The 54,513-nt window shown below is 66.0% G+C and carries 59 protein-coding genes (2 of these 59 running past the window's edge); 31 read left to right on the top strand and 28 right to left on the bottom strand.

All coding sequences use genetic code 11. The features are described 5' to 3' along the window. A protein-coding gene (locus ACQR0Z_RS24675) for a DUF1476 domain-containing protein (protein WP_434858444.1) crosses the window boundary here: on the bottom strand, positions 1–150 show its beginning. Its footprint begins 168 nt before the window's first position; the window shows 150 of its 318 coding nt (coding positions 1–150); it begins with the start codon at positions 148–150; its stop codon lies beyond the left edge, outside the window. A 309-nt stretch (positions 151–459) separates the two neighbouring features. On the opposite strand from ACQR0Z_RS24675, the gene purC reads away from it, so the two are divergent. From purC to ACQR0Z_RS24705, 6 genes are all read left to right on the top strand, one after another. Further along, the gene (purC, locus tag ACQR0Z_RS24680; protein WP_016843454.1) at positions 460–1,227 is read left to right on the top strand and encodes a phosphoribosylaminoimidazolesuccinocarboxamide synthase; all 768 of its coding nucleotides are present in this window, start codon (positions 460–462) and stop codon (positions 1,225–1,227) included. 13 nt (positions 1,228–1,240) lie between these two features. After that, entirely contained in the window at positions 1,241–1,483 is a 243-nt protein-coding gene (gene purS / locus ACQR0Z_RS24685; RefSeq protein ID WP_434858445.1) for a phosphoribosylformylglycinamidine synthase subunit PurS, read from the top strand. Positions 1,484–1,495: 12 nt separating this feature from the next. Continuing rightward, entirely contained in the window at positions 1,496–1,729 is a 234-nt protein-coding gene (locus ACQR0Z_RS24690; RefSeq protein ID WP_434858446.1) for a hypothetical protein, read from the top strand. Then, positions 1,726–2,427: a phosphoribosylformylglycinamidine synthase subunit PurQ gene (purQ, locus tag ACQR0Z_RS24695; RefSeq protein WP_434875417.1), complete on the top strand. Its 702-nt coding sequence runs from the start codon at positions 1,726–1,728 to the stop codon at positions 2,425–2,427. Before ACQR0Z_RS24690 ends, purQ begins: the two co-directional genes overlap by 4 nt. A gap of 194 nt (positions 2,428–2,621) precedes the next feature. Continuing rightward, positions 2,622–3,905: a DUF1236 domain-containing protein gene (locus ACQR0Z_RS24700; protein WP_434920537.1), complete on the top strand. Its 1,284-nt coding sequence runs from the start codon at positions 2,622–2,624 to the stop codon at positions 3,903–3,905. 248 nt (positions 3,906–4,153) lie between these two features. Further along, positions 4,154–4,891 (top strand): tetratricopeptide repeat protein, encoded by a 738-nt coding sequence (locus ACQR0Z_RS24705; protein WP_434875418.1) that lies wholly within the window; start codon positions 4,154–4,156, stop codon positions 4,889–4,891. Between the two features lie 247 nt (positions 4,892–5,138). Here the strand turns inward: ACQR0Z_RS24705 and ACQR0Z_RS24710 are convergent, their stop codons facing one another. Continuing rightward, complete coding sequence (locus ACQR0Z_RS24710) at positions 5,139–5,621, bottom strand: PaaI family thioesterase (protein ID WP_434920366.1); 483 nt, start codon at positions 5,619–5,621, stop codon at positions 5,139–5,141. Positions 5,622–5,818: 197 nt separating this feature from the next. On the opposite strand from ACQR0Z_RS24710, the gene purL reads away from it, so the two are divergent. Next, entirely contained in the window at positions 5,819–8,026 is a 2,208-nt protein-coding gene (gene purL / locus ACQR0Z_RS24715) for a phosphoribosylformylglycinamidine synthase subunit PurL (protein ID WP_434920367.1), read from the top strand. A 167-nt stretch (positions 8,027–8,193) separates the two neighbouring features. On the opposite strand, the gene ACQR0Z_RS24720 is transcribed toward purL, so the two are convergent. Continuing rightward, positions 8,194–9,390 carry an acyltransferase family protein gene (locus tag ACQR0Z_RS24720; RefSeq protein ID WP_434920368.1) on the bottom strand — a complete coding sequence of 399 codons (1,197 nt, stop codon included), beginning with the start codon at positions 9,388–9,390 and terminating at the stop codon, positions 8,194–8,196. A 425-nt stretch (positions 9,391–9,815) separates the two neighbouring features. On the opposite strand from ACQR0Z_RS24720, the gene ACQR0Z_RS24725 reads away from it, so the two are divergent. After that, positions 9,816–9,989, top strand: a complete 174-nt coding sequence (locus tag ACQR0Z_RS24725; RefSeq protein WP_315719343.1) for a DUF1328 domain-containing protein — start codon at positions 9,816–9,818, stop codon at positions 9,987–9,989. A gap of 75 nt (positions 9,990–10,064) precedes the next feature. On the opposite strand, the gene ACQR0Z_RS24730 is transcribed toward ACQR0Z_RS24725, so the two are convergent. Continuing rightward, positions 10,065–10,427 carry a DUF427 domain-containing protein gene (locus ACQR0Z_RS24730; protein WP_434920369.1) on the bottom strand — a complete coding sequence of 121 codons (363 nt, stop codon included), beginning with the start codon at positions 10,425–10,427 and terminating at the stop codon, positions 10,065–10,067. Between the two features lie 231 nt (positions 10,428–10,658). Between ACQR0Z_RS24730 and ACQR0Z_RS24735 the strand changes: the two genes are divergently transcribed. Beyond that, positions 10,659–10,898, top strand: a complete 240-nt coding sequence (locus tag ACQR0Z_RS24735; RefSeq protein WP_315719345.1) for a BolA family protein — start codon at positions 10,659–10,661, stop codon at positions 10,896–10,898. A 33-nt stretch (positions 10,899–10,931) separates the two neighbouring features. Here ACQR0Z_RS24735 and egtD read toward each other — a convergent pair whose 3' ends face one another. Beyond that, positions 10,932–11,903: an L-histidine N(alpha)-methyltransferase gene (gene egtD, locus ACQR0Z_RS24740; RefSeq protein WP_434920370.1), complete on the bottom strand. Its 972-nt coding sequence runs from the start codon at positions 11,901–11,903 to the stop codon at positions 10,932–10,934. 50 nt (positions 11,904–11,953) lie between these two features. Further along, entirely contained in the window at positions 11,954–13,207 is a 1,254-nt protein-coding gene (gene egtB, locus ACQR0Z_RS24745; RefSeq protein WP_434920371.1) for an ergothioneine biosynthesis protein EgtB, read from the bottom strand. A gap of 305 nt (positions 13,208–13,512) precedes the next feature. Between egtB and grxD the strand changes: the two genes are divergently transcribed. Continuing rightward, positions 13,513–13,851, top strand: coding sequence for a Grx4 family monothiol glutaredoxin (gene grxD, locus ACQR0Z_RS24750; RefSeq protein ID WP_006609190.1), 339 nt, complete (start codon positions 13,513–13,515; stop codon positions 13,849–13,851). Continuing rightward, a complete protein-coding gene (locus tag ACQR0Z_RS24755) occupies positions 13,848–14,417 on the top strand; it encodes an O-acetyl-ADP-ribose deacetylase (protein ID WP_434875612.1) in 570 nt (189 codons plus the stop codon). The genes grxD and ACQR0Z_RS24755 overlap by 4 nt, the downstream gene beginning before the upstream one ends. A gap of 50 nt (positions 14,418–14,467) precedes the next feature. On the opposite strand, the gene ACQR0Z_RS24760 is transcribed toward ACQR0Z_RS24755, so the two are convergent. The 7 genes from ACQR0Z_RS24760 to murI form a co-directional block, all read right to left on the bottom strand. Next, positions 14,468–15,535 (bottom strand): threonine aldolase family protein, encoded by a 1,068-nt coding sequence (locus tag ACQR0Z_RS24760; protein ID WP_434920372.1) that lies wholly within the window; start codon positions 15,533–15,535, stop codon positions 14,468–14,470. Between the two features lie 74 nt (positions 15,536–15,609). Further along, on the bottom strand, positions 15,610–16,149 hold the full coding sequence (locus ACQR0Z_RS24765; protein ID WP_434920373.1) for a hypothetical protein: 540 nt from the start codon (positions 16,147–16,149) through the stop codon (positions 15,610–15,612). Between the two features lie 214 nt (positions 16,150–16,363). Continuing rightward, positions 16,364–16,981 carry a 30S ribosomal protein S4 gene (gene rpsD / locus ACQR0Z_RS24770; RefSeq protein ID WP_315782312.1) on the bottom strand — a complete coding sequence of 206 codons (618 nt, stop codon included), beginning with the start codon at positions 16,979–16,981 and terminating at the stop codon, positions 16,364–16,366. A gap of 216 nt (positions 16,982–17,197) precedes the next feature. After that, positions 17,198–18,022, bottom strand: coding sequence for an acyltransferase (locus ACQR0Z_RS24775; protein ID WP_434920374.1), 825 nt, complete (start codon positions 18,020–18,022; stop codon positions 17,198–17,200). Between the two features lie 129 nt (positions 18,023–18,151). Next, complete coding sequence (locus ACQR0Z_RS24780; RefSeq protein WP_035643542.1) at positions 18,152–18,538, bottom strand: cupin domain-containing protein; 387 nt, start codon at positions 18,536–18,538, stop codon at positions 18,152–18,154. 60 nt (positions 18,539–18,598) lie between these two features. Beyond that, positions 18,599–19,372: an HpcH/HpaI aldolase family protein gene (locus tag ACQR0Z_RS24785; protein WP_434875425.1), complete on the bottom strand. Its 774-nt coding sequence runs from the start codon at positions 19,370–19,372 to the stop codon at positions 18,599–18,601. 12 nt (positions 19,373–19,384) lie between these two features. Further along, on the bottom strand, positions 19,385–20,182 hold the full coding sequence (gene murI, locus ACQR0Z_RS24790; protein ID WP_434920375.1) for a glutamate racemase: 798 nt from the start codon (positions 20,180–20,182) through the stop codon (positions 19,385–19,387). 880 nt (positions 20,183–21,062) lie between these two features. On the opposite strand from murI, the gene ACQR0Z_RS24795 reads away from it, so the two are divergent. From ACQR0Z_RS24795 to ACQR0Z_RS24820, 6 genes are all read left to right on the top strand, one after another. Further along, positions 21,063–21,392, top strand: coding sequence for an ArsR/SmtB family transcription factor (locus tag ACQR0Z_RS24795; protein WP_434858459.1), 330 nt, complete (start codon positions 21,063–21,065; stop codon positions 21,390–21,392). Then, positions 21,389–21,868, top strand: a complete 480-nt coding sequence (locus ACQR0Z_RS24800; protein WP_434920376.1) for an SRPBCC family protein — start codon at positions 21,389–21,391, stop codon at positions 21,866–21,868. The genes ACQR0Z_RS24795 and ACQR0Z_RS24800 overlap by 4 nt, the downstream gene beginning before the upstream one ends. Before the next feature lie 18 nt (positions 21,869–21,886). Further along, a complete protein-coding gene (locus ACQR0Z_RS24805) occupies positions 21,887–22,300 on the top strand; it encodes a GFA family protein (protein ID WP_434920377.1) in 414 nt (137 codons plus the stop codon). 303 nt (positions 22,301–22,603) lie between these two features. Next, positions 22,604–23,020 (top strand): thiol-disulfide oxidoreductase DCC family protein, encoded by a 417-nt coding sequence (locus ACQR0Z_RS24810; RefSeq protein WP_434920378.1) that lies wholly within the window; start codon positions 22,604–22,606, stop codon positions 23,018–23,020. Between the two features lie 38 nt (positions 23,021–23,058). Beyond that, positions 23,059–23,331, top strand: a complete 273-nt coding sequence (locus ACQR0Z_RS24815) for a hypothetical protein (RefSeq protein WP_434920379.1) — start codon at positions 23,059–23,061, stop codon at positions 23,329–23,331. 303 nt (positions 23,332–23,634) lie between these two features. Then, entirely contained in the window at positions 23,635–24,156 is a 522-nt protein-coding gene (locus tag ACQR0Z_RS24820) for a helix-turn-helix domain-containing protein (RefSeq protein ID WP_434875431.1), read from the top strand. Between the two features lie 44 nt (positions 24,157–24,200). Here the strand turns inward: ACQR0Z_RS24820 and ACQR0Z_RS24825 are convergent, their stop codons facing one another. Both ACQR0Z_RS24825 and ACQR0Z_RS24830 read right to left on the bottom strand, forming a co-directional pair. Then, positions 24,201–24,416, bottom strand: a complete 216-nt coding sequence (locus ACQR0Z_RS24825) for a hypothetical protein (RefSeq protein ID WP_434858465.1) — start codon at positions 24,414–24,416, stop codon at positions 24,201–24,203. 171 nt (positions 24,417–24,587) lie between these two features. After that, positions 24,588–25,223 carry a hypothetical protein gene (locus tag ACQR0Z_RS24830; RefSeq protein ID WP_434875432.1) on the bottom strand — a complete coding sequence of 212 codons (636 nt, stop codon included), beginning with the start codon at positions 25,221–25,223 and terminating at the stop codon, positions 24,588–24,590. A gap of 327 nt (positions 25,224–25,550) precedes the next feature. Here ACQR0Z_RS24830 and ACQR0Z_RS24835 point away from each other — a divergent pair, with 327 nt between their 5' ends. Genes ACQR0Z_RS24835 through ACQR0Z_RS24845 form a run of 3 tightly spaced genes read left to right on the top strand, consistent with a single transcriptional unit; the run spans position 25,551 to position 29,772 of the window. Continuing rightward, positions 25,551–26,210 carry an ABC transporter ATP-binding protein gene (locus ACQR0Z_RS24835; RefSeq protein WP_434920538.1) on the top strand — a complete coding sequence of 220 codons (660 nt, stop codon included), beginning with the start codon at positions 25,551–25,553 and terminating at the stop codon, positions 26,208–26,210. Beyond that, positions 26,204–28,570: an ABC transporter permease gene (locus ACQR0Z_RS24840; protein WP_434920380.1), complete on the top strand. Its 2,367-nt coding sequence runs from the start codon at positions 26,204–26,206 to the stop codon at positions 28,568–28,570. Before ACQR0Z_RS24835 ends, ACQR0Z_RS24840 begins: the two co-directional genes overlap by 7 nt. A gap of 2 nt (positions 28,571–28,572) precedes the next feature. Then, entirely contained in the window at positions 28,573–29,772 is a 1,200-nt protein-coding gene (locus ACQR0Z_RS24845) for an efflux RND transporter periplasmic adaptor subunit (protein WP_434858779.1), read from the top strand. Between the two features lie 20 nt (positions 29,773–29,792). Here the strand turns inward: ACQR0Z_RS24845 and ACQR0Z_RS24850 are convergent, their stop codons facing one another. The 4 genes from ACQR0Z_RS24850 to ACQR0Z_RS24865 form a co-directional block, all read right to left on the bottom strand. Then, positions 29,793–30,896: a D-alanine--D-alanine ligase family protein gene (locus tag ACQR0Z_RS24850; RefSeq protein ID WP_434920381.1), complete on the bottom strand. Its 1,104-nt coding sequence runs from the start codon at positions 30,894–30,896 to the stop codon at positions 29,793–29,795. Between the two features lie 88 nt (positions 30,897–30,984). Next, positions 30,985–31,557 carry a thermonuclease family protein gene (locus ACQR0Z_RS24855; RefSeq protein ID WP_434920539.1) on the bottom strand — a complete coding sequence of 191 codons (573 nt, stop codon included), beginning with the start codon at positions 31,555–31,557 and terminating at the stop codon, positions 30,985–30,987. A gap of 169 nt (positions 31,558–31,726) precedes the next feature. Beyond that, a complete protein-coding gene (locus ACQR0Z_RS24860) occupies positions 31,727–31,909 on the bottom strand; it encodes a hypothetical protein (RefSeq protein ID WP_315719364.1) in 183 nt (60 codons plus the stop codon). Between the two features lie 144 nt (positions 31,910–32,053). Continuing rightward, on the bottom strand, positions 32,054–32,467 hold the full coding sequence (locus tag ACQR0Z_RS24865; RefSeq protein ID WP_009028865.1) for a hypothetical protein: 414 nt from the start codon (positions 32,465–32,467) through the stop codon (positions 32,054–32,056). A gap of 366 nt (positions 32,468–32,833) precedes the next feature. Here ACQR0Z_RS24865 and ACQR0Z_RS24870 point away from each other — a divergent pair, with 366 nt between their 5' ends. The 3 genes from ACQR0Z_RS24870 (at position 32,834) to ACQR0Z_RS24880 (ending at position 35,180) form a co-directional block, all read left to right on the top strand. After that, entirely contained in the window at positions 32,834–33,763 is a 930-nt protein-coding gene (locus tag ACQR0Z_RS24870; protein WP_434920382.1) for a sensor histidine kinase, read from the top strand. A 135-nt stretch (positions 33,764–33,898) separates the two neighbouring features. Then, positions 33,899–34,033, top strand: a complete 135-nt coding sequence (locus tag ACQR0Z_RS24875; RefSeq protein WP_434858471.1) for a hypothetical protein — start codon at positions 33,899–33,901, stop codon at positions 34,031–34,033. A 130-nt stretch (positions 34,034–34,163) separates the two neighbouring features. After that, positions 34,164–35,180 carry a zinc-dependent alcohol dehydrogenase family protein gene (locus ACQR0Z_RS24880; RefSeq protein ID WP_434920383.1) on the top strand — a complete coding sequence of 339 codons (1,017 nt, stop codon included), beginning with the start codon at positions 34,164–34,166 and terminating at the stop codon, positions 35,178–35,180. 593 nt (positions 35,181–35,773) lie between these two features. Here ACQR0Z_RS24880 and ACQR0Z_RS24885 read toward each other — a convergent pair. The 5 genes from ACQR0Z_RS24885 to ACQR0Z_RS24905 form a co-directional block, all read right to left on the bottom strand. Continuing rightward, entirely contained in the window at positions 35,774–36,946 is a 1,173-nt protein-coding gene (locus ACQR0Z_RS24885) for a M20 aminoacylase family protein (protein ID WP_434920384.1), read from the bottom strand. A gap of 202 nt (positions 36,947–37,148) precedes the next feature. Beyond that, positions 37,149–37,361, bottom strand: coding sequence for an MJ0042-type zinc finger domain-containing protein (locus ACQR0Z_RS24890; protein ID WP_434920385.1), 213 nt, complete (start codon positions 37,359–37,361; stop codon positions 37,149–37,151). Positions 37,362–37,447: 86 nt separating this feature from the next. After that, positions 37,448–39,178: a CHAD domain-containing protein gene (locus tag ACQR0Z_RS24895; protein ID WP_434920386.1), complete on the bottom strand. Its 1,731-nt coding sequence runs from the start codon at positions 39,176–39,178 to the stop codon at positions 37,448–37,450. Positions 39,179–39,414: 236 nt separating this feature from the next. Beyond that, positions 39,415–40,365, bottom strand: a complete 951-nt coding sequence (locus tag ACQR0Z_RS24900; RefSeq protein ID WP_434920387.1) for an exopolysaccharide biosynthesis protein — start codon at positions 40,363–40,365, stop codon at positions 39,415–39,417. A gap of 13 nt (positions 40,366–40,378) precedes the next feature. Further along, positions 40,379–41,368 (bottom strand): TerC family protein, encoded by a 990-nt coding sequence (locus ACQR0Z_RS24905; protein ID WP_434920388.1) that lies wholly within the window; start codon positions 41,366–41,368, stop codon positions 40,379–40,381. A gap of 566 nt (positions 41,369–41,934) precedes the next feature. On the opposite strand from ACQR0Z_RS24905, the gene ACQR0Z_RS24910 reads away from it, so the two are divergent. Continuing rightward, on the top strand, positions 41,935–42,903 hold the full coding sequence (locus tag ACQR0Z_RS24910) for a lipid kinase (protein ID WP_434920389.1): 969 nt from the start codon (positions 41,935–41,937) through the stop codon (positions 42,901–42,903). 65 nt (positions 42,904–42,968) lie between these two features. Beyond that, the gene (gene ftsH / locus ACQR0Z_RS24915) at positions 42,969–44,816 is read left to right on the top strand and encodes an ATP-dependent zinc metalloprotease FtsH (RefSeq protein WP_434875442.1); all 1,848 of its coding nucleotides are present in this window, start codon (positions 42,969–42,971) and stop codon (positions 44,814–44,816) included. A 200-nt stretch (positions 44,817–45,016) separates the two neighbouring features. Here the strand turns inward: ftsH and ACQR0Z_RS24920 are convergent, their stop codons facing one another. Beyond that, the gene (locus ACQR0Z_RS24920; RefSeq protein WP_434858781.1) at positions 45,017–45,559 is read right to left on the bottom strand and encodes a cytochrome b; all 543 of its coding nucleotides are present in this window, start codon (positions 45,557–45,559) and stop codon (positions 45,017–45,019) included. A gap of 308 nt (positions 45,560–45,867) precedes the next feature. On the opposite strand from ACQR0Z_RS24920, the gene ACQR0Z_RS24925 reads away from it, so the two are divergent. Continuing rightward, entirely contained in the window at positions 45,868–46,632 is a 765-nt protein-coding gene (locus ACQR0Z_RS24925) for a hypothetical protein (protein WP_434920390.1), read from the top strand. 60 nt (positions 46,633–46,692) lie between these two features. Here the strand turns inward: ACQR0Z_RS24925 and ACQR0Z_RS24930 are convergent, their stop codons facing one another. Both ACQR0Z_RS24930 and purB read right to left on the bottom strand, forming a co-directional pair. Beyond that, positions 46,693–47,223 carry a YcxB family protein gene (locus ACQR0Z_RS24930; RefSeq protein ID WP_434920391.1) on the bottom strand — a complete coding sequence of 177 codons (531 nt, stop codon included), beginning with the start codon at positions 47,221–47,223 and terminating at the stop codon, positions 46,693–46,695. A gap of 31 nt (positions 47,224–47,254) precedes the next feature. Next, a complete protein-coding gene (purB, locus tag ACQR0Z_RS24935) occupies positions 47,255–48,562 on the bottom strand; it encodes an adenylosuccinate lyase (RefSeq protein WP_434858482.1) in 1,308 nt (435 codons plus the stop codon). Between the two features lie 271 nt (positions 48,563–48,833). Here purB and ACQR0Z_RS24940 point away from each other — a divergent pair, with 271 nt between their 5' ends. After that, positions 48,834–49,007 carry a hypothetical protein gene (locus tag ACQR0Z_RS24940; protein WP_434858483.1) on the top strand — a complete coding sequence of 58 codons (174 nt, stop codon included), beginning with the start codon at positions 48,834–48,836 and terminating at the stop codon, positions 49,005–49,007. After that, a complete protein-coding gene (locus ACQR0Z_RS24945; protein WP_434858484.1) occupies positions 49,004–49,591 on the top strand; it encodes a TetR family transcriptional regulator in 588 nt (195 codons plus the stop codon). The genes ACQR0Z_RS24940 and ACQR0Z_RS24945 overlap by 4 nt, the downstream gene beginning before the upstream one ends. A 279-nt stretch (positions 49,592–49,870) precedes the next feature. Here ACQR0Z_RS24945 and ACQR0Z_RS24950 read toward each other — a convergent pair whose 3' ends face one another. Beyond that, positions 49,871–50,758 carry a helix-turn-helix domain-containing protein gene (locus tag ACQR0Z_RS24950; protein WP_434920392.1) on the bottom strand — a complete coding sequence of 296 codons (888 nt, stop codon included), beginning with the start codon at positions 50,756–50,758 and terminating at the stop codon, positions 49,871–49,873. A 296-nt stretch (positions 50,759–51,054) separates the two neighbouring features. Here ACQR0Z_RS24950 and ACQR0Z_RS24955 point away from each other — a divergent pair, with 296 nt between their 5' ends. The 3 genes from ACQR0Z_RS24955 to ACQR0Z_RS24965 all read left to right on the top strand — a co-directional run. Beyond that, complete coding sequence (locus ACQR0Z_RS24955) at positions 51,055–52,692, top strand: flavin-containing monooxygenase (RefSeq protein WP_434920393.1); 1,638 nt, start codon at positions 51,055–51,057, stop codon at positions 52,690–52,692. A gap of 57 nt (positions 52,693–52,749) precedes the next feature. Beyond that, on the top strand, positions 52,750–53,943 hold the full coding sequence (locus ACQR0Z_RS24960; RefSeq protein WP_434875447.1) for a serine hydrolase domain-containing protein: 1,194 nt from the start codon (positions 52,750–52,752) through the stop codon (positions 53,941–53,943). A gap of 313 nt (positions 53,944–54,256) precedes the next feature. Next, on the top strand, positions 54,257–54,513 hold the 5' portion of the coding sequence (locus tag ACQR0Z_RS24965; RefSeq protein WP_434920394.1) for a MotA/TolQ/ExbB proton channel family protein. It continues 523 nt past the right edge of the window; the window shows 257 of its 780 coding nt (coding positions 1–257); the start codon lies at positions 54,257–54,259; its stop codon lies off the right edge, out of view.

Consider the following 54,513-nt stretch of genomic DNA (forward strand, 5'->3'; position numbering starts at 1 on the left):
GGCGTCGGCGTCAGCGCCGGACTTGCCGAGCTTTTCGGCGGCCCACAGGCCGAGGAGCTTGTTGCGGCGGGCTTCCGCCTTGAATTTCAATTCCTCGTCATGAGCGAACTGCTTCTCGAACGCGTCCTCGCGCTTGTCGAACGTGGTCATAGCCGGAACTTCCAGTGTTGCCGAAAAGGGTTAACCGCGCAGGCGGTTGCGGGGCGGTGGCCGCATGCCTAAATAATTGGAACACAACGCCAATACAACGGGCACGAGGCCGCAGGAAGGCCGGTAAAACTGAGGTCCGGGAGTCCGGATCGATTGTGCTCGGGACCCCAATGGGATAGGTTCAATTTGGCCCGGTTCTTGTTCTGTTTCCGTCCGATCCGGGCCTCGCGGCAGCTCCGTCGTGGTCCTGTCCAAAATCATCCGGAGCCCACCAATTTCATGGATTTCAACAAAACACGGTACATCCCAATGAGCCGTCGGCGTCGCATTTATGAAGGCAAGGCCAAGGTCCTTTACGAAGGTCCCGAGCCGGGCACCCTGATCCAGCACTTCAAGGACGACGCCACCGCCTTCAATGCCAAGAAACACCAGGTGATCGAAGGCAAGGGCGTCCTCAACAACCGGATCTCGGAGTACCTGTTTCAGCACCTCAACGACATCGGGGTGCCGACCCACTTCATCCGCCGTCTCAACATGCGCGAGCAGTTGATTCGCGAGGTCGAGATCGTTCCGCTCGAGGTCGTGGTGCGCAACGTGGCGGCGGGCTCGCTGTCGCAGCGCCTCGGCATCGAGGAGGGCACCCAGCTGCCGCGTTCGATCATCGAATTCTATTACAAGAACGACCAGCTCAACGACCCCATGGTGTCGGAAGAGCACATCACTGCGTTCGGCTGGGCGACGCCCCAGGAGATCGACGACATCATGGCGCTCGCCATCCGCGTCAACGACTTCCTGACCGGTCTCTTCCTCGGCATCGGCATCCGCCTCGTCGACTTCAAGATGGAATGCGGCCGGCTGTTCGAGAACGAGATGATGCGGATCATCGTCGCCGACGAGATTTCCCCCGATTCGTGCCGGTTGTGGGACATCAAGTCGAACGAGAAGCTCGACAAGGACCGCTTCCGTCGTGATCTTGGCGGCCTTCTGGAGGCCTATACCGAGGTCGCCAAGCGGCTCGGCATCCTCATCGAGAACGAGCGTCCGGCGGGCTCCGGCCCGGTCCTGGTCAAGAGCTAAAGGGAATCAAGACGTGAAAGCGCGTGTCACGGTGACACTGAAAACCGGCATCCTCGATCCGCAGGGCAAGGCGATCGAGGGCGCCCTCAAATCGCTCGGCGTCGACGGTGTCGCCAGCGTGCGCCAGGGCAAGGTGTTCGACATCGAGCTCGCCGGCGCCGACAAGGCCAAGGCGGAGGCGGCGTTGAAGGCCGCCGCCGACAAGCTGCTCGCCAACACGGTGATCGAGAATTATGCCATCGAGATGAAGGGCTGACGGGGCTTGGCCATGGCTGAGGTGACGAACGAGCTGATCTTCGGGATTCTCAAGCAAATCCAACAGCGGCTTGATCGCGCGGATCATCGGTTCGACGAGATGCGAGCCGATCTGACTGCTCTCCGGTCTTACCAATTGTCGATGATGCAGGATCTCCAAAACGCATATGCGGTACTCGGTCGCCTCGACGAAAGGTTTGACCGTATGGAGCGACGCCTCGAACTCAGTGAAGCTCCTTCGCTATGAAATCCGCCATACTCGTCTTCCCCGGCATCAACCGCGAACGCGACATGGCGCGGGCGCTGCGCATGATCTCCGGCCATGAGCCGGCGATGGTCTGGCACGCCGAGACGTCGCTGCCGAAGGGGACCGATCTTGTCGTCGTCCCCGGCGGCTTCTCCTATGGTGATTATCTGCGCTGTGGTGCGATCGCGGCCCGCGCCCCGGTGATGGACGCCGTGCGCGATCACGCCGCCAAGGGTGGCCTCGTGCTCGGCGTCTGCAACGGCTTCCAGATCCTGTGCGAATCCGGCCTGCTGCCGGGCGTGCTGATGCGCAACGACCGGCTGAAGTTTATCTGCAAGGACGTGCATCTGCGCGTCGAGCGCTCGGATTCGCCGTTCACCCGCGGCTACAATGCCGGCCAGGTCATCCGCGTGCCGGTCGCCCATGGCGAGGGCAACTACGCGGCCGACGAGGAAACGTTGAAGCGGCTCAATGGCGACGGGCGCGTGCTCTATCGCTATTGCTCGGCCGATGGCGAGGTCGGCGACCTCAGCAACATCAACGGCGCGGCGCATTCCATCGCCGGGATCGTCAACGAGAACGGGAATGTGCTCGGCATGATGCCGCATCCCGAGAATCACGTCGAGGACATCATGGGCTGCACCGACGGCCGCGGCCTGTTCGCCGGCCTCGTCGCCCATCTCGACCGGGCGGCCTGATCCGTTCATCGAATTCGTTCCGCTGTTTTTTCTGCAGCCGTCCGGCAACGCCGGGCGGCTGTTTGCGTTGTCCGCCCGCGACTGGGGCAGGGAACCAAGGAGGTTCTCACATGACGACGAAACACTGGCTGGGAACGGCCGCGATCATCCTGGCAATCGGCACGGCATCAGGTGCTGCATCGGCGCAGGGCGAGATGAAGCGTGAGGGCGGCGCAGCGGCCCCGACGGCGCGCGAGGCGACACGGCCCGCAGCCGAGGCCAAGGGAGAGGTGAAGGGCGGCGCCGCGGCGGCGGAGCGCGCCGGGTCCGAGGCAAAGCAGAGCACGCAGGAGCAGCGCCGTAGCGAGCCCGCAACCGGTGGGCGCGAGCAGGCGCAGGAGCGCGCGGCTGAGCGGCCGGCGCATGACGCCAAGCAGAGCGCCGAGAGCAAGGGCGGTGCGGCCGCTGAGCGCGGCCGCGATGCTAAGGAGAGCGCCGAGACCAAGTCGGCCACCGACAGCAAGCAGGCCGACAAGCAGTCGGACAGCAAGTCCAAGACCGAGTCGAGCAAGACCGAGGCGAGCAAGGCCGAGTCCAAGCAACAGCAGGACCGTGCCGCCGAATCCAAGTCGGGCGCGACGGATCGAAAGTCCGACCGCGAGGCCGATCGCAATGATCGCAACGGCCCTGACAAGGACAAGACCAAGCAGAGCCAGGACGAGCGCAAGTCCGGCACCTCCGACAAGGCGGCTGACAAGGCTGGCGACAAGGACAACGATCGCAACAAGCAGGCCAACCAGCCGACCGCTACGGACAGCAAGAACTCGACCGCGCAGCAAAACCCGCAGACCTCGCCCGCCGGCGCCGGCCAGCAGACCGGGCAGGCCAACACCCAGACCCAGCCGAACGGCACCCGCGCCAATGCGCAGGTCCAGGTCAACGAGCAGCAGAAGACCCGCGTGGTCGATCAGCTCAAGCGTGATCGCGACTTCGACCGCGCGCGAACCGACATCAACATCAATGTCAGCATCGGTGAGCGCCTGCCGGAGCGGGTGCGGCCGCGTCCGCTGCCGTCGGATATCGTGACCATCGTGCCGGAATATCGCGGCTACGAGTACACGATCGTGCGTGACGAGATCGCCATCGTCGATCCGCGCAGCCGCGAGATCGTCGACGTCATCCCGCAGAACGGCATGCGTGCCGATCGCGGTTACGACCGCGGCGGTTACGGCGTGAGCTCGACCCGGATCGTGCTGTCGGACGATCAGCGCCAGATCCTGCGCCGCGCCGCGACCGAGACGGGCACCGTGGGCTCGACGACCTCGTCCTCGTCAACCTCGTCCGGCTCGAGCTGCCTGAGCCTGCGCCGCGTGCCCGAAGAGCTGGCGCGCGCCAATCCAGAGCTTGCCAACTACCAGTATCTCGCGATCGGCGAGCAGGTGGTTCTAATCGATCCGCGCGACCAGAAGGTGGTGCAGGTCATCGACCAGCAGCAGTAAGGCCGCAGCCATCGGTTTGGCGAAGCGAGGGCGGGAGCGTGGCACGCTTCCGCCCTTTGCGTGTGTGCGCCCAGGATCAGCAGTGCGCAGGCCGAACGTGACGGTGCCCTCGCTTGAACCCGCCGTGGCGTGATTGCGTCAAACGCCCATGGGCAGTCCTGCTGCAACAGCGCAGGATTGTCGGGCCCATCGGAGCGCGCTATCAACGAAGCGTGTACCGTTGCGGCTGTGGGACTGGGGGATTTGCCGTGCCTATCGCGCTTGTCGTTCTGCTGCTCGACATCTCGCTGATCTATCATGCGTCGCGGACGGGACGCCTGCAGCCCTGGGCGTTCATCATCCTGATGGTGCCGATGATCGGTGCGCTGGCCTACATCGTGGTCGAGCTGGTGCCGGAATGGCTCGGCAGCCACGACGTCCAGAAGGCGCGCAAGCGCGTCGCCAACAAGCTCGATCCCGAGAAGTACTATCGCGAGTTGTCGGACCGCGTTGGGATCACCGACACGATCGCCAACCGCGCCGCGCTCGCTGAGGAATGCGTCGTCATCGGTCGTTATGACGAGGCCGAGCGGCACTACGACCATATCCTCAGCCTGCCGATGGGCCATGAGCCGGTCTTCGCGCTCGGCAAGGCCAAGGCGCAGTTCGCGCGGCGGCGCCCCGCGGACGCGCTAGCCACGCTCGACGAGTTGCAGAAGACGTGGCCGGACTACAACTCCACCGAGGCGCATCTGCTGTATGCGCGGGCGCTCCAGGATGCCGGCCGGACCGATGAGGCGCTCGAGGAATACCAGGCGCTCCTGGACTACGCGCCCAGCAGCGAGGTGAAGGCGCGCTACGGATCGCTACTCAAATCAGTCGGTCGCGTCGACGAGGCCAAGGTCGTGTTCACCGAGCTCCTGATCCAGATGAAGCGCTCGCCGCGCCACGTCCGGAAAGCGCAGGCCGAGTGGATCGCCGTCGCCGAGAAGCAGATCGCTGGGTAGGCTGGAGAGGCGGCGACCCTCGCTCTCTCCACACGTCATTCCGGGGCGCGCGTAGCGCGAGCCCGGAATCCATACTCACGAACGGGTATGTGTCGCGAGCTGCGCGCGGCGACGATCTTCGTCCCGGCCACCGATTGGGGGGATGGATTCCGGGCTCATTCGCGCTGCTTCAAAATGGCTTTGCCATTTTGCGCGCGAATGCCCCGGAATGACGGTGAGAGTTGAACATGATCGCTCTTGACCCGCGCTACGGCGAGCTCGCGGTCTCCGGCGTCCGCCGCTTCACCCGCTTGATCGTCCCGGAAAACGAGAACAGCGGCTTGGTGCCGGAATGCAGCATGCCGCGCAGGAAGATCAGCGAGGCGCCGGCGCGGGTGACCTCGCCGGTGGCTTCGATCAATTCGCCCTCGCGCGCGGCATCGAGGAATTCTGACGAGAAAGACACCGTCACGCCCGGGCCCTGCAGGATCGGGGCTGCGAAGGCGAACAGGCAGTAGTCGGCGAAGGTCATCAGGCAGCCGCCATGGACGTTGCCGGCGCCGTTGAGGTGCTTCTTCTCGACCCGGAAGGCGCAGCGGATCGAACCGTCCTCCTCCATCCGGTGCCAGAACGGGCCGGTGTGGGATTCGTAGCTGTCGCGCATCCAGGTGCGCCAGCCGGCGAACTCTCCATCGGTGGCGATGTGGATGCCGGGGCGGTTCTCGAAGGCGGAACGGGACAGATCGTGCACGTGACGGGGCCTTTAACTGTTGATTGACCGTCTTAAATCCGATCAATCGCTAATCTGCAAATATCCCGCCACACGGTCCGGGCCAAAGCTCTGGACAGGGCGGGAGAGGGCCGTAAAAGGCCTTTTCGCATCAGGCCCGGCTTTCTATGAAGCAGGGTTTAAGGGACCAGCGGCCCACGGGGCAAAGGCATTTCTCCATGCGCAATGAACCGCAGATCACCCCCGAGCTCGTCGCCGCCCACGGCCTGAAGCCCGACGAGTATGAGCGCATCCTGAAGCTGATCGGCCGCGAGCCGACCTTCACCGAGCTCGGCATCTTCTCGGCGATGTGGAACGAGCATTGCTCGTACAAATCGTCGCGCATCCATCTCAAGGGTCTGCCCACCAAGGCGCCCTGGGTGATCCAGGGCCCGGGCGAGAACGCCGGCGTCATCGACATCGGGGATGGCCAGGCCGTCGTGTTCAAGATGGAGAGCCACAACCACCCGAGCTATATCGAGCCGTACCAGGGTGCCACCACGGGTGTGGGCGGCATCCTTCGCGACGTCTTCACCATGGGCGCTCGCCCGATCGCCTGCCTGAATGCGCTGTCGTTCGGCGCCCCGGAGCATCCCAAGACCAGGCATCTCGTGTCCGGTGTCGTCGCCGGCATCGGCGGCTATGGCAACTCCTTCGGCGTGCCGACCGTTGGCGGCCAGACCCGCTTCCATACCCGCTATGACGGCAACATCCTGGTCAACGCCATGGCGGTGGGCCTCGCCGACGCCGACAAGATCTTCTATGCGGCCGCCTCCGGCGTGAACATGCCGATCGTCTATCTCGGCTCCAAAACGGGGCGCGACGGCATCCACGGCGCCTCAATGGCCTCGGCCGAGTTCGACGACTCCTCCGAGGAGAAGCGCCCGACGGTGCAGGTCGGCGACCCCTTCGCCGAGAAGCTGCTGCTGGAGGCGTGCCTGGAGATCATGGCCGCCGACTGCGTGATCGCGATCCAGGACATGGGCGCGGCGGGCCTGACCTGCTCGGCGGTCGAGATGGGCGCCAAGGGCGACCTCGGCGTCGATCTCGATCTGGACTCGGTGCCGACCCGCGAGACCGGCATGAGCGCCTACGAGATGATGCTCTCGGAAAGCCAGGAGCGCATGCTCATGGTGCTCAAGCCCGAGAAGGAAAAGGAAGCCGAGGCGATCTTCCGCAAATGGGGCCTGGATTTCGCGGTGGTCGGCTACACCACGCCGAGCAAGCGTTTCGTCGTGAAGCATGGCGGCGACGTCATGGCCGACCTGCCGATCAAGGAGCTCGGCGACGAGGCGCCGCTCTATGACCGTCCGCATGTCGCATCGCCCGCGCTGCCGGTGATCCACGCCCGCGAGGTCAAAGCGCCGATGGACGTGATTCCGGCGCTGGAGAAGCTGATCGCGACGCCCGACCTGTGCTCGAAGCGTTGGATCTGGGAGCAGTACGACCACGTCATTCTCGGCAACACCGTGCAGCGCCCCGGCGGCGATGCCGCCGTGGTGCGCGTGCAGGACGGGCCGAAGGGCCTCGCGCTCACCGTCGACGTCACGCCGCGCTATTGCGAGGCGGACCCGTTCGAGGGCGGCAAGCAGGCGGTGGCGGAAGCCTGGCGCAACATCACCGCCGTCGGCGGCCGGCCGCTCGCCATCACCGACAATCTCAACTTCGGCAATCCGGAGCGGCCCGAGATCATGGGCCAGTTCGTCGGCTGCCTGAAGGGCATCTCGGAGGCCTGCCGCGCGCTCGACTTCCCGGTCGTGTCCGGCAACGTCTCGCTCTACAACGAGACCAACGGAAGGGCGATCCTGCCGACGCCTTCGATCGGCGGCGTCGGCCTGCTCGACGATTTCACCAAGTCGGCCAGCATTGCCTTCAAGGCCGAGGGCGAGGCGATCCTGCTGATCGGCGACACCCACGGCTGGCTGGGCCAGTCGGTGTATCTGCGGGACATCTGCGGCCGCGAGGAGGGCGCTCCGCCGCCGGTCGATCTCGCCGCCGAAAAGCGCATCGGGGACGTCGTGCGCGGCATGATCCATGCGGGCACGGCGACGGCGGCACATGACCTATCCGACGGCGGTCTGCTGGTCGCGCTGGCAGAGATGGCGATGGCCTCCGGCATCGGCGCGCGGCTTTTGGCTTCACCTGCCTCCATCGTGCCGCATGCCTATTGGTTCGGCGAGGATCAGGCGCGCTACCTGGTGACGGTGCCGGAGACCGAGGCCGGCCGCGTGTTGGCCAAGATGCGCGGCGCCAACGTGCCGTGCACGCGGATCGGCACGACGGGCGGCACGGCGCTGGCGATTGCCGGCGAGGCGTCGGTCGAGGTCGCCGCGCTCAAGACCAGGTTCGAAAGCTGGCTGCCTGGCTACATGGGCGGCGCCGCCTAAACCTCCATTGTCGTCCCGGACAAGCTACGGCGGCGCATCGCGCCGTTGTAGCGCTGATCCGGGACCTATACTCCGTGTACGGAGTAGTCGGGCGGGCCCGCGCCAGGCAACAAGGTCCTGTGGTTGTTGGTCCCTCCGCTCGCAATGACGGAGGAGTCGGACGTGTCTTACAATACGTTCTTCGCCCCCGGAATCTGCCGCAGCACCCAGGTCGCGCCCCAGCTCAGCAGCACGCTGCCGACGAACGCGATCGTCGCCTTGGCGATCGCCGGCCCATTGAGGTCGAACAGCCAGTACTGCAGCCACAGCACGATCGGATAATGGACCAGGAACATGCCGTAGGCATCGGCCTGCAGGCGATCGAGTACGGAGAATTCCGAGCGGCGGTGATTCAGGAAGTAGGACAGGATCGCGAACAGGATCGCGGCGCTGAAGATCACGAAGAACACGCCGTAGGCCGCCTCGTACCAGTGCGGCAGCACCGGCGGATTGTCCAGCACCTGGCGCTTGATCGTGATCAGCACCCACAGCAAGGCATAAGGCACCACGGTGACCACGATCCAGGCGCCGAGCCCGCGTTGCGACATCTGTCCTTCCGCAGCCAGCAGGCCACGCTCGAAATTGGCCGAGCCGATGCCGGCGCCGATGTAGAAATAGGCGGCGTAGAGCAGCACGCGGCTGGCCTGGACCGAGAAGGGGCCCGCCTCGAACCAGTGGGTCGGCCCGAAATACAGCCGTGACGGGATGTAGAGGACGCCGGTGATCAGCAGGAAGATGAAGAAGAAATCGCGCGGATGTTCGAAGGCGCGCTGCGACAGCCGGTTGATCGGCTCGAGCAGGCGCGGCGAGACGCGATACAGCAGGGCCGCCGAGGTATCGAACGCGAGCAGCACCCAGATGAACCAGATCGGACCGCTCGGCCAGGGGCCGACGGTGACGGTCTTCCACCAGAAGGCGGAGAAGGTGGCTTCGGGATTGGCGCGCAGTTCGATCGCATAGTAGGCGAGCGGAATGAGTGTCAGCGCAGCGACGACGAAGGGCAGGCCGAGCCGAAGCAGCCGGTCGCGCAGGAATTGCAACGTCGTCTTGTGGGCGAGGCCGGACCACACGAACAGGCCCGACAGGAAGAAGAACATGGCCATGAAGAAGCTGTCGGTGGCCAGCACGATACAGTCGAAGCCGAGGAAGGAGGTCGGGTCGGTGTGCCCGAAATAGGTGTAGGGAATCACGGCATGATGCAGCAGCACGATCAGCGTGAGAAAGGTGCGCGCATGATCGAGCGCAGCATTGCGTGCCCGCGCCTTCGGGCGAGCCTGCAGTTCGACCTTGGCGGCCGCCGCCGATTGTGTAACCGATGTGACCATATGCCCCCCAGCGCCGCTGCTGTTGCCGTGCTCTTGCCGCCCCTGTGAGGCCGGCACCCCCAACTCGGGTGCATGCAAACCTCGATCCAGGACGCGCGAGCTGAAATGAATGCGCTCGTGTGACTTTGGCGCCATTGTCCGCCGCAGCCTTCGCTGCAACTCAGCGGATGACGTTGCCCGAATACCAGATGTTGTCGTCGACGCTGCAAATCAGCAAGCGCTGCGGCCCGCAAGCGGGTTTCGCACACACTCGGCAAAAATCTGCAGCCATCTTCACTACGAATCGCAGCAACTCAAGTTACGCGGAGGGGCGCGGGGAGTTGCGGAATTTCACGGCGGCGGCGCGGTGGCTCAAGGAACCGGTTCCGGATCGCGTGGTTAGTGAGCCGACGCGCCTGCGCGGCGCTGTACCGGAGGACTATACCGTGACTCTTCTGAAATGGGCGCTGCTGTTTTTCCTGATCTCCGTGGTTGCCGGTATTCTCGGCTTCACCGGGATCTCGGCCGCCTCCGCCGACATCGCGCGGATCCTGTTCTACATCTTCCTGGTGATCTTCCTCGTGCTTCTGATTCTCGGGCTGACGATCTTCAGGGTGTAGCGGGGCAAACCTTCATCCCAGCCAAACGATCGCCGCGCGTGGCAGCCTGCGCCAGCCCCGCGGCGGTCTCCAGCTTCAATCCGCGATTTCCTCGATCCTGACCTTGTCTGGATAGAACGCCAGGTGGCCTGCAATCTCGGTCATCGCCGGAAAAGGCGCTTCGTAGCTCCAGATCGCATTGTCCAGCGTCTTGCCGTTCGCCTTGATGCTGAAGTAGCTAGCGTCGCCTTTGTAGGGGCAATGGGTGACCCGCTCGGTCTTATGCAGAGCGGCCATGTCGGCGTCCGCCCGCGGCACGTATTGGACGGCGGGATAGCTCGCTTCCTTCAGCGTCAGAGCGCGATTGGTATCCGCGATCACGACGCCGTCGGCGAGCACCCGCACGCGCCGGGGGTTCGCAGTAATGGTGATCGGATGATCCGGCCCTGGAAGCTTCATATCCTGCCCTCGTGATCCCGCTTCCGGGGTGCGTCACCCGGTCCCGCTTTATCCCTGTTTCCCGGTATATAATGGCTCGAGGCGTGACCGCGGAAGCAGTTCGCGCTAAATTCCGCCATCACGGTCGCGCGAGAACGCCTTGATTCGCAGCGTTCGACGGCGCACTGATGGAGGCAGTCATGGCGACCGGGGCCGCCGCGGTCCGTCGTCGAGAGAAGGAGATGCAGCGGGATGCCTATGGATGCCCACGATATCGAGCAGATGATCAAGGCCGCCATCCCCGACGCCCAGGTGACGATTCGCGATCTCGCCGGCGACGGCGACCACTATGCCGCCACCGTCATCTCCGAGGCCTTCCGCGGCAAGTCGCGGGTGCAGCAGCATCAGCTCGTGTATCAGTCGCTGCGCGGCCAGATGGGCGACGTGCTGCACGCTCTCGCCTTGCAGACCGGGGTGCCCGACCAGCGCTGACGACTGCGCCTCGCGATCGTCGCGCGTCGGGCATCACGCCTCGGCGACGAGCGCCTGGACCGAGAACATCGTCTCGGCATCAGTCCAGACCGTTTGCACCTTCCAACCCGAGCCGCGAGCCAGCGCGCCGAAGCGCTCGATGCTGTATTTGTAGCTGTTCTCGGTGTGGATGCTTTCGCCAGCGCGGAACGGCACGGTGGTGCCGAGCAGCCGGACGGTCTGCGGCTTGCGCGCGACCAGATGCATCTCGATGCGGTGCTGCTCGCGGTTATAGATCGCCCGATGAACGAAGGCGGACAGGTCGAAATTGCCGCCGAGCTCGCGGTTGATTCGGAGCAGCAGGTTGAGGTTGAAGCGGGCGGTCACGCCGGCCGCATCGTTGTAGGCGGCATGCAGAACGCGCTCGTCCTTCTCGAGGTCGACGCCCACGATCATCAAGGCGCCGGCGCCCAGGATCTCCCGCGCCGAACGCAGGAAGCGGCAGGCTTCGTGGGGCTCGAAATTGCCGATCGTCGACCCCGGGAAGAAGCCGACCTTGGGCTTTCCTTCGATGGCGTCGGGCAGCTTGAAGGCGGTGGTGAAGTCGGCGACGACGGGATGGACCGCAAGGGGCGGGAAGTCGCGCCGCAGGCTGTCGGCCTGGGCGGTCAGGAAGTCACCGGAGATATCGACCGGCACGTAGGCCGCGAAACGGCAGTTGTCCAGGAGCAGGCGAACCTTGGTGGTCGCGCCGGCGCCGAACTCGATCAGCGCGGCATCTTCGGGAATGATCGCCGCGATCTCGGCGCCGCGTTCCCTGAGAACGCCGAGCTCGGTGCGGGTCGGGTAGTATTCCGGCAGCCGCGTGATCTGCTCGAACAGGTCGGAACCGGACGCGTCGTAGAAGTATTTCGGCGACAGCTGCTTCGGCTGGCGGCTCAGGCCCTCGATCACATCGGACGCGAAAGCCGATGTCTTGGCGTCAGGCAAATGGGCATTGGCCAGGGCGTTGACGTGCACGTTCATGATACTCTCCTGGACGCGCACAGGCGCGACTGTCGGGCGTGGCTGGCGGCTCAGGCGTAATCGGCGAGCCGCAGCCCGGTGAATTGCCAGCGGTGGTGCGGATAGAAAAAGTTGCGATAGCTGACGCGGCTGTGGCCGTCCGGCGTCGCCAGCGACGAGCCGCGCAGCACCAGCTGATTGACCATGAACTTGCCGTTGTACTCGCCGAGCGCGCCATCGACCGGCCGATAGCCGGGGTAGGGGCTATAGGCGCTGCGGGTCCACTGCCAGACGATGCCGAAGGCGTCGTTCAACTGATTGCCGCGGGCCGCGACCTCCCATTCCATCTCGGTCGGCAGATGCTTGCCGGACCAGCGGGCGAATGCGTCGGCCTCATAGTAGCTGACGTGGCAGACCGGCGCGTTCGGATCGACGGACTTCAAGCCGCCGAGCGTCATGATCTTCCATTCGCCTTCGACCTTGTACCAGTGCCCCGGCGCCTGCCAGCTGTCGCGACTGGCGGCCGCGAAGCCGTCCATCAGCCACAGCGTCGCTGTCTGATAGCCGCGGTCTGCCATGAACGCCTGCCATTCGGCGTTCGTGACCAGATTGCGCGCGATCCTGACCGGTCCCACGAGCGCCCGATGCGCCGGCCGCTCATTGTCGAAATGATAGCCGTCGCCGGCGTGCCCGACGGTGTGGATGCCTTCGGGAAGGCTGATCCAATCCTCGCCGGATCCAGCCGGCGCCGGAAAGCGCCACGACGGGTCGTAGGCCGGAGCGGTCGGATTCTGGGCGAAGGCGTGGAGGATGTCGGTCAGCATCAGCTCCTGATGCTGCTGCTCATGGTTGAGCCCGACTTCGACCAGCGGGGCGACGGCCGCCAGGGTGGCGGCATCGGCGCGGCCCAGGAATTCGACCATGGCCGAATCGACATGCCGGCGATAGGCCGTGACATCGGCGGCCCCGGGACGGGTGATCAGGCCGCGCTCGCCCCGCGTGTGACGGGGGCCGGCACTGACGTAATAGGAATTGAACAGGAAGGCGTAATCCGGGTGGTAGGGCGTATAGCCCCGGCAGTGCTCACCCAGGACGAACTGTTCGAAAAACCAAGTGGTATGGGCGCGGTGCCATTTGGCGGGACTGGCATCCGGCATCGACTGAATGACTTGGTCCTCCGGGCTCAGCGGCGCCGCGCGTCGCTCGGTCTCGCCGCGAACCGACAGGTAAGCCTCGATCAGGCCTGCGGCCTGGGCCCCTGACCTCGGCGTCGGACGCACATCAGTGATGGGAAGCGGGGCCGGGGCGGACGCTGAACTGGTCACGAGGGTCTCCGTTTGCCGGGAGAGAACGATATTCGACGGAACAAGTTCCTCTGGGCAGTTCGTCCTAGATAGGGGCTTGGTTACGGGATGAAACCCTCGCGTCGGCTATAATATTGCTGTCATCAGGCTATGGCCGGACGGTGGAGCTGCGTTGCGGCGGCCCCCTGGCATTTTACTTTGGCTGAACAACGGTTTGCGCTACATATAGAGGCTGTGACGGTCGGCCGGGCACGACGGAGGTCGAACGGCGACCAGCGCGACACCGAGCCCCAGGCGTTCCTTGAGGCGCCCCAGAGGAAGCGAAGATGAGCATCGAGCAATTCATCGACAACGAAGTGAAGTCGAACGACGTCGTCCTGTTCATGAAGGGGACGCCGCAGTTTCCGCAATGTGGATTTTCCGGCCAGGTCGTGCAGATCCTCGATCATGTCGGCGTCGGCTATAAGGGCCTGAACGTCCTGGAGTCGGCTGAGCTGCGCAACGGCATCAAGACGTTCTCCAACTGGCCGACCATTCCGCAGCTCTATGTGAAGGGTGAGTTCGTCGGCGGCTGCGACATCGTGCGCGAGATGTTCCAGAGCGGCGAGCTGCAGCAGCTGTTCACCGACAAGGGCATCCCGGTCGGCACGGCAGCATCCGCCTGAGCTATCCGGTCCGCAGCATCGGCGCGACCCGGTTCGAGGTCGTCGTTGCCGACATCACCAAAATCGGCGTTGACGCGATCGTCAACGCCGCCAATTCGTCGTTGCTTGGTGGGGGCGGCGTCGACGGCGCCATCCACCGCGCCGCGGGGCCGGATCTGGTCATGGAATGCCGTATGCTCCATGGCTGCAAGACCGGCGAGGCCAAGATCACAAAAGGCTACCGGCTGCCGGCGCGCCATGTGATCCACACGGTCGGCCCGGTCTGGCAGGGCGGCGAGCGCGGCGAGCCGGAGCTGCTCGCCTCTTGCTACCGGCGCTCGATCGAGCTCTGCCACAAGCATCGTCTGGACTCGGTCGCGTTCCCCGCGATCTCGACGGGCATCTTTCGCTTTCCCGCGGACCGTGCGGCATCGATCGCGGTTGCCACGACGATCGAGGCCATCAACGACGAGACCTCGCTGTCGCAGATCGTGTTCTGCTGCTTCTCCGAGGCAAGCGCCGAGCTGCACGATGACGCGTTGAGCCAGGCCATCGAGAGCCGCGCTCGCGCAGGATCGCCGCGATAGGCGGCCGTCCTGCGGGGGCGTGGGTCCCTCGAGTCCTCGCATCGTGATCGTCATGCGCCGCGCACGATCTCCCTGACATGTCCGATCGTTTCCTCGATCATCGCGGCTGACACGTCGAGATGCGTGCAGGCGCGGATGCGGCCGTCCATCATCGCGAGCAGCACGCCGCGCTTGCGGAGTTCACTCACCATCCTGTCGCCGGAGACGCCGGCGCCGTCGGGCTTGAAGAAGACGAGATTGGTCTCGGGCTCCTGCACCTCGATGCCCTGGATCTGTGACAGCCCGCGCGCCAGCGCGCGCGCATTGGCGTGATCCTCGGCCAGGCGGTCGACGTGATGATCGAGCGCGTAGATGCAGGCGGCCGCCACCACGCCGGCCTGGCGCATGGCGCCGCCGAGGCGCTGCTTCCAGCGCCAGACCTCGTCGATGAAGGCGGCGCTGCCGGCGAGCACGCCGCCGATCGGCGCGCCCAAGCCCTTGGAGAAATCGATCCAGGCGGAATCCCAGCCTGCCGTCATGTCGGCGGCCGAAATGCCGGTGGCGACGGTGGCATTGAGCAGCCGCGCGCCGTCCATATGCGTCGCCATGCCGTTCGCCTTGGCGATCGCCACGATTGCATCGAGATCAGCCTTCTTCCAGATCGTGCCGCCGCCGATATTGGCGGTCTGCTCGACGCTGACGACGGTCTGCGGCGGCTGATAGCGTGAGCGCGGATGCAGCGCGGCGCGGAACGTCTCCGGCGTGAACCGACCGTCGGGGCCCTTGAGCTGCGTCACCTGAAAGCCGCCGAGCGCGGCATGGGCGCCGCCCTCGCGCGAGATGATGTGCGCGGTCTCGTGCGCCAGGATCTCGTCGCCGGGCCGGCAATGCACCAAGGTCGCGGCGACGTTGCACATCGTGCCCGAGGGCATCAGCACCGCGGCTTCCTTGCCCATGAGCGCGGCGACGCGGGCGGTGAGCTCGTGCACGGTCGGATCGTCGCCGATCTGCTCGTCGCCGACCTCCGCCCGCGCCATCGCCTCGCGCATCGCGGCTGTGGGGCGCGTCTGCGTGTCGGACAAAAGATTGACGCGCACGGGCGGCGCCTTGGGATCGCGCGGGGGCGGGGTGTAATACATCGGCAGTCCTCGTTCGGCTTTCACGTGAGGACCTTACCCAACTCGCATCGCTCCCGCAAAAAGCTCCTCCTCGATCAGGCCGCGCGCGGCGGATTGAGCCAGATGTCCGGCCGCCGCAACGGCCGGGCTTCGATCGGTTCGGCCACCAGCGCCGGCGCCTCGACGCAGTCGAAAACCCAGGACTCCAGCGGGCTGCGGCGCGATGCCGACAACAACAGCGCCGCGCCCGGGCGCTGCCGCTTGATGTTCCAGCCCATGTTCACCGCGGCCCAGCCGACCAGCATGGTTTGCCACTCGTCAGCGGGTTCGGGAGAATTGTCGAGACAATGGAGAAGTTCGAGCGCGAACGGATCGTAGCGAAGTTGCGCGTCGGCAAAGGTGAGCCCGGTGCCGAGATGGCGGATCACATGGGCTGTCGCATCGGACTGGACGTGCCAGCAGGAGCGTTCGAGAAGGTCGAAGACGGTCGACGGGTAGAGGCCGTCGTTGAAACGGTAGCGGATCCCCGAGAGCCGCGCGCGTAACGGTGAAGTGCGCAACGGCGGCAGAGGTGGAGCACCGACCGCATCGGCCTGCAACGCACCGAAGATGATATTGCGCCTGTTGAACTCCATGGCGAACGCCCCGCTACTTTACAACTGCGGGCAGTGAATCACGGGTCGGATTCGCTGTCAGCCCCAGATGAGGCGATTCGGTGGCAAGTGTGGCATTCGGGAATCGGTTCGCCTCATCCGAAAACCCAAAGCAGAAGTCCAAAAAAACAAAGGCCCCGGCGCGTGCCAGGGCCTTCGGATTATCAGATGTGGGCGGAGCAGCGCTCCGTCAAGATCAGCGCGAGTAGAACTCGACGATCAGATGCGGCTCCATCTGCACCGCGAACGGCACGTCCGACAGCGCCGGGATGCGGATGAACTTCGCGGTCATCTTGGAGTGATCGGCCTCGATGTAGTCGGGCACGTCGCGCTCGGCGAGCTGGCTCGCTTCCAGCACCACGGCGAGCTGCTTCGAGGCTTCCTTGACCTCGATCACGTCGCCCGGCTTGACCTGGTAGCTCGCGATGTTGACCTTGCGGCCGTTCACCTTGATGTGGCCGTGGTTGATGAACTGGCGCGCGGCGAACATCGTCGAGACGAACTTGGCGCGGAACACCACGGTGTCGAGACGACGCTCGAGAATGCCGATCAGGTTCTCGCCGGTGTCGCCCTTGAGACGGCCGGCCTCGACATAGATGCCGTGGAACTGGCGCTCGGAGATGTTGGCGTAGTAGCCCTTCAGCTTCTGCTTGGCGCGCAGCTGCACGCCGAAGTCGGAGAGCTTGCCCTTGCGGCGCTGGCCATGCTGGCCGGGGCCGTATTCGCGGCGGTTGACGGGGCTCTTCGGGCGGCCCCAGATGTTCTGGCCCATGCGGCGATCGATCTTGTACTTCGCCTCACTGCGCTTAGTCATCGCGTCCTCTTCAGTCTTTCGTTCGGGTTTGAGGAAACGCGCCCTCCTGTGTGTCCCGGGAACCGGGTCCACCGACAGGCCCATCCCCAAAGCATGAAGGGAGAAGGCCACGGGTCGCGAAACGCAACGCGGGCCGAAAGCGGCCCGCGAGCAGGGCGGTTCTTAAGGGAGAAACCGCTGACTTGTCAAACCTCAACCGCCGATTTGGCCGGGAAATCACCCCTGGGGTCCCCCGATGGCGGTGATTTTCGGCCGTTTCGGCTCGCACGCCCGGCCGGTCTCCGCCAAATCCGGCCCGGCTGACGGTAAAGCCCTCAGTTCGGCCGCGATCTCCCCGTTCAGCACCTGTTCAAGCCGGATCGCGGTCCTCGCGATCATGGCGCCGTCGGTCACCCGGTGATCCCAGCGGATCAGGAGGCGCACGGTCTGGTCGGGCCGGACGACGTCGTAGTTGATGATGAACGGCCCCGGGCTGAGCGCCAGCAACTGGCCGCCGCCGCAGGCGGCGACGCTGGTCACCGAAAAATTGCCGAACCAGTTCGCCCGCTGCCGCCCGAAGCTGAGGCCGACCCACCAGGCGAAGCGGCGCAGCGGGAGCGGTAACCGGGTCGCCCGCATGATCTTGCGGAACATCGGGACGTCGCCGACCGGGGCCTCCTTGCCCTGCCGGATCACCGCGTCGACCTCGGCCAGGGTCATGGTCTCCGGCCCGGACACGCGCTGCGGCAGCACGCAATCCTCGCCGTTCTCGACTCGGGCGATGGTCACGGTCGCGACGCTGCGCGGCAGCTCGTAGAAGCAGGGCCACGGCCATTTGACGTAGAGCGAGCGCAGCACCGGCTCGTCGCGGGCGACGAGCGCGAACGCCTTCACGAACAGGGCGGCGAAGCCGGGCGGGCGATCGGCCGCGGCACGAGCGTCGAGCAGCGGACCGAGCTGGAGCGTGCGCTCCAGCGACACGAACGGCACGTCGCGCGAGGCGTGCATCAGATCGATGATCAGACGGCGGTGCAGCGAAATCGGCCTGGTCTGTCCGCGCATCTGGAATCGGTACTCCCATTCATTGGTGTCGATGGCCGTCTGATGCAGCCGTTATCGGGCAGACCCGGACCGCTCCGCCGGTGGCCCTGTTACCCCGGGCCGCGGCGCGGTGAAAGCCTCGTCTTGCCGTCAGGGCGCCGGCGACGCCAGCGGCTTGGTTTTGTCGACCACGTAGACGCCGAGCACCTTCAGACCCTTGTCGCCGTGAACCTTGGCGTCGTGAACGACCCCGGCCGGGATCTGGAACGAATCGCCAGGTTTCAGGTGCCGGTCGGGCTGGCCCTCGACGATGAGCTCGGCCTCGCCTTCCAGGATGTAGGCGGTCTCAACACCGGGGTGGGTATGCCGGCCCGCGGCGCCGCCGGCCGGAACCTCGGCGAGTGCCTGCACGATGGTATGGCCGTCCGGAAAATCGATCTTGTTCAGCAGGGTCCGCTTGATCGCCGGCTGCTGCGCCAGCGCGGCGCCGAGTCCCAGCACGGCCAGCGACAAGCCGAAAATCGTCTTCTTCATCATGGTCTTCTCCCCCAATGTTGTTTTTCGTTCAAAACCTGAAGTCCGGGCATCCGCGCGGACTCAGCGCCTGATCCCTTCGAAACTCGCGGCAATGCCGCGCTGGAACAAGGACCAGTCGAAGCCGAGCGCGAGCGCGAGGTAGCCGCGTTCGATCATCGCATTGGCCTGTTCGGCCGAGCGCGCCGCGCCGCCGATCGGCACGCCTGACTTGAGGATGCCGGCCTCGGCGCGCGCGATGAGCGATTTGACTTCGGGATCATCGAGTTGTCCGCGCTTGTTGATCGAGGTGGCCAAGTCGCCCGGGCCGATCACGGCGATGTCGATGCCGGGCGTGGCCATGATCTCGTCGATGCGCTCGACCGCCTCGACATGCTCGATCGTGACCATGCAGATCATGTCGTCGTCGGCGGTCGCCATGTACTCGTCCATCGACACGTTCCAATGGAACGGCGCGTGAAACGGGCCCCAGAGACGGTCGCCGCGCGGCGGATAGCGCACGCTGCGCACCGCCTTCTCGGCATCGCTGCGGCTCGAGATCATCGGGAAGTTGATACCGAGCGCGCCGAGATCCATCGGCGCCTTCGCCAGATGCGGCTCGTTGGCGGCGATGCGCACCAGCGGCACGCAGGGCGTGCCCGCCGTGGCCGTGATCATCGCATGCGCGGTGGAGAGGTCGATCGGCCCGTGCTCGAGGTCGACGATGATAAAGTCGAGCGACTGCGCCATGATGCGCACGGTCTGGATGCTCGGAATGGTGGCGATGGCGCCGAAGGTCGGCTGCTTGTCGCGCCAGGCCTGCTTGAGGCGGTTGAGCGGTTTGGGCGTTGCTGACATCGGACGTCTCCGTCAGGCCGGCACGCGGCCGCCGAAAAACGGCGTGAGTGCGCGGCTGAGTTGATGCGGCTTGTTCGAGGTGAAGATCATCGCGGCGCCGCCGTGATCGACGCGGTCTGACTGCGGGCCGAGCAGGTCGACGACGCGGCGCGCGATCGCCGGCGCCGGATCGATCCAGGCGACCGGCCACGGCGCGAGCCTTTGCAGCCGGTCGAGCAGCAGCGGATAATGCGTGCAGGCGAGCACGACGGTGTCGGTGCGAGCGCTCGCGTCATCGGCGTCGCCGATGAAGCAGGGCGCGATCTCGGCCGCGATGGCGGCGTCGCTGACGCTGGTTCCGCTCAGCGCGGCCTCCGCCAGCGAGGCCAGCTCCGGCGAGCCGACCAGCGTCACCGCGCAGCCCTGCGCGAAGTCGCGAATGAGCGCGTGGGTGTATTCACGCTGCACGGTGGCCTTGGTGCCGAGCACGGAGACGCGCCTGGTCCTCGATTGCGCGCAGGCCGGCTTGATCGCCGGCACGGTGCCGACGAACGGCGTCGCGTAGGCGGCGCGCAGCGGCGCCAGCGTCTGCACCGAGGCGGTGTTGCAGGCGATCACGATCAGGTCCGGCCGATGCGCGGCGATGAGGTCGCCCATCAGCGGCACCACGCGCGCGATCAGCGCCGGCTCGCTGTGATGGCCGTAGGGGAAGAAGGCATCGTCGGCGACATAGACGTAATGCGCGTCGGGCCGCGCCCGCACCACCTCGCGCAACACGCTGAGGCCGCCGAGGCCGGAGTCGAACACGAGAATCGTCGGGCGGTTTGTCACGTCGCGAGTGTACCGGATCGGGGAGGGCGGTTCAGTCGGTTTTTCTGCAGGCGGTGGCGGGAGTAGGGCGTCTCGGTGTGTTCCGGTGGCGGAGGTGAAGGTTCAAACCTGCCAATGGGAGCCACTGCCGTTGCCACACATTCAGTGTCATCCCGGCGAACGCCGGGATCCATAACCACCGGCGGATATTGGTGCAAAGGCTGGCAGCTCCAGCGTGCCTCATACAACCGCCGCGGAGTCTGGGTCCCGGGTCGGCGCCGCGCCGCCGCTGTCGCGTCGTCGCAGCTTGCCCGGGACGACGACGGAGTGTGTCGACACGGCATTTCATCCTCGCACCCGCTGTCGCGTCCGAGTGTTGTCATCTCATCGCCCTCTCGAAGATGAGGGCGCGGGGAAGGCCGGGTGCCGGTCGCACCCATGGCCCGCCTGCAACAAAAAAAGCAGGCGGCAGTCACCACAGGTACGGGCCGGATCATCCGGCCTTCCCCGCGCGATGGCGCTACGGCTTATACGTGCTCTCCTCGGGGACCGGCTTTTGACCCCGTCGCCTTGCGCGCTCGTCCAGACTTTGCGGCGCAGACTTGGTCTCGGCACCGGGAGACCAGGACCACACGATTTCGCCGTGCGCATCGGATCGTTCGTCGGCATGATCGCTCACGCTGCAACCCGACACGCCCACCGCATCCCGCACTCCACGCTCGTGACGATCGCGAAACGCCCCTCAAGTGAGGCGGGATGCGAACACCATAGCACGGTATTCGGGAAAACGGAAGAAGAAAATTCGGATTTTCGAGGTATCGAGCCCGGCGATCACCGCGCGGTTCCGGGAGGCCGAAAGGATTAGTGTTGACTAATTCATTAGTCATAGCTATTGTTTGGCATGCTCCAACCCGAATCCATCACCACCGTCATGCGCGCCTTGGCCGACCCGACCCGCCGGGCGGTGTTCGAGCGCATCGTTGATGCCGACGAGATCACCGTAGTCGAGCTGACCCGCGGCAGCAGCGTCACGCAGGGGGCGATCTCGCAGCATCTGAAAGCCCTGAAGCAGGCCGGCCTAGTCTGCGAGCGACCCGAGGGGCGCAAGGTCTACTACCGCGCCGAGCCGCGCGGCCTCGCGCCGCTGGCCGACTGGATGAGCCATTACGGCGCCTTCTGGCGCGACCGCTTCGCCGATCTGAGGAAACTGCTGAAGGACATCGATCCATGAATCAAACCGTGAAGCCGGACACGCAGGCCATCGTGGTGGAGGAGATCTTCCCGCATGCGCCGGAGGTCATCTGGAAGGTGCTGACCAATGGCGACCTGATCGGCCGCTGGCTGATGGCGCCCACGGGGTTCGAGGCCGTGGTGGGGACGCGCTTCACCTTCCAGACCACGCCGGCCGGCGAATGGGACGGCACGATTCATTGCGAGGTGCTGGAGGTCGTGCCGAACGAGCGGCTGTCCTACGCCTGGAAGGGCGGCCATGCCGGCAATGTCGGCTACGGTGCGCCGTTGGCGACCGTGGTCACCTTCACGCTTGCCAGAGCGGACAACGGCACGCGCCTGCGCCTCGTGCATTCCGGCTTCGTGCTGCCGGGCAACGAGACCGCGTATCGCAAGATGGGCGAGGGCTGGAAGACGGTGGTCAAGAAGCTCGATCAGCTCGTCGGCGACGAGACATCGCTGCAGCGGCCGCATTGACGCACACGGAGAGCTCACATGACAAACGTCTATGCCGGCGGCTGCGCCTGCGGCGCTGTGCGCTACGAAATCAAGGGTAAGCCTGTGGTGATGCTGGACTGCCAGTGCCGGCAATGCCAGCGCGACAGCGGCACCGGGCATCAGTCGCACCTCACCTTCGTCGCGGCGGAGGTGAAGGTCGACGGCGAAGTGTCGCACTGGCAGACGACCGGCGACGGCGGCACCGTGAAGCGGCGCGCCTTCTGCCCGACCTGCGGCTCGTCGATGCACATGACGTTTCCGGCGATGCCCGATGTCTTCATCGTGACGCCGGCAAGTCTCGACGATCCCAGCCGCTACAAGCCGCAACTGGTCTCCTGGACCGCGGCTGGATACGCCTGGGATCACCTCGATCCGGCGCTGCCGAAATTCGAGAAGATGCCGCCGCGGTGAGTAGTGTGCTGCGGTGACGTTTGATCTGTCGGACCAGACTGCTTCCACGTCGTCATGGCCGGGCTTGTCCCGGCCATCCACGTCGTTCGGCGCACTCCGATGGACGTGGATGCCCGGGACAAGCCCGGGCATGACGGAGTAACAAATTGGCCGTGGTTCCTGCCGCGATGGGCTCATTCTTCTATGCGACGGACCTGACTTTGCCGCATCCTTCCTCCCAATGAAATTCAACGAGCCACAGACCCAAGACCCTCGCGCGGACGTTTAAGCTCCGGGACCGAAGCCGGTGCCTTGGAGATCCGCATGGCGTCAGAGCCTGCACAATCAACCGTCTACTTCGACGGCTCCTGCCCGCTGTGCCGGGCGGAGATCGGCTACTACAGCCGCACCGATCAGGCCGGTGCGCTGTGCTTCGTCGATGTCTCCAAGGCCGATGCCGAGACACCGGAGGGGCTGAGCCAGCAGCAGGCGATGGCGCGGTTTCACGTGCGTGCCGCGGACGGGCGGCTGCTGTCGGGTGCGGCGGCCTTCGTCGAGGTCTGGCGCCGCCTGCCGCGCTGGCGCTGGGCGGCCCGGGTGGCGTCGCTGCCGGGCGTGCTGACCATCTTGGAACTGGGCTACCGGCTGTTTCTTCCCGTCCGGCCGTTCATCTCCCGCGGCGTCGGGCGTATCCTGCAAAGCAGAGCTGCGGCAGAGAGGCAGCAGGGTGGCGGAGCCTGACGCAGCGTCCTGCCCGGTCGACGAACGCTGGTGGTGCGATGTCCCGAGTTTTGAACTGGTTCTTCCGCAATCGCGCGACCGGGGAGATCACGATCGCGCAGATGCCGAACCCGGCGCTGTGGATCGTGCTGGGGGGCAGCGTGGTGGGTTGGATCTGGCATCCTCCGGGACAGATGGGCGCCAATCTGGAGTGCCTCGTCAAAGCCAGTCTGGTCGTCTGGGCGGTCGACGAGATCGCGCGCGGCGCCAATCCCTGGCGGCGCTGCCTCGGGGCGGCGGTGCTGGTCTATGTCGTTGCGAGCACGGCTTGAGGCTTCCTTGTGCTGGCCACGGCGTGGGATGGTATCATTGTCACTCCGCAGTCTCCTTGAAGTCCCTACGCGATCCGCGTATTTTTGATCCCAAAGACGTCATCGTGGAAGTCACCAATGCCGACCAAGACGTCATGTTGGTCGAGCTTCGCACGTCCGTGGGAACTGTGTCGATCCTTGGCAGCGTCACGCTGGAGGGACGTGTTCTGCATATCCGTCGGGCTCACATCGACGGATTATCACCGGGAGCGCTCGGCCGTCGCGGCTTGAATGCGATCGGTCGCAAACTGCTGGATGAGGCCGATGCCGACCAAGTTGTCATTGAAGGAGGCACTCGCACGACAGGCCTCTTCAAAGGCCGGAGACCGCGGATCATCCGGTTTCCCCGCCCACCGGATTCTCCTGGAGGCGACTGATCTGTCTCGTCCGGTCGAACTGGCGAAAACGCTAGTTCGTTACGGACTGAGTCTGAAGCGCGCCCATGGTGCCATCGACCGGCTTGCGTCAGGAGAACGGGTTGCCGTCGAGGTCAAGGTCGACGACGTCGAGCAGATGATCAGCGGGCTTACCTCATTTGGCTTGAACTGCTCCGTCGCTCGCATCGGAGCTGTCGATGTCAAACAGATACGCGAGCGGCAGCAGTTGTCACAGACGGAGTTCTCTCTGCTGTACGGGCTCGACGAGCGCACGCTGCAGAATTGGGAGCAGCACCGCAATGAACCCGATGCACCTGCGCGCATATTGCTTAAGCTGATCGAGACGCATCCCGAGCTCGTGGTGGATGCCGTCTACGATCAGATGAAGACCGGCGGCGACCCTGCCTGAGGAAGGTCGACGTCGCATGGCAAGGCCTGGCCGCGCCCAGCGCGTCAGTCCTCGTCGTGCTCGGCTTCGTCGAGCTCCTCCAGCTCCTCGCTGGCGTGGTCGATCACGTCGATGGCCTGCTGGACCTCGATGAGGCTCTTCACCGCAGTTTCCGTTTCGCCCTTCTTGTAGCCGGCCGCAACGGCCTTGGCCAAATTCAGGCGCAGTTCGACCAGCACGTTGCGCGCGGTCAGGTAAACGTCGAGGTCGTTGTCGGCCATGGTGCTCCTCATCTAGGCTGTCCGTCCGATTGGTAGCCGCAGCGTATGGCGGGCATGTGTCGGATCGGGCGTGCATCGGCTGATCGCCGTGGTGTCGCGGACCCCTGAGGCGGGGCGGCCAGCCTTGGGGGGACGGCGCCATGGCGAGCCGGGTGCGCGGCGACGGCAGCTTCACTGAAGCTGCTCGCGTGTCGGCCAGGGCGGCGCGGTCCATAAGGTCTTCCAAGCTCCGTCTCCGCAATTGTCGAGGCGGTAGTCGACCCTGATCAGCGGCAGCTCCCTGGCATCAGGCGCGATCTTGTAGATGTGCCGGACTGCTCCCGTACACATGTCGTTTCCTCCGGTGGCCTCGAACACCTGGTCGTCCTTGTTCCAGGTGACGAAGCCGGCATTGTCGGCTGCCACGAAGCCGCGCTCCGGAGCCATCTTTGCGAGCTGTAGCAAGCGGGGGCGCCGGCTGTTCTGAAGGTCGAAGATCTCGTGCCATGTGATCGCGATCCCGGAGCAGGGCACGAGCACGAACCGCCTTTTCTCGACGAATAGGAAGCGGACGGGCAACGTCTCGAGATTTTCCTTGTATCGGCAGTAGGTCTGCTCGATCGCCCGCACGAGCTGCTTCGGCAGGAGGTCCGGATCGTGAATTTCGAATTCGCTTTGTCCCTTGAAGTCGATGCCGTCGAACTCGCTGTTCTCGATTTTCCTGATGTGTGAGGCTTCGTCGTCGCTCCGCGCGGGCACGGCGACCGCCGCGACCAGACAGAGCGCGATCAGCAACGCCCGAAAGATGGAGAGGCGGTGTCCGTTCACTGGTATCCTCACCATGATCGAGATTATTCAGGCCCATCCGTGACCCTGGGGCAACGACGTCGCTGGCCGGATATAGGCGCTCAGCGCTGCGACGCCAGTTCCCTGACTGCGCATGCCGTGCCGGGTGCGGGTGATGCCGCGCGCTTGACCTGCATCAACTGACACGGGCGGCTGCTGACCGATGGTTGGGACGCGGGACGCTTGCCGCCACGGAAGCACAGCTTGACGAGTCCGACCGCAATCGATGATCCGAATGCTGCCGCGCCTCCGGAGCCACCGGGCGCCGCGCCGGTGTTTCGCGCACGCAAGCTCTCCAAGACCTATCGCATGGGCGAGGTCGAGGTGCATGCGTTGCGTGACGTCGATCTCGACGTTTACGAGGGCGAGTTCGTGGTGCTGCTCGGCCCCTCCGGCTCCGGCAAGTCCACCTTGCTGAACATCCTGGGCGGGCTCGACAGTCCGACGTCTGGCGATGCGCAGTGGCGCGATCATCAGCTGGTTGGCGCCGATGACGCCGAGCTCACGCGCTACCGGCGCGAGCATGTCGGTTTCGTGTTCCAGTTCTACAATCTGATCCCGAGCCTGACGGTGCTCGAGAACGTCCAGCTGGTCACCGAGATCGCCGAGAGGCCGCTCGATCCGCTGGAGGTGTTGAAGCTCGTCGGCCTCGAGAATCGGATCGACCACTTTCCCTCGCAACTGTCCGGCGGCGAGCAGCAGCGGGTCGCGGTGGCCCGCGCCATTGTCAAGGCGCCCGATGTGCTCATGTGCGACGAGCCGACCGGCGCGCTCGACTACGAGACCGGCAAGGTCGTGCTGGCCGCGATCGCGCGCGCCAATCAACGGCTCGGCACCACCACCATCGTCATCACCCACAATGCGGCGATCGCCGGCATGGCTGATCGCGTGCTGCGGCTCGGCGGCGGCCGCATCGTCGGCGAGACGCGCAATCCGCGGCGGCTCTCGGCCGAGGAGGTGACGTGGTGAGCCTGCTCAACCGCAAGCTCTGGCGCGACGTCGGCGCCATGCGCGGGCAGGTGATCACGATCGCGCTGCTGGTGGCCGCGGGGGTCGCCGTGTTCGTCGGCTCGATCTCGACCTATCAATCGCTGCGCGGCGGCTGCGAGCAGTTCTATGCGCAGGCGCGGTTTCCGCAGGTCTTCGTCACCTTGAAGCGCGCGCCGCTGACGCTGGTCCCGCGGCTCAACGCCATCGACGGGACCATGGCGGTCGAGCCGCGCATCGTGCGCGAGGTCATCGTCGACGCGCCGGCCGTGTCGCAGCCGGTGTCGGCGCGCCTCGTCTCGCTCAGCCGCGCCGGCGACGAGCCGCTGGCCCGGCTGCATCTGCGCCGCGGCACGGCGCCAGCGCCGGGTGATGCGCGCAGCGCCGCCGTCAACGAGGCCTTTGCCGAGGCCAACGGGGTGAAGCCGGGTGACGAAATCCGCGTGCTGCTCAACGGCCGGCTGCAGGCGTTCCGGGTCTCCGGCATCGCGCTGTCCTCGGAATATGTCTACGCCGTGCGGCCGGGATTGCCGATCCCGGACGATCGCCTCTACGCTATCCTGTGGGTCGACCGCAGCGCGGCCGAGGCCGCCTTCGACATGAAGGGCGCGTTCAACGACGCGGCTGTCGCGCTGGCGCCGGGGGCCGATGCGCAATCCGTCATCGAGGAACTCGACCGGCTGCTCGAGCCGTACGGCTCGATCGGCGCGATCGCGCGGCGCGACCAGCCGTCGAACCGGTTTCTCGAGGATGAGCTCAACCAGCAGAAGGTGATGTCGATCACCATCCCCATCATCTTCTTCGGCGTCGCCGCCTTCCTGCTCAACAGCGCGCTCGGGCGGCTGGTCGCGGCGCAGCGCGAGCAGATCGCGGCGCTGAAGGCGCTGGGGTTTCCGACCCCGGCGCTGACGCTGCACTATCTCGCGCTGATGCTGGTGATCGTGCTGATCGGCTCGCTGCTCGGCATCGCCGGCGGCTTTGGCTTCGGACAGGCGATGATCGCGAGCTATCACGGCTTCTTCCGCCTGCCGGAACTGCCGTTCCGGCTTGCGCCCTGGGCGATCCTCGCGGGCATCGCGATCAGCGCCGCGGCCGGCTCGCTGGGCGTGATCACGGCGCTGCGGGCCGTCGTTGGCCTCGCGCCGGCGGAGGCGATGCGGCCGGCGATGCCGCTGGGCTTCCGCCGCTCCTGGATCGAGCTGATGATGCCCGGCGGCGCGCGGCACGCGCGGCGGATGATGATGCTGCGCAACGTTGCAGGACGGCCATTCCGCTCGCTGTTCACCGTCGTCGGTATCGCCTTCGCGGTACCGATGATGGTGCTCGGGATCTTCTGGCGCGATGCGATCGGCGAGATGATCGAGCTCCAGTTCAATCTCGTCGAGCGCGGCAACGCCACGATCACCTTTCCGCATCCCGTGGATCGTGGCGTATTGCGCGATCTGGCGCGGCAGCCGGGCGTGCTCCTTGCCGAGGGCCAGCGTATCGTGCCGGTGCGGTTGCGCGCCGGCCACCGCAGCTACTTGACCTCGGTGATCGGCCTCGCGGCGACGGACGAATTGCGCCGGCCGCATGATGCCGCGCGCCATCCGATCGTGGCGGCGCCCGACGGCATCACCTTGACGCGGCGGCTCGCCGAGCGGCTGGCGCTCGGCGCCGGCGACCTCGTCACCGTCGAGGCGATGGAGGGCCGGCGGCGGCGGCGCGACGTCCCGGTCAGCGCCATCGTCGACGAGGCGATCGGGATGGCGTCCTACATGGACATCGACACGCTCAACCGCTTCACCGGCGAAGGCACGGTGATCTCGGCCGCCAGCCTGCATGTCGACCCGGCGGCGCTGGCCGCCCTCGGCACGCGGTTCAAGAGCCTGCCGATGATCGAATCCGTCTCGATGAAGGCCTATGCTGTCTCATCCTTCATCGACAAGATCGCGGGCCTCGTGTTCGTCACAGCGGGCATCCTCACCGGCTTCGCTGCGATCATCACCGTCGGCGTGGTCTACAACAGCGCCCGCATCAGCCTGCAGGAGCGGGCGTGGGAGCTCGCCAGCCTGCGCGTGCTCGGCTTCAGCCGCGGCGAGGTCGCGGGCATCCTGTTTAGTGAATTCGCGCTCGAGGTCGCGGTCGGGATTCCGCTGGGCCTGTTGCTGTCACGCGGCATCATCGCGCTGATCGCGCGGCTGCATTCCAGCGAGAGTTTTCAGATCCCCGGCGTGATCGCGCCGCGCACCTATCTGATCGCGACCGCGGTCGTGTTGGCCAGCGCCGCGATCAGCGCCATCATCGTCCGCAGGCGGGTCGACCGACTCGATCTGGTTGCTGCTCTCAAGACCAGGGAATGAGCATGCGTCCCGTGTTGCGCCGTCTCGTCATCGTGTCAGCGGGTCTCGCGGCCGCCGCGGTCGTCGCCTGGATCGTGATGCCGAGCCCCGTGCCGGTGGACACGGCCGCGGTGACGAAAGGACGCTTCGTTGCGACCGTGGAGGACGACGGCAAGACGCGCGTGCGCCAGCGCTATGTCGTGGCCGCGCCGCTCTCCGGCCGTCTCGGACGCATCCGCTTCAAGGCAGGCGACCAGGTTAGGGCCGACGAATTGGTCGCCACCATCATGCCGGCGCCGGCGCCGCTGCTCGATCCGCGCGCGCGCCGCGAGGTGGAGGAGCGGCTCGGCGCGGCCGAAGCGAACGTCGAGCGCGCGAAAGCGGTGGTGGCGCGGGCGCAGGCGCAGAGCGCGCAGGCGAGCGCCGATCTGGCGCGCACCACGGCGTTGGCCGCAAGCGGGGCTGCGACGGTGCAAGCCAAGGAGCGCGCCGAGCTCGCGCTGCGGATCGCCGAGCGGGATCTGCGCGCGGCCGAATATGTCGACCATGGCGCCGGGCACGAGCTCGATCAGCTTCGTGCGATGCTGGCGCGCTACGGCAGCAGCACCGATGCCGAAGTGCCGGCCGGCAGCTGGAACGTGACGGCGCCGGTCGGCGGTCTCGTGTTGAAATTGATCCAGGAAAGCGAGACCATGGTGCAGCCTGGATCGCCGCTGCTCGAGCTCGGCGATCCCCACGATCTCGAAGTGGTCGTGGACGTGCTCAGCACCGATGCGGTGGAGATCCGTCCCGGCGCCGACGTCACGATCGATCGCTGGGGCGGGGCGGGCCGCCTGTCGGGCCGGGTTCGCCGCGTCGAGCCGGCGGCCTTCACCAAGATCTCCACGCTCGGCGTCGAGGAGCAGCGCGTCAACGTGCTGATCGACATCGTCTCGCCGGCCGAGCAATGGCAGCGGCTCGGCGACGCCTATCAACTCGATGCGCAGATCGTCGTCTTCACCCAGGACGATGCGACCATCGTGCCGACCGGCGCGCTGTTCAGGCGCGGCGACGACTGGTCGGTGTTCGTGCTGAAGGACGGGCGTACCGAGCTGCGAAAATTGCGGATCATCCGCCGCTCCGGCCGCTTCGCGGCCGTGGCCGAGGGCGTCGCCGTCGGCGATATCGTGATCATCTATCCCAGTGACCGCGTCGCTGACGGCGTCAAGGTCGCACCGCGCTGACACGCTGCGCCCAGGTAGGCTCAGCGCTGCGACGCCAGCTCCCGCAGCCGCGCGTGCCGCGCCAGGGCATGCGCGACCAGGCTGTCCATCAGCGCGGGCTGGGGCAGGCCGGTGGCTTCCCACATCTTCGGGTACATGCTGATGTTGGTGAAGCCGGGCAGGGTGTTCACCTCGTTGACGTAGACCTCGTCGCCGCGGACGAAGAAATCGACGCGCGCCAGGCTCTCGCAGCAGAGCGCGTTGAACACCTCGACCGCCATCTGGCGGAGGCGCGCGGCGAGCGCCGGCTCGACCTGCGCCGGGACGTGCAGCGAGGCGCCCGAGGCGTCCGTGTATTTCGCCTCATAGGAATAGAATCCGTGGCTGTCCGCCGGCACGATCTCGCCGAGCTCGGAGGCCGAGACCTCGCCATCGGCACGCTCCAGCACGGCGCATTCGATCTCGCGCACCGGCGCGATGCAGCGCTCGATCAGAATCTTGCGGTCGAAACGCAGCGCGAGCGTGCAGGCGGCGTCGAATGCGGCGGCGTTGTGGGCCTTGGAGATGCCGACGGAGGAGCCGAGATTGGCCGGCTTGACGAACAGCTCGGACGAGCCCACGGCCTGAACGGCGGCGTCATAGCTCACCGGGGCCGCGGCGGTCATCGTGACGAACGGCACGATCGGCAGGCCGGCGTCGCGCAAGAGCCGCTTGGCGACGTCCTTGTCCATCGCCACCGCCGACCCCAGCACGCGCCCGCCGACATAGGCGACATCGGCCAGTTCGAGCGCGCCCTGCACGGTGCCGTCCTCGCCGTTCGGGCCGTGCAGCACCGGAAAGATCACATCGAAGGCAAGCTCGCGCGGCGCGGCGGCGCTGCTGTCGACGACGAGCGCGCGGCCCTGGCCGGCGGGCAGCAGCACGATGGCAGGTGCGTCCGCCGGCACAGTCAATGCGGTCGAGGTGGCATCATTGGCCGCGTCGGCGAGCACCCAGCGACCATCGGGCGTGATGCCGATCAGGGTGACGGCGTAGCGGCTCGCATCGAGCGAGCGGAAGATGTTGGCGGCCGATGCCCGGGAGACGTCGTGCTCGGCCGAGCGCCCTCCGAACAGGATCGCCACGCGCGTTTTCGTCTCGGTCATCGTCATCCAGTCCTGGCCTTGCGGTGCGCGACCGTAGCGCGCCGGGCCCGCGCGTGGCAATTCCGGCCGCGCCTTCGCGCGGCCGCCGTCAGCGCCTTGGCATCTGACTTGGCACCGGACTTGGCATCTGACTTGGCATCTGATCGTCCGAGCACGTTGAAGTCGTCCCGCCGGCATGCATGCAGCTGCGATAGAGTGGTGGCGCGATGAAGCGGCCGGACCAGATGCCGCGGCTGCCGCGGCGCGCGGCGAGCTGGTCGGGCGCATAGGCGCCGTGAGAATATTGCGGCTCCTCGATGGCGAGCCCGCGCGACACCAGGAATTGGCCGAGATCGGTGCCCCCGGCGGCGCAGCGCGCGACGATGCGGCCATAGCGGTCGCCTTCGATCGGCGCGCAGCGCACCGTCTTGCCGCGCGTGAAGGCGTCCAGCGTATTGGCGGACAGCGCGCCACAACGATATGCCTTGCGATCGCGCCCGCGGCAGAGCTGCGCGCTTTCGGGCGCATCGACGCCCCACAGCCGGATGCGTTCGCCATGAATGTCCAGCGTATCGCCATCGACGATGCTGACGCGGCCGACCAGATCGCGCGCGGAGGCGGGAGACGCCGTCGCGAGCAACAGCGCGACGCAGGCGAGGCGGGGGAGACGAGATCGCAAGATGGCATCCGCGGAAAAGAGGTTGTCGTGTCGCCGCAGCGAATCGGACGCTGCGCGCGATCTGACATAGCAGAGCCTATTCGTGCGATTGTGTGGCTGATGGGTCCAGAAGGGCCGGCGGGCGACGCGCATGCGCGGTGACGTCTGCGCGGCCGGCAGCGCTCTCGAAAGGTCAGCGCTCGCCCAGATTGGCCGCACGCGCGGCGCGCTCGACCTCGGCCGCCAGCGTGCTCAGATGTTCGGCAAGACGCGCGAACAGCTCGCGCTTGTCGCGATCGGTGGCGAGATCACGGATCAGCGCGCATTCGGCCGCATCCGCCCGCAGCTTGTCCGGCTGGGTGATCAACTCTGACATGTTTCGCTTCCCTGCCGCGCCGGCAAGATTTCGAAACGACGAGGGCTCCGCATTGTTCCGGGGCTTCTGCAGATTTTTCTCATCGCCAGATTCGAATACCTCTGCGCGCGCACGATCGGTCGTCGCGCGGTCGGATGCGCATCTCTATCGCTCGCCGGGCCACCATGTCGACGCCGGATGCGCAGCCGAGATCTTGGTCTCGCGCAACGCCACCAGCGCGCTGCGCTTGTAGGGGCGGCCGGTTCGCCGCGAGCAATCCTGGCAGCGCATGTAGCGTTCGAGCTCGTGGATCGGCGTGGTCTTGGCGCGCCTGATGATGTCGAGCGCGACGGTCTGGTTGGTGTCGCAGCCCAGGCAGCGCACTTCGAGATAGTAGTAGCCGGCATTGAGCGCATCGCCGAGCAGCGGCGACGGTTGCGCCGGTCCCTTGTAGCCGAGCATGCGCTTGTTCCAGGCGTCGCAGGCGAGGCGATCCGCCTGCTTGCGCGCACGCGCGGCCTGCTCCTGCGCGATGCGGATGCCGGCCCCATAAAGTCTCTCGCGCGATTTCGTCGTCATGGCGCGCCATGATCGGCGCTGCGGCGCCCAGCTTCAAGCCGCTAGAATTAGCGCGGCAGGCGCTGCCGGCTACAAGCTCTCAGGTGCGGAGCGTTCTGATACCGTCTGCGCCCACGCCATTTCGAATCGTGGCGCCCTGCGCACGAGGGCGGCCAGGCGGCGCGCGTAGCAGGCGTCATCAGCAGCGCGTTCCGCTCGCGACTGAGATCGTGACGCGGCCATCTGGTTCCCACCGCATCGCCAACTCCATGGCGCGCCTAAACGCAGAGATGTGAGAAAGGTTCCAAAAATTTTGGCTTCTCCCGGCAGTTCCTGCAGCTTGTTCCCATCAGCGTGCGGCGATAGACCTTGCGCTCGGGGTCAATCGTGCGCGCGGGTCGGAGTTTTTCAGATTGGATCGTTCGGAGCAGACCGTGGTCGGCGACCGCGTTCCTGCTCACCACGCTGGCCGTCGCGATGGCGACCGGCGGGCGTATCGCGCTCGATGCCGCCGGCGCCACACTGCCTTACGCGACGTTCTATCCAGCAGTGGTGTTCGCGGCCCTGTTTGGCGGAATTCCTGCCGGCGTCTTTGCTGCATGGCTCTCCGCGACAGTCGTCCTCGTCGGATTCACCGACCGGCCCGATCATACCGAGGCCGTCAATCTCATCGGCTTTCTGAGCACGGCGGCGCTGGTGATCTGGCTTTCGCATCTGTGCCGCCGCGCGCTCGCGGAGCTGAAGCACAGCGAGCAGTCGCGCGAGCTGCTGCTCGGCGAACTCCGGCACCGCGTCAACAATCAGCTCGCGGTGTTCCAGGCCATCGTCCGCTCGAGCCTGTCGGGGGAGGATCGCGCCAAGGGCGAGGCGATCGCGATGCGGCTCGACGCGGTGGCGCGCGCCAACACGCTGGCCTGGTCGGATCACCGCCGCATGAGCCTGCGCATGCTGATCGAGGCCGAGCTGCAGCCCTATCGCGAGTCCGGTGTGGTGATGGTGGACGGGCAGGATGTCCCGCTGGGCGGCGAGGCGGCGCGCAACCTCGCGCTGGTGCTTCATGAGCTCGCGACCAACGCCGTCAAATACGGCGCGCTGCGCGGCGAGGGCGGGCGGCTCGAGGTGCAGCTCGCACAGGACGGCGGCCGCAGCACCGTGACCTGGCGCGAGCGGTGTCCGCACCCGATCGCGCCGCCGCCGGGCGAGGGGTTCGGCACGCGCATGATCCGCGCGAGCCTTGCGGCGATCGGCGGCAGCATCGAGCAGGATTTCCGCGAGGAGGGCCTGCTCTGCCGCATCCGCTTCGAGCCGGCGGTGTGATGCCGCAGAGCGCGAGGCCGTGAGGGCTGAGTTCCTCGTGCCGCTACAGCACCGCGCATCCGTCACGCCCGGACATGGGTCCCATGCGAAACGGGCGCTCGGCTGTCGCGTATGTATCAGATGGATCGACGCGACATGATGCTGCTGGCCGGGCTGCTGCTGATCACGATCATCATCACCTGGTTCGGCACCGAGTATGTCATCAACCATGTCGTCATCCCCCTGGTCGATGGCGACAGGCCGACGGCGCCCGACATGCCGTCGCCCTAGCATCCGCGCGAGAGGCGCTTGTTTGTCCGCGGCGCGGAACGAGGCCCGGCTTGATCGCGCGCCGGAAACCCTCCACCATTGCTGCATGACGCGCGAGGCAACGGCGCGCACACGGGCAGGGAGAGACGCGATGAAATGCTGGGAGCTGCAGGGGCCGGGCGGGATCGATGCGCTGGCGCTGGTGGACAAGCCGGTCCCGCAGCCGGGCCGCGGCGAGGTGCTGGTGCGGCTGACGGCTGCGAGCATCAACTATCGCGACCTCCTCACCGTGCGCGGCGGCTACGGCTCGCGGCAGAAATTTCCGCTGGTGCCGCTGTCGGACGGCGCCGGAATCGTCGAGGCGGCGGGCGAGGGCGTCGCGGCCTTCACGGCGGGCGATCGCGTCATCGGCAGCTTCTTCGAGAGCTGGACCGGCGGCGAGCCAAGCGAGACCAAGATGCGCGCGGCGCTTGGCGGCGCCGTCGACGGCACGCTGACGGAGTATCGCATCTTTCCCGCGCACGCGCTGGTGAAGACGCCGGCCCATCTCAGCGACATCGAAGCCGCGTGCCTGCCTTGCGCGGGCGTCACCGCCTGGAGCGCGGTGATGAAGCTCGGCGGCATCAGGCCGGGGCAGACGGTGCTGACGCAGGGCACCGGCGGCGTCTCGATCTTCGCGCTGCAGATCGCCAAGATGGCCGGCGCGCGGGTGATTTCGACGTCGTCGAGCGAGGAGAAGATCGAACGGCTCAGGGCGCTCGGCGCCGACGTCACGCTGAACTACAAGACCACTCCGGATTGGGGCAAGAAGGCACGCGAGATCACCGGGCAGGGCGTCGATCTCGTCGTCGAGGTCGGCGGCGTCGGCACGCTCAACGAGTCGATCCGCGCGACGAAGATCGGCGGCACCATCGCCTTCATCGGCGTGCTCGCCGGCGCGCCGGCGTCCGAGCTGCGCCTGCCGTTGATGGTGATGCAGCAGCAGCGGCTGCAGGGCGTCACGGTCGGCTCGGTCGACGATCTGCAGGCGTTCGCGCACGCGCTGGCGCAGCATCAGGCCAGGCCGGTGGTCGATCGCGTGTTTGCCTTCGCCGACGCGCGCGAGGCGTTCCACTACATGTCGAGCGGCGCGCATTTCGGCAAGGTGGCGATTGCGATCGGGGAATGAGCGACCACGCTGCTGTTCGCGACTGCTGCATTGAAGCGAGACGGAGCTGTTAGTCATTTTCTCCGCCGTCATTCCGGGGCGCGTCGCGCAGCGGCGCGAGCCCGGAATCCATAGCCACAGGCAGATATCGTGACGTGAGATGGCCGCGGCTCTTGTCGTCACCACATGACCCGTCGTGGCTATGGATTCCGGGCTCGTCGCTTCGCGCCGCCCCGGAATGACGCGCGGAGAGAGACGGGCGGCCCATTAGAGCCACGATCAGGGCAGCGGCGGAATGCTCTCGATGCCGATCTTGACGAGGAACGAACCGTTGCGTTCGTGCAATAAGCGCACCCCATTTCGAGTGGTGCGCGGAGCCCCTGGATCGCTTCGCTGGCGCTCGCGATGACGGAGCTTTTGGAGCGTTCGGTGGCCGCCACGGCCGTCATTGCGAGCGCAGCGAAGCAATCCAGACTGTTTGCTCAGGGCTGCGGCCTTAGGGTGGGCAAAGGCGCCGCCGTGCCCACCGTTTTGCGGCGGAGTATGCCGCCTGATGGTGGGCACGCTGCCGCCTTTCGGCGGCCGCTTTGCCCACCCTCGCTTTCATCAACTGATCAGTTCGCCGGCATGCTCTTCTCGACCAGCCTCACCCAATAGGAGGCGCCGGCGCTGAGGATGTTGTCGTTGAAGCGGTAGGCCGGGTGGTGGCACTCGTTGCCCGGGCCCATGCCGATGAAGACGAAGGCGCCGGGGCGGGCTTCGAGCATGAAGGCGAAATCCTCGCCGCCCATCAAGGGAATGGCGCGGTCGTTGACGCGCTCGCCGCCCACCACCTCGCGGGCGACGTCGGCGGCGAAGGCGGCCTGCGCCGGGTGGTTCATCGTGACCGGATATTTGCGCTCGTAGATCGCCTCCGCGGTGCCGCCATAGGCGCGCGCGGTGGCTTCGGCGACCTCGACGATGCGCTTCTCGACGAGATCGCGGATTTCCGGATCGAGCGTGCGGACGGTGCCGAGCATCTCGACCGTCTCGGGGATCACGTTGAAGGTGGTGCCGCCATGGATCGAGCAGATCGAGATCACCGCCGACTTCAGCGGATCGACGTTGCGCGCGACGATCGACTGCAGCGCGTTGACGATCTGCGAGGCGATCAGGATGCTGTCGACGGCGCGATGCGGGCCGGCGCCGCCATGGCCGCCCTTGCCGGTGACCTTGATATGGATCGCGTCGGCCGAGGCGAGCATCGCGCCGGGCGAAATCTCGAAATGGCCTTCCGGCACGCCCGGCATGTTGTGCATGCCATAGACCTCCTGGATGCCCCAGCGGGTCATCAGGCCGTCATCGACCATCGCCTTGCCGCCGGCGCCGCCTTCTTCCGCCGGCTGGAAGATCACGATCGCGGTGCCGTCGAAATTGCGCGTCTCGGCGAGATGTTTCGCCGCGCCCAGCAGCATCGCGGTGTGGCCGTCATGGCCGCAGGCATGCATCAGCCCGGGCGTCTTCGACGCGTAGGGCACGCCCGAGGTTTCCTCGATCGGCAGCGCGTCCATGTCGGCGCGCAGGCCGATGGTCCGGCCCGAGCCCGCGTTGCGGCCGCGGATCACGCCGACCACGCCGGTGCGGCCGATGCCGGTCACGACCTCGTCGCAGCCGAATTCGCGCAGCTTGTCGGCGACGATGCCGGCGGTGCGATGCACCTCGTACAGCAGCTCGGGGTTTTCATGGAAGTCGTGGCGCCACGCGGCCATTTCGTCGGAAAGCGCGGCAATGCTGTTGATGATGGGCATGAGAAAAGAACTGCTCGCTGGAGGATTGTCGCCGTCGCGGCAGGCACGGCCGAAACGGCCGCGCGGTCACCGCGCGATCGGGGCCGACTATGGCCCGCGCGAAAAACCCAGGCAAGCAGCCGCCGGCGATGGCGCCATGCGAGGATGCAAGGGCACCGTGGACCGGTCATGCAGATGTGTTCCGGATTTCGGAACGCGCGCGTCAGGCGAAGCAGGGCGGGGTCGGCACGCGCGGATATTTGTGCTCCGGCGCCACGTCGAGACGGAAGGCCCGCAGCTTCGGTTCCTCCCACGCCACCAACGGCGTTCCGCAGACGCCACAGTCGAAGCGGCCGGCGGCGCCGGCTGCGGATGTGGATTCCGCGATCTCATAGACCGCACGGCAATGGGGGCAGGTCACGCTGGATATCTTCATGGGCTCATCCTGGCATGCATCGCGATCGCACGTCCTTGAACCAGATCAATGCGGGTTTGGATCCCGCGGAACCGCAGGCGACGCGATCACGCCTCCTCGGGCTGCCACGGCGTCGGTGCCTTCGTGAACGCGCGCCAGGCGTCACGGAGCGGCTGTTCGACGCCGGCCATCGCATGCGCGTGCCAGCCGGTGATCGCGGCGGCCGCGATCGCAGCATCCGTCGACGTTGTGCCGAGGCTGTCGATGACGCCGGCGGTCACCGCCATGTCGTTGTAGTGGCCGAGCTCCTCCTGCAGGCCGGCGAGCGACCTGGCGTATCGCCTGGCCGGCTTGCTCGCACCATAGAGCGGCAGCAGGAAGTCGATGCTGTAGCGCAGCTTCTTCAGCACCAGGCGCAGCCGGTGGCGGCGCTCGGCCGGCAGCGTCTTGAAATGGCGGCCGCGCTTGAGCACCTTCTGATGCCGCTCCGACAGCACGTGGCCGGCGAAATCGATCGCGGGTCCCGCGAGCCGTCCGAGCACGTCGGGCGAGACGTCGTTGCGCCAACCCCGTGTCGCGATCCAGCCGCCGAGCCCGAGCACGAAGGAGCTGCTGCGGCGTTCGGCCAGCGCGACGCGCAGCTTGCGATAGGCGAGCTCGCGCTGGCGTTCGGCGAGCCCCTGCAGCGTCTCGAAGCCGGCGACAGTCGGACAGGCCTCCGCGATGTCCGGCAGCGTCTGCGTCAGGAACACGTCGAGATCGCGCGCGGCCGACAGGTTCTGCGCCAGCCAGCGCGCATCGTCCTCCAGACCTTGCAGTGTCGCCGAGGTGCCGAGCGGCCGCATCAGGTGCAGTGCCGCGCGCAGCCGGCGCAGCGCCACGCGCAGCTGATGCACGCCTTCAGGATCGCGGCCGTCTTCGGCCGCGGGCATCGCCTGCAGCAGATGATGGAAGCTGCTGCGCAGGATGACGGCGAAGGCTTCGTCGAGCGACACCGCCGGATCGAGGCGCGGTTTGCGCGGCTTCTCGGCGCCCGGCGCCTTGCCCGCCGCGAGATCGAAGCCGCGGGCTGATTTGCTGCGGATCGACGGCCGCACCGTGCCGTGCTCGGCCAGGCGAAGGGCGGTCTCGTAGATCGTGGCCGGGTCGCCGCTCTTCAACTCCAGCTCGATCTCGCTGACCTCTTCGCTGTCATCACCGGCTTTGATGATGCCGCTGTCGAATGCAATCTCGAGTACCGCGCCGGGCAGGTCGAGCAGCCGCGCGTGACGATGGACATCGGCCGTGAACACCGCCTGCAGCGGTGCATCCGTCACCGCCGCGCGCAGCTCCTCGGGAAGCAAGGCGGCCGCCAGCGCCGCATCGGGCGCGATCGAGGTCACGCTCGCCTCCCACTCGCCGCGCTTGAGCGGATCGTCGCTGTGCTGCGCCTTCACGGTCTGGACGAAGCGCGTGCCGCTCTGGCGCACCCGCAGCGTGAAGCCGTTCTTCCACAACGTACGCTTCGGCGTGTCGTAGTAGACCGATTTGAGATGCTTACGCGTGCCCTTGTTGCGCGCATGCGCGACGACGATCGGCGCGTGATGAAAATCGGCGAGCTGATCCGGTGCGACCAGCAGCTTCAGCTCGATCTCTTCGCCTGCATTCGCGGGGTCCGGCAAGGCCGGAGGGGCCGCATCTGCCGGGTTCTCCGCAGCGATCGGCTCCGAACCATCGTGAGACGGACCCGACGTCTCGGCTGCATCAGCCGTGTCGCTGCCTGCGGACGTGCCTGCGCCGGATGCGGCCACCGCACGATCGCTGCTTTGCATCGGCGTCGTTGCGCCTGAATCCGCCATGTGTCGCTTCTGCAAAGGTTTGATGACCGTCATTCACACATAACCGAGCCCATATGAAAGAGACAGCATGAATTGCTCAGCGTGATGACAGAGACGGCGCGCAAGGCTCAGCCGGCAAGTTCATTTTCCATCGTCGCATCAATGGGCAATCCGTCTTGCTGCACAGGATCTGGCTCACGAAAAAATGTCCGGTGCAGGCGGCCGGCACGCCGATGCCGCCCGACGGCATGGGAACTTCAGATCCATCCCGTCAGCATCAGGCGCGTCCCGAGGAAGATCGCGGCCGCCGCGGTGGCGAGGCTCGCCGCTGCGACGAGGTTGCGGCCGCGGCGCGCCAGCGCGCGCGAGCGCTCCCGCGGGTCCTGCGCCGGGTCCATCGGCGCGCGGCGGCGACGGTGGCGAACGGCGTGAACCCACAGGGCCAGCGCAGCAGCGCCGGCCAGGACTGCGAAGACGGTTGCGACCCCCGCGGCAAAACCGAGATCGACGCCAACGCTCTCCAGCATCGCGCGGAGATGCACCGCGAAACGCGCCAGCAAGGTCGCCGCGTAGTCCGCCGCTGCGGCGCCGGTGTACAGCAGCACCGCCGTCCAGACGACGGCGGCCGCCGCGATCAGCAGCGACGTCAGCACCGCCAAGCCGTCGCCTGCCATGAAGCCGATCGAGGCGGCGATCAGCGCCAGCGCCGGCATGACATTGCCCATCGGAATCGGAAGAATGATCGTCACGGCCATCAGCAGCAGCGGCAGCGCCAGCAGCATGCGCGCGCTGCGTCCGGTCAGCCAGACCAGGCGGTCTTCGCGCAGGCCGCGCTCGGCAAATCCGGCCCAGTCGAGCCCGGCGCGGATCACCTTGCGCAGCAGCCGCTGCGGCACCGGTCGCCGCCGCAAGGTCTCCGGCAGCCACAGCCGCTCGGCGCCGAACAGGATCTGCAGCGCGACCAGCGCCACCAAGGTGCCGAACACCATGCCGAACGGTCCCGGCAGCGGGAGCAGCGCCGGGATCGTCAGCAGCAGCAAGGTCAGGCCAAGGCCTTCCGCCTCGAGGCGGTCGAACAGCTCGCCGACCGACGGCTCCTCCGAGCGCACGGTGCGTGCGATCGCGAGCAGCCGCCGGCTGATCGGCCCGTTGTGGCGGCGTGGCCCGGACGAGACCTCATCGTTGGATGCGACGTCGTTCATTGCCACGCCATGACCCCGTTCATTTCACACCGCCGCTGGCCTCTTCGACCGCAGGACGGGTCTTCCACAGCGAGTAGGCGATGCCCGCGCCGAGCAGACCGAAGGTGATGCCCAGCGACAGCGCCGGCGGGAATTTCTCTAGTCCGAGCAGGTCGGCCAGGAAGATCTTCGAGCCGATGAAGATCAGCACCGCGGCCAGCGCCAGCTTCAGATACTGGAAGCGATCGACCATCGCGGCAAGCGCGAAGTACAGCGCGCGCAGGCCCAGGATCGCGAAGATGTTCGAGGTGTAGACCACGAACGGGTCGGTCGAGATCGCAAAGATCGCGGGCACGCTGTCGACGGCGAAGATGACGTCGGCAAACTCGATCAGGATCAGCGCCAGGAAGAGGGGCGTCATGAACCAGGTCATCTTGCCGCTGGCATCGGGCTGGCGCACGAAGAAGCGCTCCTCGTGCAACCGGTCGGTAACGTCGAAACGGCGACGCATCCAGGCCAGCGCCGGGTTGGAGCCGACATCATGCGGCTTGTCCTTGAACACCAGCATCTTGATGCCGGTCGCGACCAGGAACAGCGCGAACAGGTAGAGCACCCAGCTCGCCTGCGCGACGATCGCCGCACCCAGGCCGATCATGATCGCGCGAAGCACGATGACGCCGACGATGCCCCAGAACAGCACGCGGTGCTGATAGGCGCGCGGGATCGCGAAGTAGCTGAAGATCATGGCGATGACGAAGACGTTGTCCATCGCCAGTGCCTTCTCGATCGTGAAGGCGGTCAGATAGGCGGTGCCGGCTTCGCTGCCGAGCTGCCACCATACCCAGGCGCCGAAGACGAGCGCGAGCAGGATGTAGACGGCGCTCATCACCAGGCTTTCGCGCACCGAGATTTCGCGCGTCTTGCGGTGGAGCACACCGAGGTCGAAAACGAGAAGGGCAAGCACGATTGCGAGAAAGGCGAGCCACATCCAGACGGGCTTGCCGGCAAACGCGATGAACAGGAATTCCACGACGGGTCCTCTTGTCAGGCCGGTGAGATTGATGTCGTCAGGTCCGACATCGTGAGCGCACCGGCAGCTTCACCAGAGGGGCCCGGACCAGGGGTACTCCGCGGACATATGTGGGGGTCCACCGGCTTTCAAGAGGGCGGCGGATGGCGCCGACGACGTTCAGTCAGATGAACGGGAAGGTGCGACAGACTGCCTCCGCGAAGCTGCCTTGCGGCCCGACCCGCACGAACTAATTCCAGGGGACCGGAGATCCGGGCCCCTCTGATAGTCGCACGACTATGATGTCGGACTCTCTCACCTGACAGATACCGTCATCGGTATCGCGCTCCTTCGCAGCGCTTTTGGGAGTTTGATGACATGCGGCCACTCGCGTCGCTTGCAGCTATGGACCTTTGCCGCTCTTCGTCCCGACCGGGGCGCCCCGGCCGCATCAGCCAGCACGGCCCCGGGCGGCCAGATCGTCCCGACGGCGATCGTGATGGAACCTGGAGCCGCTCCGGTCATTTGGTATGGAACCCGCGCCTGATGCCCAGAGCGCGCTGGTATCTTGTGTACGGGAGCATGGCGTGACAGCGGGGGGTGACCAGACGACAGCCGCGAAGGCGCGGCTCTCGCGGCCAAGTGCCGCGGTTCGGCGTCTCCTGGTGATCATCAATCGCGGCAGCCGCTCGGGCGGCGAGGCGGCCGGAATTGCCGTGTCGCGGCTGGGGGCTGCCGGCTACGATCTCGTGATCTCGGCCCCGCATAGTCCGCGCGAGGTGGCGCCATGGATCGAAGCCCATGCCGACGATGCGGAAGCGGTGGTGATCGCCGGCGGCGACGGCAGCCTCAATGCCGCCGCGCCCGCGCTGGTGAAAACAGGTCTGCCGCTCGGGATCATCCCGGCAGGCACCGCCAACGATCTCGCCCGGACACTCGGCCTGCCCGACGACATGGAAGCGGCGGCCGACGTGATCGCGGCCGGTCACCGCCGTGAGATCGATCTCGGCGATGTCAACGGTCATCCGTTCTTCAACGTCGCCAGCCTCGGGCTCAGCGCCGATCTGGCGCGGCAGCTGACGAAGGAGACCAAGCGTCGCTTCGGACGGCTCGGCTATGCCATCACTGCGCTCAAGGTGCTCACCAATGCGCGACCGTTCCGCGCGATGATCGTGTCGTCGGATGGCGCCGTACGCGTGAAGACCTTGCAGATCGCGGTCGGCAACGGTCGCTATTACGGCGGCGGCATGGCGGTCCGGCACAATGCGGAGATCGATGACTCCCATCTCGATCTCTATTCGCTGGAGATCGGGCGCGTGTGGAAGCTGCTGGCGATGGCCTACGACTTCCGCAAGGGGCGTCATGGCCTCTGGCAGGAGGTGCGGGCCTCGCGCGACACATCCTTCGAGATCCGCACGCGGCGGCCGCGCCCGATCAATGCCGATGGCGAGCTCGTCACCTTCACCCCGGCGCGCTTTTCCGTGCTGCCACGCGCGGTCTCGGTCTTCGTCCCCAAGAGCGGAGCGTCGAACGCCGCGACGCCCGACCGGCGCTGACGCGGCGCCGCTTGATCCGCGCCTTGCAGCCGCTCGTTTTCGACTGATCACACCTTGAGAGACCCATGACCAAGCAGACCCGCTTCAATCTCTGGTACGCAATCGTCGCGATCTTCGTCGCGATGATGATCCACAATGCGTGGACGAGCTATCGCCAGGTCGCCGTCATTCCCTACAGCCAATTCCAGGACCTGCTGTCGGCCGGCAAGGTGAAGGAGGTCGGCGTCTCCGAGAACTATCTGGAGGGCACGCTGAAGGAGCCGCTGCCCGGCGGCCAGACGCGCTTTGCGACCACGCGGGTCGACCAGGAGTTCGCGAAAGAACTCGCCAAGGCCAACGTCACCTTTACCGGCCGCGTCGAGAGCAACATTCTTGGCGACATCCTCTCGCTGGTGATGCCGATCGCGCTGTTCTTCGGCGTCTGGTATTTCCTGTCGCGGCGGATGATGGGCGGCGCTGGAGGGCTCGGCGGCGGCCTGATGCAGATCGGTAAGAGCAAGGCCAAGGTCTATGTCGAGGCCAATACCGGCGTGCGGTTCGACGACGTCGCAGGTGTCGACGAGGCCAAGGACGAGCTGCGCGAGATCGTGTCCTTCCTCAAGGATCCGAAATCCTATGGCCGGCTCGGCGGCCGTATGCCCAAGGGCGTGCTGCTGGTCGGCCCCCCCGGTACCGGCAAGACGCTGCTCGCGAAGGCCGTCGCGGGCGAGGCGGGCGTGCCGTTCTTCTCGATCTCGGGCTCGGAGTTCGTCGAGATGTTCGTCGGCGTTGGTGCCGCGCGCGTGCGCGACCTGTTCGAGCAGGCGCGCGCCAAGGCGCCCGCCATCATCTTCATCGACGAGCTCGATGCTTTGGGCCGCGCGCGCGGCATGGGGCCGTTCGCCGGCGGCCATGACGAGAAGGAGCAGACCCTCAACCAGCTGCTGGTCGAGCTCGACGGCTTCGATTCCTCCACCGGCCTCGTGCTGCTCGCGGCGACCAACCGTCCGGAGATCCTCGACCCCGCGCTGCTGCGCGCCGGCCGCTTCGACCGCCAGGTGCTGGTCGATCGTCCGGACAAGCCGGGCCGCATCCAGATCCTCAACGTGCATCTGAAGAAGGCCAAGCTCGCTGCCGATGTCGATCCCGAGAAGGTCGCGGCGCTGACGCCGGGCTTTACCGGCGCCGATCTCGCCAACCTCGTCAACGAGGCGACCCTGCTGGCGACGCGGCGCGGCGCTGACGAAGTGACGCTCGACGATTTCAACAACGCCATCGAGCGTATCGTGGCGGGCCTGGAGAAGCGCAACCGGCTGCTCAATCCGAAGGAGCGCGAGATCGTGGCCTATCACGAGATGGGCCATGCCATCGTCGCGATGAGCCTGCCCGGCACCGATCCCGTGCACAAGGTCTCGATCATCCCGCGTGGCGTCGGCGCGCTCGGCTACACCATCCAGCGCCCGACCGAGGACCGCTTCCTGATGACGCGCGAGGAGCTCGAGAACAAGATGGCCGTGCTGCTCGGCGGCCGGGCCGCCGAGCTCGTGGTCTACGGTCATCTGTCGACCGGCGCCGCCGACGATTTGCGCCGCGTGACCGACATCGCCCGCTCGATGGTGACGCGCTACGGCATGTCGGAGAGCCTGGGCTCGGTGGCCTATGAGCGTGACAACCAGTCGTTTCTGGCGCCGGGCGCCTCGCGCAGCGCTGACTATGGCGAGGCCGCGGGCGACGCGATCGACGCGGAGGTTCGTGCCATTGTCACTTCAGCCCTCGACCGCACCCGCAAGCTGCTGCAGGACAAGCGCGACGTCCTGGAGCGCGCCGCGCGCCGGCTGCTGGTGAAGGAGACGCTCGACGAGAGCGAGCTCGCGGCCATCCTGAAGCAGGACCAGCGCGCCGGTGATCTGGTGGCAGCGGCGCAGCCGATGTAGTTGTTTGGCGGCGCGGCAACCATCAAACTCGTCATCGCGCATTGGAGGATGAGCACAGTGGTCGTGAATGCGCCCTCTCCCACCCTGGCGAAGCTTTGCTTCGCCTTGGGGGAGAGGGCGCTGCATCTAACAGCGCAGGGGCACTTCGCTGATTTGTAGCACGTAGCCCGGATATCGCTTTCGCTCTTCCGGGTACGTGATCATCGCCTTGGCCACATCCGGGCCAGCGTCTCGTCCTTTTTGATGAACTCGTGCCAGAGCGTGGCCGCGATGTGCAGGCCCACTACGAGATAGACCACATAGGCCAGCGTATCGTGCGCGATTTCGCCGGCGTGGGCGACGGCTTTGTCGCCGGCGAACAGGCGCGGCCAGCTGAAGGTCCAGAAATAGCGCAGCGAATAGCCGCCGGCCGACGAGAACATGTAGCCGGTGGCCGGCATGATCAGCAGCAGCGCATACAGCGCCCAATGATTGAGCTGGGACAGCGCTCGGACGATGGGACCGAACGCGGCAGGCGTCGCCGGCGCTGTCGTCGTTGCCCGAACCATGATGCGCAGGACCGCCAGCAGAAACAGCGTGAGCCCGAGCGACTTGTGAATCTCGAGCAACTCGCGCCGCGGCGAGGTGCCGGCAGGCTGCAGGCCGCAATACAGCCCGATCAACATCGCCGCAATGAACAGCACTGCGGTCGCCCAATGGATCCGTCGCAGCAGCGGATCATAAGCGGTCTCGGTCGGCGGCACGTGCAGGTTCTCTATGGCGAGTTGAAACGTCAGCTCCATAGGGCACCTTGGCGCCGTTGTCGGCTCACAATTCGATGACGTGAGTGGGCAGACCTCGTTCATCTCGTGCTTTGCGGAAGCGAATCCATCGCGAGGCAAGCAGGAGTTCGTCATGATCAGCAATACAAAATCGATCTCAAATTGTCGCCGCCCTCCGGCACCACCGTATCCTGCGTGACGACGTCACGCTGCGGATGGCGTGCGCGACGGACTAGCGTTGAGGCATGGAAAGGGTAGGATGCCGGCGTGGATCGTTCGAGAGGAGTGCCATGACACGACGAAGCTGGATCGGATGGGCGTCACGCCTCGCGTTTGTCGCCGTGACGCTCGGGAGCGCGGGCGCCGACGCCGCCGAGCGGACGATGTCCTGGGAGGGGGGCTGCCGCTTCACGGTCCGGTACGATCCCGCCAAGCACGACGAGACGCGGCTGCGCAACACCGTGCGTCTGCTGTTCGGCCCGTCCGATTTCGACTCGCCGGGCACGCCGCCGGCGTTCGATCCGAAGGCGGTCGCGGCGCTCGACCCCGACAAGATCGACCGCACCTGCAAGGCTGCGCTCGACGCCGCCGCGCGGCTGGAATTCATCGCGCTGCCCGGTGTCGACGATTACCGCCGCGCCAAGATGGCGGAGCTGAAGGACAGTTGCGATTTCGACCTGGCGCATACCCGCGGCTTCAAGACGCCCTCGGCGCTGCGCGACTATCAGCCCGCAGCCGCCTGTGCAAAGTTCGTCGACGCGATCGAGGGCAAGACCGACCTGCAGCAGACGTTTCGCGAGAACGTCGACAAGGGCTGCGCCGACAACGCCAGCCCAAAGGCCTGCGTCACCCGCTACGTTGCCGAAGCCGCGAGGCCGGACGGCCAGGAGCGGATGCGGATCTATCTGGTCAATTTCGGCTGGAGCAATTGCGCCATCAACTACAACCTCCGCAACACCGGCGAGAAGAAGATGGAGGCGATGCGGAGCGCGCTCGAGACCCAGTTCCGGAAGATGTTCAAGGTCAAGCAGGACAAGTGCGAGGAGGCGGACTGACGCGCCGTCCGCCTGCTGGAAGGCGGCGCTCACGCCCGCCGCGCGATGCTGCCGTGTTCGTCAGATCAGTCCGGACAGTCGAGGCAGGCGGCGCAGCTTCTGCTCCAGCAGCGCCCTGAACTCCCGGATCGTCTGGTCGGACAGGTCCTGCTTCGGGATCGTGTGGCCGACCGACTTGCTGAGGCACAGCAGGAAGATCTTGCCGTTCTCCTTGAAGCCGCGCAAATCCGACCACGCGAGGCGCGACGTCATCCGCGGTCCCGTGATCGTGATCCCTTCGTCGTCCGCCTCGATCGCCATTGCGCCGTACAGCATGGGATTCTGGCGATACAGCGATCCGGCGCGCATGGGGATCAGGACGAAGGTCGTCAGCGCGGCGACCGTCAGCCCGGCGATGGCGCAGAACAGCAGCCACAGCAGCACGACCGTCGCCAGCGTCCAGCCTTCATACTTGTTGAAGAAGTCGGGCAGGCTCGTGACGGTGAACACCGTGAACAGCCCGCCGCCGAACACGATCGCCTGGCCGTCACCATTCTGCAGGCGCGCGCCCTGGACGAGCGCGGCCTTGCTCAGTTCGTAGCGAAATTGCATCTTTAGCGGACTCGGCCGGCAGGAATGTTTCTCAAGCGGCCCCGAACACGCGCTTGAAGATCGTGTCGACGTGCTTGAGGTGGTAGCCGAGGTCGAACTGCTCGTCGATCTCGGCATCCGTCAGATACTTCTTCACGTCGGCATCGGCCTTCAGCAAGGTGCGGAAGTCGCCTTCGCCGCGCCACACCGGCATCGCGTTGCGCTGCACGAGCTTGTAGGAATCCTCACGGCTGGCGCCCTTCTGGGTCAGTGCAATCAGCAGGCGCTGCGAGTGCACGAGGCCGCCGAGCTTGTCGAGGTTCTTCTCCATGTTGGCCGGGTAGACCAGCAGCTTCTCGATCAGGCCGGCGAGGCGCACCAGCGCGAAGTCGAGCGTGACAGTCGCGTCGGGGCCGATCATGCGCTCGACCGAGGAATGCGAGATGTCGCGCTCGTGCCAGAGCACGACGTTCTCCATCGCCGGGGTCACATAGGCGCGCACCATGCGGGCGAGGCCGGTCAGGTTCTCCGACAGCACGGGATTGCGCTTGTGCGGCATCGCGGAGGAGCCCTTCTGGCCCTCCGAGAAGAACTCCTCGGCTTCCAGCACTTCCGTGCGCTGCAGATGGCGAACCTCGGTGGCGAAGCGCTCGACCGAGGAGGCGATCACGCCGAGGGTGGCGAAGAACATCGCGTGGCGGTCGCGCGGAATGACCTGGGTGGAGACCGGCTCCGGGGTCAGGCCCATCGCCTTGGCGACGTGCTCCTCGACGCGCGGATCGATCTGGGCGAAGGTGCCGACGGCGCCGGAGATCGCGCAGGTCGCGACCTCCTTCCGTGCGGCGACCAGGCGCTCGCGGGCGCGCGTGAATTCCGCATAGGCATAAGCGAGCTTGAGGCCGAAGGTGACCGGCTCGGCATGGATGCCGTGCGAGCGGCCGATGGTCGGCGTCATCTTGTGCTCGAAGGCGCGCTTCTTCAGCGCGGCGAGCACCTTGTCGAGATCGGCGAGCAGCAGGTCGGCGGCGCGGGTGAGCTGCACGTTGAGGCAGGTGTCGAGCACGTCGGAGGACGTCATGCCCTGGTGGACGAAGCGCGCCTCGGGGCCGACGATCTCGGCGAGGTGTGTGAGGAAGGCGATGACGTCGTGCTTGGTCTCGCGCTCGATCTCGTCGATGCGGGCGACGTCGAAGGTGGCGTCCTTGGCCTTGGCCCAGATCGTCCGGGCGGCGTCCTTCGGGATCGTGCCGAGCTCGGCCAGCGCGTCCGCCGCATGCGCCTCGATCTCGAACCAGATCTTGAACCGGGTCTGCGGCTCCCAGATCGAGGCCATTTCGGGACGGGTATAGCGGGGGATCATCGGGGCTCTCCGAGGCAGGAGGTGAGGTGGGCGGGCCGATCGCGGCCGCGCCTGCAGCATTTTACGCCGTGCTCTATCAGAGCCGCCGGGGGGATACAAACGGCGGGTTTCACTGTCCAATCCGACGCTTTAAGGTATTATAGTACTAATTTTAGAAATCGCGCTGACAGATATTGAAATCTGTCAGCGCGATGGTGTATATGCAATCCATGATCAACTAGCACTGTCTGACCATGGGGTTCAGCGGCTTCAACTGCGAAGGACCGCTTCGATGAAGATTGAAAAGCGATTGCTCCACTCACAATTCCAGGACTGGCTGAATCTCCGGGTGGCTCGTCACCTGGAGGCCCAGGCCGCCAAGTTCCGCGCCGTCCCGGCGGCGGATCGCGGCGAGGCGATCCAGATCAAAGCGCATCCGAGTGATGCCGATATGGTGCACGCATGAATGAGGCCGTGGTTCTGACATCCGAGCGCATCCTCGAAGTCACCGAGGACGTGTTGCGCCGTTACGGGCTCGCCAAAGCGACGGTCGTCGACGTCGCGAGAGCGCTCGATGTCAGCCACGGCTCCGTCTACCGTCACTTCCCGAGCAAGGCCTCGCTGCGCGAGGCGGTGGCCAAGCGCTGGCTCGAGCGCGTCAGCGTGCCCTTGGCGCAGATCGCGGCCGAGCCGGGGCCGGCGCCGGCCAAGCTGGAACGCTGGCTACGCGAGCTGTTCGACGCCAAGCACAAGCGAGTGTGCGAAGATCCCGAGATGTTCGCGACCTACCTGACGCTCGCCCGAGAGGCCTGCACGGTGGTGAAGGCGCATAAGCAGGATCTGATTGCCCAGGTCGAGGGCATGATCACCGAGGGCGTCGCCCAGGGCGCGTTCGAGGTCGATGATCCCAAGACCGCGGCCGCGGCAATCTTCGATGCGACGCGCAGCTTCCATCATCCCGCCCACGCCGACGAATGGGCCGATTGCACCTGTTCGACCCGGGTCGACGCGGTGCTGACCTTGTTGTTGCGAGGCCTGGCAAAGCGATAGCTGCGTCTAGCCCGAATATGCTGCGCTCATGCGGGGTTACGGAGTCCCTGCAGGGTGGGCAAAGGCGCAAGGCACGATATGAGTTCGTGCCGAGCTGTCGCGCGCCGTGCCCACCATCGATCAGCATATTCCGCGGCGAGACGGTGGGCACGGCGCCATTGCCAGCTCGCTTGTGGTAACCGCACAGCAGCGCCTTTGCCCGCCCTTCAGATCCGCCGAGCCGCTCGTCAGCGTCAACCGCGCCAATGGCGCATCGACTAAAACTCTTCCACCGACGTCCTAGCCCATGCAGGCTTTGCGAAATTCGGCCGGTGTGACGTTGAGCTTGCGGCGGAAGATCCGGTTGAGGTGACTCTGGTCGGAGAATCCGCACAGCAGGGCGATCTCCTTCAGCGCGAGCCTGTCCTTGCGCAGGTGCTCGCAAGCGCGTTCCACCTTGCGATTGAGGACGTAAGTATGAGGCCGCATGCCGTAGTGCGCATGGAATTTGCGCGCGAACTGCACCGGCGTGCTGTTGCAGATGCTGGCCAGCTCCTCCAGCGTGATGTTCCGGCCAATGTTCTGCTCGATGTAGTCCTCGATCAGCCGCGCGTGGGCCGGCCTGAAGCGTCCCTGCGAACAGGGCAATTTGAACTGAACCGAGGCGTAGCTTCGCAGGATGTGCACGCTCGCCTGGAGCGCCAGGGCATCGTAGCACAGCCGGCCGCCCGGGCCGCCGTCGGAGATCTCCTGCACCATCCGGTCGCTGATCCAGGTCAGGACCGGATCGTCGATCCGGAGCAGGTCGTGGAGTTCGATTGTCTCGGCATCGCGATCGAACGCCTCGCTCGCGGTCTTCGCCATCAGGCTCGGCGCGATATAGAAATGAGTGACCTCGACGTCGCTGTTCCAGCGCCAGTTCGACGCTTCCGCACGCGTCAACAACGTCGTGACGCCTCGGCCGACATGATCCTGCTTCCACGCGCCGGTCACCCGGCGGTTCATCGACGTGGTCCCTCCGCGGTAGACGACAACTAAGAAGTTCTCGGAGGGCGGCACCCAGATATCGGACGGCGCATAGCGGAAGACGCGGAGCCGAAAGTCCGCCTTTCCGATTGCCGAGCTGTCCAGCATCAGCTCGCCGGGAGCGTAGCGCGGCAGCTCCTCGACGCTGATCAAATGGCCCATCGCGCGAGCCTCCCTTGATTTTTTTATGGCGCGATTGATCGCTGCTGCTTCTCATTGGCCTTGCGGCGGCGCCAGCATAGGCCGGTTTCGCGGTTTGCCAAGCGCGCTTTGTTGCGACTTGCGAGCACAGCTGGCGCGTGCGCCGCACCGTTCAATAAATCGTCTGTTTCATCCAAGCCCCGACCGGTCGCCGGCCCATAGCCTGCGCGGGCGACAACGAAAACGCAGCCCCCGTCCGATGACACACGGACGAGGAACGGCGGCGTGCACCCTGAAACAAGGATGAGGAGGACCAGATGACGGAAGCCGCTGTGAACGCCAACGGAGACGCTTCGCATGTGACGACCAGGCTCGATGCGGTGGTGATCGGCGCCGGCGTGGCCGGGCTCTATCAGCTCTATCGCTTGCGCGAGCAGGGACTGAGCGTCCGGGCGATCGACGCCGCGTCCGGCGTCGGCGGCACCTGGTACTGGAATCGCTATCCCGGCGCCCGCTTCGATTCGGAAGCCTACATCTATCAGTATCTGTTCTCCGAGGAGCTCTACAAGGGCTGGAGCTGGAGCGAGAAGTTTCCGGCCCAGCCGGAGATCGAACGCTGGCTCAACTACGTCGCCGACCGGCTCGATCTGCGCAAGCACATACAGTTCGGCACCACCGTCAAGCGCGCGCAGTTCAACGAAGCGACGCAGCGCTGGCTGGTCACGACCGACAAGGGCGAACTGATCGATACCCAGTTCCTGGTCACCTGCTGCGGCATGCTGTCGGCGCCCCACGTCTCGTTTCCCGGCCAGGACACGTTCGAGGGAGACCTGTTCCATACCGCGCGCTGGCCGAAGCAGCCGGTCAGCTTCGCCGGCAAACGCGTCGGAATCATCGGCAATGGCGCGACCGGCATCCAGGTCATCCAGACCGTCGCCGGCGAGGCCGGTCACCTCAAGGTCTTCGTCCGCACCCCGCAATACGTCATTCCGATGAAGAACCCGAAATACGGCGCCGACGATGCGGAGGCCTACAAGTCGAAATTCCAGCACCTGACGGAGCGCCTGCCGCACACCTTCACCGGCTTCGAGTATGATTTCGAGCATGCCTGGGCCGACCTGTCCCCGGAGCGGCGCCGGCAGGTGATCGAGGAGTGCTGGGAAGACGGCTCCCTCAAGCTGTGGATCTCGTCCTTCGCCGAGCTGTTCTTCGACGAGGCGGTCAATGCGGAGATCTCCGAATTCGTGCGCGGCAAGATGCGCGAGCGGCTGAAGGATCCGAAGCTGTGCGACCTCCTGATCCCCGCAGATTACGGTTTCGGCACCCACCGTGTGCCGCTCGAGCAGAACTTCCTCGAAGCCTTCCTTCGTCCCAATGTCGAGATCGTCAGCGTCAAGACCAATCCGATCGAACGCGTCACCCCAAAGGGCATTCAGATGGCCGACGGGACCATGCACGAATTCGACATGATCATCCTGGCGACCGGCTTCGACGCCGGCACCGGCGCGCTGACGCGGATCGATATTCGCGGGCGCGGCGGCCGATCGCTCAAGGAGGATTGGAGCCGGGACATCCGCACCACGATGGGCCTGCAGGTGCACGGCTATCCCAATCTGTTCACGACCGCGGTGCCGCTCGCTCCCTCGGCCGCGCTCTGCAACATGACGACGTGCCTGCAGCAGCAGGTCGAATGGATCGACGACTGCATCAAATACATGCGATCGAAAGATCTGAGGGTCATCGAGCCGACCCGGGAAACCGAGGATGACTGGGTCGCGCATCACGACGAGACCGCCAATGCGACGCTGATCGCCAAGACGAATTCCTGGTATCTCGGCTCGAATATCGCGGGCAAGCCGCGGCGGGTTCTGTCCTATTGCGGCGGGGTCGGGGCCTATCGCCAGAAATGCGACGAGGTCGCCGCCAGCGGCTACCGGGGCTTTGCGATGCATTGAGCCGTCGGCAGATGCCGGCTCTGGGACACCAAGCAAAAAGCACGAGGGAGGACTACCATGAGCATGAATTTCACCGCGGCGGCCGATGCCGTTCTCGACGGCGTCGTCACATCCACGCCGCGCGTACCTGGCGTGGTCGCGATGGTGACGGACCGCGATCGCAACATCTACCAGGGCGCGGCGGGACAACGCCGTCTCGACCGACCGGAGCCGATGACCACCGACAGCATCTTCGCCATCTTCTCCACCACCAAGGCGATCACCGGTACGGCCGTGCTGCAACTCGTCGAGGACGGCAAGCTGGATCTCGATGCGCCAGCGAAGCGCTACGCGCCGGAGATCGGATCGCTCCAGGTGATCGAGGGCTTCGACGCCAAGGGCGAGCCGATCCTGCGCGCGCCGAAGCGCGACATCACCACGCGCATGCTGATGACGCACACCGCGGGGCTGAGCTATGACTTCATCAATCACACCTACAACCGGCTGGCGCAGGAGAAGGGCCAGCCCAGCGTGATCGCCGCGACCAAGGCCTGCCTGATGACGCCGCTGCTGTTCGATCCCGGCGACCGCTGGGATTACGGCTCCAACATGGACTGGTGCGGCCAGATCGTCGAAGCAATTGCCGGCCGGCGCCTCGGGGAGGTGCTGAACACGCGCGTGTTCGAGCCGCTCGGCATCAAGGACATGTCCTTCGAATTGACCGATGCCATGCGCAGCCGGCTGGCCGGAATCCACGCGCGCAACGCCGACGGCTCGCTGACGCCGATGGATTTCGAACTGCCGGCCGAGCCCGAGGTGCACATGGGCGGCCACGGCCTCTATGGCACGGTCGGCGACTACATGCGCTTCATCCGCATGTGGTTGAATGATGGCATGGGTGAGTTCGGCCGGGTGCTGAAGCCTGAGACGATACGCATGGCCGAAAAGAACCATCTCGGCGACAAGAAGGTGACGCCCCTGACCGGCGTCATTCCGGCATTGTGCAACGATGCGGAGTTCTTCCCCGGCCAGTCCAAGTCGTGGGCGCTGAGCTTCATGATCAACGAGGAGCAGGCGCCGACGGGACGTCCGGCCGGTGCGCTGGGCTGGGCCGGCCTGGCCAATCTGTTCTACTGGATCGACCGGCAGAACGGATTCGGCGGCTTCTGGGCGACGCAGATCCTGCCTTTCGGTGACCCGACGTCGTTCGTCGGCTACATGAACTTCGAGACGGCATTCTACCAGAGCCTGCGCCAGCGCATGGCGAGCTAGTGCCGAACGACGCGGGAAACTGAACGTGTCGAAAGGGGGGGCTCACCATGAGCCCCCCGGCGCTCGAACGACAGCTTCGCGAGCCGGCCGCGGGAACTGGCGGCGCAGCGCTATCAGCAGCCACGCATCGCCAACGGTCTTGCCCATCGAACGGCGGACAATCGCTGGCGATGCTGATGCACTGCAACAAGCGCAAGCCTAAAAAAAACTTCTCGAGCCTCCGAGGCAGATGTCTTTGGACGCGGTTCTGCCGCTCTGCTTAACTTCGATGTCAATGCGCCGGCGCAACGGTGCGACATCGGGGAGTGCAAGCATGAGCGTGGTCAGTCATACCGACCGAGTGGAACCCACGCGTGATCCCGCCGAGCGCGGCCCGCTGCTGCTCTGGATGATCTTCACCGGCCTCACCGTGTTCGCCGCCGTGGTGCTGGCCCGTTACGGCTACTTCCACCTGATGGTGGCCTCCGACCGCACCTATATCTCCAGCGTCATCGCGGTGCTCTATGTCATGACGTGCGCTCACTGCTTCTGGCGGACGCGGGCGATCGCGCGCGAGGCGGATGCAGCGCG

Source organism: Bradyrhizobium sp. HKCCYLS3077 (genome assembly GCF_051167555.1).
Classification (GTDB): Bacteria; Pseudomonadota; Alphaproteobacteria; order Rhizobiales; family Xanthobacteraceae; genus Bradyrhizobium.

Bases quoted from the DNA above. Each gene is read 5' to 3' on its own strand.
- purC (WP_016843454.1), top strand. From the start codon at position 460: ATGAGCCGTCGGCGTCGCATTTATGAAGGCAAGGCCAAGGTCCTTTAC.
- ACQR0Z_RS24690 (WP_434858446.1), top strand. From the start codon at position 1,496: ATGGCTGAGGTGACGAACGAGCTGATCTTCGGGATTCTCAAGCAAATC.
- purQ (WP_434875417.1), top strand. From the start codon at position 1,726: ATGAAATCCGCCATACTCGTCTTCCCCGGCATCAACCGCGAACGCGAC.
- ACQR0Z_RS24700 (WP_434920537.1), top strand. From the start codon at position 2,622: ATGAAGCGTGAGGGCGGCGCAGCGGCCCCGACGGCGCGCGAGGCGACA.
- purL (WP_434920367.1), top strand. From the start codon at position 5,819: ATGCGCAATGAACCGCAGATCACCCCCGAGCTCGTCGCCGCCCACGGC.
- ACQR0Z_RS24720 (WP_434920368.1), bottom strand. From the start codon at position 9,390: ATGGTCACATCGGTTACACAATCGGCGGCGGCCGCCAAGGTCGAACTG.
- ACQR0Z_RS24730 (WP_434920369.1), bottom strand. From the start codon at position 10,427: ATGAAGCTTCCAGGGCCGGATCATCCGATCACCATTACTGCGAACCCC.
- ACQR0Z_RS24735 (WP_315719345.1), top strand. From the start codon at position 10,659: ATGCCTATGGATGCCCACGATATCGAGCAGATGATCAAGGCCGCCATC.
- egtD (WP_434920370.1), bottom strand. From the start codon at position 11,903: ATGAACGTGCACGTCAACGCCCTGGCCAATGCCCATTTGCCTGACGCC.
- grxD (WP_006609190.1), top strand. From the start codon at position 13,513: ATGAGCATCGAGCAATTCATCGACAACGAAGTGAAGTCGAACGACGTC.
- ACQR0Z_RS24760 (WP_434920372.1), bottom strand. From the start codon at position 15,535: ATGTATTACACCCCGCCCCCGCGCGATCCCAAGGCGCCGCCCGTGCGC.
- ACQR0Z_RS24765 (WP_434920373.1), bottom strand. From the start codon at position 16,149: ATGGAGTTCAACAGGCGCAATATCATCTTCGGTGCGTTGCAGGCCGAT.
- rpsD (WP_315782312.1), bottom strand. From the start codon at position 16,981: ATGACTAAGCGCAGTGAGGCGAAGTACAAGATCGATCGCCGCATGGGC.
- ACQR0Z_RS24775 (WP_434920374.1), bottom strand. From the start codon at position 18,022: ATGCGCGGACAGACCAGGCCGATTTCGCTGCACCGCCGTCTGATCATC.
- ACQR0Z_RS24780 (WP_035643542.1), bottom strand. From the start codon at position 18,538: ATGATGAAGAAGACGATTTTCGGCTTGTCGCTGGCCGTGCTGGGACTC.
- ACQR0Z_RS24785 (WP_434875425.1), bottom strand. From the start codon at position 19,372: ATGTCAGCAACGCCCAAACCGCTCAACCGCCTCAAGCAGGCCTGGCGC.
- ACQR0Z_RS24795 (WP_434858459.1), top strand. From the start codon at position 21,063: ATGCTCCAACCCGAATCCATCACCACCGTCATGCGCGCCTTGGCCGAC.
- ACQR0Z_RS24800 (WP_434920376.1), top strand. From the start codon at position 21,389: ATGAATCAAACCGTGAAGCCGGACACGCAGGCCATCGTGGTGGAGGAG.
- ACQR0Z_RS24805 (WP_434920377.1), top strand. From the start codon at position 21,887: ATGACAAACGTCTATGCCGGCGGCTGCGCCTGCGGCGCTGTGCGCTAC.
- ACQR0Z_RS24810 (WP_434920378.1), top strand. From the start codon at position 22,604: ATGGCGTCAGAGCCTGCACAATCAACCGTCTACTTCGACGGCTCCTGC.
- ACQR0Z_RS24815 (WP_434920379.1), top strand. From the start codon at position 23,059: ATGTCCCGAGTTTTGAACTGGTTCTTCCGCAATCGCGCGACCGGGGAG.
- ACQR0Z_RS24820 (WP_434875431.1), top strand. From the start codon at position 23,635: ATGCCGACCAAGTTGTCATTGAAGGAGGCACTCGCACGACAGGCCTCT.
- ACQR0Z_RS24825 (WP_434858465.1), bottom strand. From the start codon at position 24,416: ATGGCCGACAACGACCTCGACGTTTACCTGACCGCGCGCAACGTGCTG.
- ACQR0Z_RS24835 (WP_434920538.1), top strand. From the start codon at position 25,551: ATGGGCGAGGTCGAGGTGCATGCGTTGCGTGACGTCGATCTCGACGTT.
- ACQR0Z_RS24845 (WP_434858779.1), top strand. From the start codon at position 28,573: ATGCGTCCCGTGTTGCGCCGTCTCGTCATCGTGTCAGCGGGTCTCGCG.
- ACQR0Z_RS24850 (WP_434920381.1), bottom strand. From the start codon at position 30,896: ATGACCGAGACGAAAACGCGCGTGGCGATCCTGTTCGGAGGGCGCTCG.
- ACQR0Z_RS24860 (WP_315719364.1), bottom strand. From the start codon at position 31,909: ATGTCAGAGTTGATCACCCAGCCGGACAAGCTGCGGGCGGATGCGGCC.
- ACQR0Z_RS24865 (WP_009028865.1), bottom strand. From the start codon at position 32,467: ATGACGACGAAATCGCGCGAGAGACTTTATGGGGCCGGCATCCGCATC.
- ACQR0Z_RS24875 (WP_434858471.1), top strand. From the start codon at position 33,899: ATGATGCTGCTGGCCGGGCTGCTGCTGATCACGATCATCATCACCTGG.
- ACQR0Z_RS24880 (WP_434920383.1), top strand. From the start codon at position 34,164: ATGAAATGCTGGGAGCTGCAGGGGCCGGGCGGGATCGATGCGCTGGCG.
- ACQR0Z_RS24885 (WP_434920384.1), bottom strand. From the start codon at position 36,946: ATGCCCATCATCAACAGCATTGCCGCGCTTTCCGACGAAATGGCCGCG.
- ACQR0Z_RS24890 (WP_434920385.1), bottom strand. From the start codon at position 37,361: ATGAAGATATCCAGCGTGACCTGCCCCCATTGCCGTGCGGTCTATGAG.
- ACQR0Z_RS24895 (WP_434920386.1), bottom strand. From the start codon at position 39,178: ATGGCGGATTCAGGCGCAACGACGCCGATGCAAAGCAGCGATCGTGCG.
- ftsH (WP_434875442.1), top strand. From the start codon at position 42,969: ATGACCAAGCAGACCCGCTTCAATCTCTGGTACGCAATCGTCGCGATC.
- ACQR0Z_RS24925 (WP_434920390.1), top strand. From the start codon at position 45,868: ATGACACGACGAAGCTGGATCGGATGGGCGTCACGCCTCGCGTTTGTC.
- ACQR0Z_RS24930 (WP_434920391.1), bottom strand. From the start codon at position 47,223: ATGCAATTTCGCTACGAACTGAGCAAGGCCGCGCTCGTCCAGGGCGCG.
- purB (WP_434858482.1), bottom strand. From the start codon at position 48,562: ATGATCCCCCGCTATACCCGTCCCGAAATGGCCTCGATCTGGGAGCCG.
- ACQR0Z_RS24940 (WP_434858483.1), top strand. From the start codon at position 48,834: ATGAAGATTGAAAAGCGATTGCTCCACTCACAATTCCAGGACTGGCTG.
- ACQR0Z_RS24945 (WP_434858484.1), top strand. From the start codon at position 49,004: ATGAATGAGGCCGTGGTTCTGACATCCGAGCGCATCCTCGAAGTCACC.
- ACQR0Z_RS24950 (WP_434920392.1), bottom strand. From the start codon at position 50,758: ATGGGCCATTTGATCAGCGTCGAGGAGCTGCCGCGCTACGCTCCCGGC.
- ACQR0Z_RS24955 (WP_434920393.1), top strand. From the start codon at position 51,055: ATGACGGAAGCCGCTGTGAACGCCAACGGAGACGCTTCGCATGTGACG.
- ACQR0Z_RS24960 (WP_434875447.1), top strand. From the start codon at position 52,750: ATGAGCATGAATTTCACCGCGGCGGCCGATGCCGTTCTCGACGGCGTC.